Source organism: Cellulomonas sp. B6 (assembly GCF_001462455.1).
Lineage (GTDB): Bacteria > Actinomycetota > Actinomycetes > Actinomycetales > Cellulomonadaceae > Cellulomonas.
Genome location: NZ_LNTD01000153.1, coordinates 1 through 41,471, shown reverse-complemented (window position 1 = coordinate 41,471; position 41,471 = coordinate 1). Strand labels below are relative to the sequence as shown.

Annotated in this window: 48 protein-coding genes; 24 read left to right on the top strand and 24 right to left on the bottom strand. The window is 75.7% G+C overall.

Going from position 1 to position 41,471, the window contains the following annotated elements; translation table 11 throughout:
- From ATM99_RS13920 to ATM99_RS19875, 5 genes are all read right to left on the bottom strand, one after another.
- A partial coding sequence (locus ATM99_RS13920) for a PHB depolymerase family esterase (protein WP_062103478.1) occupies positions 1 to 928 on the bottom strand: 928 nt, incomplete at its 3' end.
- A gap of 166 nt (positions 929 to 1,094) precedes the next feature.
- Positions 1,095 to 2,027, bottom strand: a complete 933-nt coding sequence (locus ATM99_RS13915) for a PHB depolymerase family esterase (RefSeq protein WP_062103468.1) — start codon at positions 2,025 to 2,027, stop codon at positions 1,095 to 1,097.
- A gap of 64 nt (positions 2,028 to 2,091) precedes the next feature.
- Positions 2,092 to 2,892, bottom strand: a complete 801-nt coding sequence (locus tag ATM99_RS13910; protein WP_062103467.1) for a bifunctional 2-polyprenyl-6-hydroxyphenol methylase/3-demethylubiquinol 3-O-methyltransferase UbiG — start codon at positions 2,890 to 2,892, stop codon at positions 2,092 to 2,094.
- Positions 2,893 to 2,939: 47 nt separating this feature from the next.
- Entirely contained in the window at positions 2,940 to 3,590 is a 651-nt protein-coding gene (locus ATM99_RS13905) for an FMN-binding negative transcriptional regulator (RefSeq protein ID WP_062103466.1), read from the bottom strand.
- A gap of 313 nt (positions 3,591 to 3,903) precedes the next feature.
- A complete protein-coding gene (locus ATM99_RS19875; protein ID WP_304438280.1) occupies positions 3,904 to 4,881 on the bottom strand; it encodes a glycoside hydrolase family 11 protein in 978 nt (325 codons plus the stop codon).
- A gap of 373 nt (positions 4,882 to 5,254) precedes the next feature.
- On the opposite strand from ATM99_RS19875, the gene ATM99_RS13895 reads away from it, so the two are divergent.
- Positions 5,255 to 5,542 (top strand): sulfurtransferase tusA, encoded by a 288-nt coding sequence (locus ATM99_RS13895; RefSeq protein WP_062103477.1) that lies wholly within the window; start codon positions 5,255 to 5,257, stop codon positions 5,540 to 5,542.
- Positions 5,543 to 5,563: 21 nt separating this feature from the next.
- On the opposite strand, the gene ATM99_RS13890 is transcribed toward ATM99_RS13895, so the two are convergent.
- Together ATM99_RS13890 and ATM99_RS13885 are read right to left on the bottom strand one after the other, a co-directional pair.
- Complete coding sequence (locus tag ATM99_RS13890) at positions 5,564 to 5,932, bottom strand: DoxX family protein (RefSeq protein ID WP_062103464.1); 369 nt, start codon at positions 5,930 to 5,932, stop codon at positions 5,564 to 5,566.
- Positions 5,929 to 6,399: a VOC family protein gene (locus tag ATM99_RS13885; protein ID WP_062103463.1), complete on the bottom strand. Its 471-nt coding sequence runs from the start codon at positions 6,397 to 6,399 to the stop codon at positions 5,929 to 5,931. The genes ATM99_RS13890 and ATM99_RS13885 overlap by 4 nt, the downstream gene beginning before the upstream one ends.
- Positions 6,400 to 6,548: 149 nt before the next feature.
- On the opposite strand from ATM99_RS13885, the gene ATM99_RS13880 reads away from it, so the two are divergent.
- The 4 genes from ATM99_RS13880 (at position 6,549) to ATM99_RS13865 (ending at position 9,706) form a co-directional block, all read left to right on the top strand.
- Entirely contained in the window at positions 6,549 to 7,400 is an 852-nt protein-coding gene (locus tag ATM99_RS13880; RefSeq protein ID WP_062103476.1) for an ion transporter, read from the top strand.
- 172 nt (positions 7,401 to 7,572) lie between these two features.
- The gene (locus tag ATM99_RS13875) at positions 7,573 to 8,043 is read left to right on the top strand and encodes a lipopolysaccharide assembly LapA domain-containing protein (protein WP_062103462.1); all 471 of its coding nucleotides are present in this window, start codon (positions 7,573 to 7,575) and stop codon (positions 8,041 to 8,043) included.
- Between the two features lie 61 nt (positions 8,044 to 8,104).
- Positions 8,105 to 8,599 (top strand): hypothetical protein, encoded by a 495-nt coding sequence (locus ATM99_RS19405; protein WP_062103461.1) that lies wholly within the window; start codon positions 8,105 to 8,107, stop codon positions 8,597 to 8,599.
- A 9-nt stretch (positions 8,600 to 8,608) separates the two neighbouring features.
- A complete protein-coding gene (locus ATM99_RS13865; RefSeq protein WP_223305095.1) occupies positions 8,609 to 9,706 on the top strand; it encodes an acyl-CoA desaturase in 1,098 nt (365 codons plus the stop codon).
- A 51-nt stretch (positions 9,707 to 9,757) separates the two neighbouring features.
- On the opposite strand, the gene ATM99_RS13860 is transcribed toward ATM99_RS13865, so the two are convergent.
- Entirely contained in the window at positions 9,758 to 10,609 is an 852-nt protein-coding gene (locus ATM99_RS13860) for an SDR family oxidoreductase (RefSeq protein WP_062103460.1), read from the bottom strand.
- A gap of 191 nt (positions 10,610 to 10,800) precedes the next feature.
- On the opposite strand from ATM99_RS13860, the gene ATM99_RS13855 reads away from it, so the two are divergent.
- Positions 10,801 to 11,466 (top strand): hypothetical protein, encoded by a 666-nt coding sequence (locus ATM99_RS13855; RefSeq protein WP_062103459.1) that lies wholly within the window; start codon positions 10,801 to 10,803, stop codon positions 11,464 to 11,466.
- Between the two features lie 57 nt (positions 11,467 to 11,523).
- Here ATM99_RS13855 and ATM99_RS13850 read toward each other — a convergent pair whose 3' ends face one another.
- Positions 11,524 to 11,928, bottom strand: coding sequence for a GNAT family N-acetyltransferase (locus ATM99_RS13850; protein WP_223305093.1), 405 nt, complete (start codon positions 11,926 to 11,928; stop codon positions 11,524 to 11,526).
- 80 nt (positions 11,929 to 12,008) lie between these two features.
- Positions 12,009 to 13,253 carry an MFS transporter gene (locus tag ATM99_RS13845; protein WP_062103458.1) on the bottom strand — a complete coding sequence of 415 codons (1,245 nt, stop codon included), beginning with the start codon at positions 13,251 to 13,253 and terminating at the stop codon, positions 12,009 to 12,011.
- A 102-nt stretch (positions 13,254 to 13,355) separates the two neighbouring features.
- Here ATM99_RS13845 and ATM99_RS13840 point away from each other — a divergent pair, with 102 nt between their 5' ends.
- Positions 13,356 to 13,946: a sugar O-acetyltransferase gene (locus ATM99_RS13840; RefSeq protein ID WP_062103457.1), complete on the top strand. Its 591-nt coding sequence runs from the start codon at positions 13,356 to 13,358 to the stop codon at positions 13,944 to 13,946.
- 7 nt (positions 13,947 to 13,953) lie between these two features.
- Entirely contained in the window at positions 13,954 to 14,526 is a 573-nt protein-coding gene (locus ATM99_RS13835) for a TetR/AcrR family transcriptional regulator (RefSeq protein WP_062103456.1), read from the top strand.
- Positions 14,527 to 14,548: 22 nt separating this feature from the next.
- Here the strand turns inward: ATM99_RS13835 and ATM99_RS13830 are convergent, their stop codons facing one another.
- Positions 14,549 to 15,715 (bottom strand): MFS transporter, encoded by a 1,167-nt coding sequence (locus ATM99_RS13830; protein WP_062103455.1) that lies wholly within the window; start codon positions 15,713 to 15,715, stop codon positions 14,549 to 14,551.
- A 116-nt stretch (positions 15,716 to 15,831) separates the two neighbouring features.
- Here ATM99_RS13830 and ATM99_RS19035 point away from each other — a divergent pair, with 116 nt between their 5' ends.
- Entirely contained in the window at positions 15,832 to 16,830 is a 999-nt protein-coding gene (locus tag ATM99_RS19035; RefSeq protein ID WP_190278840.1) for a GNAT family N-acetyltransferase, read from the top strand.
- Positions 16,831 to 17,053: 223 nt separating this feature from the next.
- The gene (locus ATM99_RS13820; protein WP_150118298.1) at positions 17,054 to 17,542 is read left to right on the top strand and encodes a hypothetical protein; all 489 of its coding nucleotides are present in this window, start codon (positions 17,054 to 17,056) and stop codon (positions 17,540 to 17,542) included.
- A gap of 118 nt (positions 17,543 to 17,660) precedes the next feature.
- On the opposite strand, the gene ATM99_RS13815 is transcribed toward ATM99_RS13820, so the two are convergent.
- Positions 17,661 to 18,155 (bottom strand): DUF4274 domain-containing protein, encoded by a 495-nt coding sequence (locus ATM99_RS13815; protein ID WP_062103453.1) that lies wholly within the window; start codon positions 18,153 to 18,155, stop codon positions 17,661 to 17,663.
- Positions 18,156 to 18,249: 94 nt separating this feature from the next.
- Entirely contained in the window at positions 18,250 to 19,857 is a 1,608-nt protein-coding gene (locus ATM99_RS13810; protein ID WP_223305091.1) for an SDR family NAD(P)-dependent oxidoreductase, read from the bottom strand.
- A 264-nt stretch (positions 19,858 to 20,121) separates the two neighbouring features.
- On the opposite strand from ATM99_RS13810, the gene ATM99_RS13805 reads away from it, so the two are divergent.
- A complete protein-coding gene (locus ATM99_RS13805) occupies positions 20,122 to 20,616 on the top strand; it encodes a DinB family protein (RefSeq protein ID WP_223305089.1) in 495 nt (164 codons plus the stop codon).
- A gap of 25 nt (positions 20,617 to 20,641) precedes the next feature.
- On the opposite strand, the gene ATM99_RS13800 is transcribed toward ATM99_RS13805, so the two are convergent.
- A complete protein-coding gene (locus ATM99_RS13800) occupies positions 20,642 to 21,463 on the bottom strand; it encodes a tryptophan-rich sensory protein (protein ID WP_062103451.1) in 822 nt (273 codons plus the stop codon).
- 78 nt (positions 21,464 to 21,541) lie between these two features.
- Here ATM99_RS13800 and ATM99_RS13795 point away from each other — a divergent pair, with 78 nt between their 5' ends.
- Positions 21,542 to 22,345, top strand: a complete 804-nt coding sequence (locus ATM99_RS13795; RefSeq protein ID WP_062103450.1) for an alpha/beta fold hydrolase — start codon at positions 21,542 to 21,544, stop codon at positions 22,343 to 22,345.
- Between the two features lie 56 nt (positions 22,346 to 22,401).
- On the opposite strand, the gene ATM99_RS13790 is transcribed toward ATM99_RS13795, so the two are convergent.
- On the bottom strand, positions 22,402 to 23,415 hold the full coding sequence (locus ATM99_RS13790) for a glycosyltransferase family 4 protein (protein ID WP_062103449.1): 1,014 nt from the start codon (positions 23,413 to 23,415) through the stop codon (positions 22,402 to 22,404).
- Between the two features lie 198 nt (positions 23,416 to 23,613).
- On the opposite strand from ATM99_RS13790, the gene ATM99_RS13785 reads away from it, so the two are divergent.
- Genes ATM99_RS13785 through ATM99_RS13775 form a run of 3 tightly spaced genes read left to right on the top strand, consistent with a single transcriptional unit; the run spans position 23,614 to position 27,289 of the window.
- Positions 23,614 to 24,747: a glycosyltransferase gene (locus ATM99_RS13785; RefSeq protein ID WP_062103448.1), complete on the top strand. Its 1,134-nt coding sequence runs from the start codon at positions 23,614 to 23,616 to the stop codon at positions 24,745 to 24,747.
- Positions 24,748 to 24,773: 26 nt separating this feature from the next.
- Entirely contained in the window at positions 24,774 to 25,793 is a 1,020-nt protein-coding gene (locus ATM99_RS13780) for a glycosyltransferase (protein WP_223305087.1), read from the top strand.
- The gene (locus tag ATM99_RS13775) at positions 25,790 to 27,289 is read left to right on the top strand and encodes a glycoside hydrolase family 130 protein (RefSeq protein WP_223305086.1); all 1,500 of its coding nucleotides are present in this window, start codon (positions 25,790 to 25,792) and stop codon (positions 27,287 to 27,289) included. The genes ATM99_RS13780 and ATM99_RS13775 overlap by 4 nt, the downstream gene beginning before the upstream one ends.
- A 105-nt stretch (positions 27,290 to 27,394) precedes the next feature.
- On the opposite strand, the gene ATM99_RS19930 is transcribed toward ATM99_RS13775, so the two are convergent.
- The 4 genes from ATM99_RS19930 to ATM99_RS13755 all read right to left on the bottom strand — a co-directional run bounded on the left by ATM99_RS19930 (position 27,395) and on the right by ATM99_RS13755 (position 29,727).
- Complete coding sequence (locus ATM99_RS19930; protein WP_369798087.1) at positions 27,395 to 27,754, bottom strand: DUF1905 domain-containing protein; 360 nt, start codon at positions 27,752 to 27,754, stop codon at positions 27,395 to 27,397.
- 163 nt (positions 27,755 to 27,917) lie between these two features.
- On the bottom strand, positions 27,918 to 28,640 hold the full coding sequence (locus ATM99_RS13765; RefSeq protein WP_062103470.1) for a cation transporter: 723 nt from the start codon (positions 28,638 to 28,640) through the stop codon (positions 27,918 to 27,920).
- Positions 28,637 to 28,966, bottom strand: coding sequence for a helix-turn-helix transcriptional regulator (locus tag ATM99_RS13760; RefSeq protein WP_062103446.1), 330 nt, complete (start codon positions 28,964 to 28,966; stop codon positions 28,637 to 28,639). The genes ATM99_RS13765 and ATM99_RS13760 overlap by 4 nt, the downstream gene beginning before the upstream one ends.
- A 161-nt stretch (positions 28,967 to 29,127) precedes the next feature.
- Entirely contained in the window at positions 29,128 to 29,727 is a 600-nt protein-coding gene (locus ATM99_RS13755; protein WP_062103445.1) for a dihydrofolate reductase family protein, read from the bottom strand.
- A 231-nt stretch (positions 29,728 to 29,958) separates the two neighbouring features.
- Here ATM99_RS13755 and ATM99_RS13750 point away from each other — a divergent pair, with 231 nt between their 5' ends.
- Positions 29,959 to 30,990: a nucleoside hydrolase gene (locus tag ATM99_RS13750; protein ID WP_062103444.1), complete on the top strand. Its 1,032-nt coding sequence runs from the start codon at positions 29,959 to 29,961 to the stop codon at positions 30,988 to 30,990.
- Between the two features lie 16 nt (positions 30,991 to 31,006).
- Here the strand turns inward: ATM99_RS13750 and ATM99_RS13745 are convergent, their stop codons facing one another.
- Entirely contained in the window at positions 31,007 to 31,798 is a 792-nt protein-coding gene (locus ATM99_RS13745) for a MerR family transcriptional regulator (protein ID WP_062103443.1), read from the bottom strand.
- A 78-nt stretch (positions 31,799 to 31,876) separates the two neighbouring features.
- Here ATM99_RS13745 and ATM99_RS13740 point away from each other — a divergent pair, with 78 nt between their 5' ends.
- A complete protein-coding gene (locus ATM99_RS13740) occupies positions 31,877 to 32,230 on the top strand; it encodes a nuclear transport factor 2 family protein (protein ID WP_062103442.1) in 354 nt (117 codons plus the stop codon).
- Positions 32,231 to 32,257: 27 nt separating this feature from the next.
- On the opposite strand, the gene ATM99_RS13735 is transcribed toward ATM99_RS13740, so the two are convergent.
- Positions 32,258 to 33,163: a VanZ family protein gene (locus tag ATM99_RS13735; protein ID WP_062103441.1), complete on the bottom strand. Its 906-nt coding sequence runs from the start codon at positions 33,161 to 33,163 to the stop codon at positions 32,258 to 32,260.
- A 112-nt stretch (positions 33,164 to 33,275) separates the two neighbouring features.
- Positions 33,276 to 33,944, bottom strand: a complete 669-nt coding sequence (locus ATM99_RS13730) for a GntR family transcriptional regulator (RefSeq protein ID WP_062103440.1) — start codon at positions 33,942 to 33,944, stop codon at positions 33,276 to 33,278.
- A gap of 156 nt (positions 33,945 to 34,100) precedes the next feature.
- Here ATM99_RS13730 and ATM99_RS13725 point away from each other — a divergent pair, with 156 nt between their 5' ends.
- The 3 genes from ATM99_RS13725 to ATM99_RS13715 all read left to right on the top strand — a co-directional run bounded on the left by ATM99_RS13725 (position 34,101) and on the right by ATM99_RS13715 (position 36,387).
- Entirely contained in the window at positions 34,101 to 34,844 is a 744-nt protein-coding gene (locus ATM99_RS13725; protein ID WP_062103439.1) for an alpha/beta fold hydrolase, read from the top strand.
- Positions 34,845 to 34,949: 105 nt separating this feature from the next.
- Positions 34,950 to 35,525, top strand: coding sequence for a dihydrofolate reductase family protein (locus ATM99_RS13720; protein ID WP_062103438.1), 576 nt, complete (start codon positions 34,950 to 34,952; stop codon positions 35,523 to 35,525).
- 91 nt (positions 35,526 to 35,616) lie between these two features.
- Positions 35,617 to 36,387: a hypothetical protein gene (locus ATM99_RS13715; protein WP_150118296.1), complete on the top strand. Its 771-nt coding sequence runs from the start codon at positions 35,617 to 35,619 to the stop codon at positions 36,385 to 36,387.
- Positions 36,388 to 36,436: 49 nt separating this feature from the next.
- On the opposite strand, the gene ATM99_RS13710 is transcribed toward ATM99_RS13715, so the two are convergent.
- A complete protein-coding gene (locus tag ATM99_RS13710; protein WP_062103436.1) occupies positions 36,437 to 37,237 on the bottom strand; it encodes a Nif3-like dinuclear metal center hexameric protein in 801 nt (266 codons plus the stop codon).
- Positions 37,238 to 37,371: 134 nt separating this feature from the next.
- Between ATM99_RS13710 and ATM99_RS13705 the strand changes: the two genes are divergently transcribed.
- From ATM99_RS13705 to ATM99_RS13690, 4 genes are all read left to right on the top strand, one after another.
- Positions 37,372 to 38,442 (top strand): lytic polysaccharide monooxygenase, encoded by a 1,071-nt coding sequence (locus ATM99_RS13705; protein WP_062103469.1) that lies wholly within the window; start codon positions 37,372 to 37,374, stop codon positions 38,440 to 38,442.
- A gap of 80 nt (positions 38,443 to 38,522) precedes the next feature.
- Positions 38,523 to 39,539, top strand: coding sequence for a hypothetical protein (locus tag ATM99_RS13700; RefSeq protein ID WP_062103435.1), 1,017 nt, complete (start codon positions 38,523 to 38,525; stop codon positions 39,537 to 39,539).
- 353 nt (positions 39,540 to 39,892) lie between these two features.
- Positions 39,893 to 40,684 (top strand): hypothetical protein, encoded by a 792-nt coding sequence (locus tag ATM99_RS19400; protein ID WP_062103434.1) that lies wholly within the window; start codon positions 39,893 to 39,895, stop codon positions 40,682 to 40,684.
- A 39-nt stretch (positions 40,685 to 40,723) separates the two neighbouring features.
- Positions 40,724 to 41,026: a hypothetical protein gene (locus tag ATM99_RS13690; RefSeq protein WP_150118295.1), complete on the top strand. Its 303-nt coding sequence runs from the start codon at positions 40,724 to 40,726 to the stop codon at positions 41,024 to 41,026.
- 9 nt (positions 41,027 to 41,035) lie between these two features.
- Here the strand turns inward: ATM99_RS13690 and ATM99_RS13685 are convergent, their stop codons facing one another.
- Positions 41,036 to 41,320, bottom strand: a complete 285-nt coding sequence (locus ATM99_RS13685) for a metal-sensitive transcriptional regulator (RefSeq protein WP_062103432.1) — start codon at positions 41,318 to 41,320, stop codon at positions 41,036 to 41,038.
- Between the last annotated feature and the right edge of the window lie 151 nt (positions 41,321 to 41,471).

Here is a 41,471-nt window from a genome sequence, read left to right as displayed (position 1 = left end):
GGGTGGGCGTCGGCGTGGGAGTGGGGGTCGGCGTCGTGGTCGTCGACCTCAGCGCCGAGAAGAACTGCCAGATCTCGCCGGGCACGTGCGACTGCTGCTGACCCCGGTCACGCGCGTCCCACTGGTGGTCGCTGTCGTTGGCGATCCACACCACGGGGTACCCGTCGCGGCACGTGTACGTCGTCTTGGTGTGCCGGCCGCTGCCCGCCGCGGGCTCGGGCGCGTTCTGCGCCTGGCAGCCGTTGTTGCGCAGCGCGCGGTCCCGCAGCGCGCGGCCCTGCGAGATGTTGAGGACGCTGTCGGCCACGCCGTGCGAGCCGAGGTACGCGATGGGCTGCGTCCCGCCCGCGCAGCCCGACAGCTGCGCGCCGTTGAGGACCGCGACGGCTCGGAACACGTCGGCGCGCGTGCAGGCCAGCGCGTTGCTCATGCCGCCGCCGTAGCTGAACCCGGTCGCGAACCGCTGCGTGGTGTCGACGCACAGCGCGGCCTCGACCGTGCGCAGCACGGCGTCGATGAACGCGACGTCGTTGCCGTTGGTGTTGGGCCACGCGTTGTCGATGCCCTGCGGCGCGACGAAGATCGTGCTGTTGTTCGCGAGCGGCTTGAGGCCGTAGAAGTTCTGGTTGACGACGTCCTGCGACGTGCCGTGCCACCAGTGCAGCCCGACGACGAGGCGGTAGGGCTTGCTCGGGTCGTAGCCCGCGGGGACGTCGAGGCGGAAGCTGCGCTGCTGGCCGCCGCTGCTGAGGGTGTGGTTGCCGGTGGACAGCGCGGCGGGCTTGCCGCAGCCGCCGGTCGTGGCGGCCGCGACGGGGCCGCCGGGCAGCGCGGTCGCGGGCGCCGCGGCGGCGGTCAGCCCGCCGACGGCGAGCGCGACGGCTGCCACGAGGGCGCCGAGGCGGCGGCGGGTAGGGGGTCGGTGCACGGTGGCTCCTCCGGTCGGCGCGCCGGCGTCCGTGCCGGCGCGGGGTGCGGTGCGGCCGTCGGGCAGTGCTCCGCCCCGGCGCACGTTCGTCCGGGTGACGCTAGTGACGGGCCCTGTCGGAGCACATCGTGCGTAATCCTTTAACCACCTGACCGGGGACGACGCGTCAGGACGTCGCCGCGGGGACCGGCGCCGGCGGGACGGACGTGAAGAAGTCCCACACCGTCCCCGGCACGAACGTGGGTTCCCGGCTCGTGCCCCGGGCGTCCCACTCGTGGCCGCTGTCGGACGCGATCCACACCACCGGGTACCCCTCGGCGCACGTGTACCTCGTGACCGTGTGCTCACCGCTGCCCGGTGCCGGCTCGGGCGCCTCCTGCGGCTCGCACCGGTTGGTGCGCAGCGCGCGGTCCCGCAGCGCACGGCCCCGCTCGATCGGCAGCACGTCGTCGACCACGCCGTGCGACCCCAGGTAAGCGATCGGCTCCGTGCCGCCCTCGCAGCCCGAGATCTCGGCGCCGTTGAGGACCGCGACCGCCCGGAACACGTCGGCGCGTGCGCACGCGAGCGCGTGGCTCATGCTCCCGCCGTAGCTGAACCCGACCGCGAACCGCTGCGTCGGGTCGACGCACAGCGCGGCCTCGACCTCACGCAGCACGTCGTCGACGAACGTCACGTCGCTCCCGTCGGCGTCGGCCCACGCGTCGTCGACGCCCTGCGGCGCGACGAACACCGTGGAGCCGTCCGCGAGCGGCTGCAGACCGTAGAACAGCCGGTCGACGACGTCCTGCGACGTCCCGGTCCACCAGTGGAACGCGAGCACCAGACGGTGCGGCTCGTCGGGGTCGTAGCCCGCCGGGACGTCGAGGCGGTACGTGCGCTCGACCCCGCCGCTGACCAGGGCGTGCTCCCCGGTCGTCAGACCCGCGGGGGTCCCGCAGCCCGCGCTGGCGTCGTCGACCCGGGCGTCGACGCCCGGCACGGTCTCCGCGTCGGGGTCGCCGCGCAGGGCGCCGGCCACGCCCGCGGCGACCAGGCCGAGGACGACCAGCACGACGACGGCCACCAGCGTGCGTCGGCGGACGACGGCTCGGTCCACGGCTGCTCCTCGCGCTCGGGTGCCCGGTCCCTCACCTCACCACACGGCGGAGGCGTGCCGTGCCTCAGCGGGTCGCGACGCCCAGCAGGTGCCCCGACAGGTCCACCGCCTCGCTGTCGCCGTCGGTCGCGCGGGCCAGCACGAGGGCGGCCGCGACCACGTCGTCGTCCGGGCGGGCGAACTCCAGCGCGAGGCTGCCGGGGCCCTCGACGCCCCAGACGCGTGCCTCGTGGAAGCCCGCGCTCGTCAGCTCGTCGGTCAGCTCGGCCGCGGTGTGGAAGTGCGCACCCGGGAACCCGCCCTCGTCGCGGGCCAGCGCCTCCGCCGGCTCGCCCGTCTCGAGCAGCCTCGTCAGCTCCGGGCCCGGGAGGTCGGTGAACCGGCGGCTCAGCACGACGTCCATCGTCGCGATGGAGCGTGTGATCCCGGCCGCGAGGACGACACCGCCCGGGCGCAGCACCCGCCGGGCCTCGCGCAGCGCCCGCAGCCGGTCGTCGCGCGCCGCCAGGTGGTACAGCGGGCCTGCCAGCAGCACCGCGTCGACCGTCGCGTCGGCGGCCCCCAGCGCGCGGGCGTCGCCGACCTCGGCCGCGAACGTGCCGACCGCGCGCGCCGTCTCGACCTGCGACGCGACCGGGTCGACGAGCGTGACGTCGTGCCCCTGCGCCGCGAGCCACGTCGCGTGCACGCCCGTGCCGCCGCCGACGTCGAGCACGCGTGACCCCGGTGCCAGGTGCGCGCCGACGATCTCGCGCGTGCGGACCAGCTCGACCGCGCCGGCCGCGGTGCGCCCGAGCCGCGCGCCCTCGTCGACGTGCGTGCCGTAGTAGCGCTGCAGACGGGCGTCGAACGTGGCCTGGTCCATGGCGGGACGCTAGCGGCGACGGCTGCGCCGGTGCGCGGGGATTGTGCTCAGCGCGTCGGCGACGGCCCCCGCTGCCGGACACCCGTGCGGCGCATCGCGTCGGCCACGGCGGGCGCGTCGGCGTGCCGCTCGTCGGCCAGGCCCGCGACGACCCCCGCGTGGTCCTGCGACGACCGGTTCTGGCTCAGCTTGGCCTTGGCCTCGACGCGCTCGACCCGCAGCTCGACGCCCACGACGGCGCGGAGCTGACGTCGCACGAAGTCCGCGGGCGCGTCGGTGACGGCCCACGGCTGCGCGCGGCCGTGCTCGTGCTGCTCGGTCAGCGCCGTCACGAGCCGGTGCAGCTCCTCGACGTCGTGGTGTACGCGCAGCCGGCCCGTCAGGTGCACGGCCGAGTAGTTCCACGTCGGCACGACCCGCCCGTGCTCGGCCTTGCTCGCGTACCAGGACGGCGACACGTACGCCTGCGGTCCGCTGACGACCGCGAGCGCGGGCGCGTCGTCGGGCAGGTCGCGCCACTGGGGATTGGCGCGCGCCATGTGCCCCAGCAGCACGTCGCCGTCCCACACCACGGGCAGCAGCGTCGCGACGGGGTACCCGTCGGCGCCCACCGTGACGACCTGCGCGGTGCCGACGGCCGCGACCAGTGCGCGGACCTCGTCGGCGTCGTCGAGCGCGTTGAACACCGGCACGTACATGCCGCGACGCTAGCGGCGGCGGGCCCGGCGTCGCGAGACGTGTCTCGGCACGGTGACCCGGGTGCCCGTGCACGACCGACCGGATCGCTCCCTCGCGGACGGTGCCGGATCGACTTGTGGTGGTGAGAGTGCGATCCGGTCGCGTCGCGGACGGTGCTGGATCGCCTTCTCACCGTGAGAGTGCGATCCGGTCGCGTCGCGGGTGGTGCTGGATCGCCTTGTGGTGGTGAGAGTGCGATCCGGTCGCGTCGTGGGTGGTGCTGGATCGCCCTCTCGCGGTGAGGGTGAGGGGGCGATCCAGCACCGGTGGGCGTCAGGAGCAGATGCCCCAGGGGATGTAGCTGATGTTCTGGGAGCCCTTGTAGTAGGTGACGCCGAAGCTGTTGGAGCCGTTCGGCGTGAACGTGTTGCCGCTGCGGTTGGCGCCCCAGGCGCTCTGGATGGACTGGCCGGTGTTCGGGTACACGGTCACCGACCAGTTCGAGCGGCCGGTCACGGTGTAGGTGACGTTGAAGCGGTCGCCCCAGCTCTCGCCGCGGGTCCAGCTGACGGTGCAGCCGTTGTTCGTGTTGCTGCCCGAGTCGCCGCCGCCGGTGTTCCCGCCGCCGTTGTTGCCGCCGCCGTTGTCGCCGCCGCCGTTGTTGCCGCCCGAGGTCGAGCCGACCGTGATGTTCGACGAGCCGGACGACTGGTACCCCTCGGTCGCGAGGATCTGGTAGTTGTGCGTGCCCAGCTGCATGCCCTTGGACGCCCACGCGTTGAAGTGGTTCTGCGCCGTGATGGTGCCGCCCACGCGCTTGGACTGCCGCACCGACCAGAACTGCTTGAACGTCGAGCTGTTGCCCTCGATCGACGGTGCGTTGTACCGCGTCGTCTCGTAGATGTCGTACGTGCCGCCGTCGGACGTGACGGTGCCCTTGAACGTGCCGGTCGGGCGGTACGTGCCCCACGAGTCGACGATGTAGTACTCGACGAGCGGGCCGGTGGTCCAGCCGTACAGCGTGAGGTACGCGTTGCCGGACGGGTTGAACTGGCCCGAGTAGGAGACGGCGCGGCCCGTGCCCTTCTCCCAGCCCTTGCCGATGACGAAGTTGCCCGTGTTGGACCACTGCGTCGTGTAGTTGCCGCCGTCGTTGAGGTTGGCGGACACCGTGCCCGGCGAGTCGGTCCAGAACGAGTACCAGTAGCCGCCCTGGGTGCCCGTCTTGTTGCTGTTGACGTACTCGGCGGCGGCGGGTGTCGCGAGCGCGACGGTGCCGGCCAGGAGCGCCACGGAGGCGACGGCGCTCACCGTGGCGCGGAACGACCGGCGAGGACGGCGGCGGGCTCTGACGAAAGTATCGGACATCTCACGGACTCCTTCGTGCCGGTGCTGCGGTGAGGGACGGGGGCCGAGCGGCCGTGCGGTCGAGGACCGCGTGGCGGCAGCTCTGCCCCGATCGATGCCCGCCGGACCTCGTCGACCGGCGTGGACATCGTTATCGGAGCGAGTCTGCAACGTGGGAGCGCGCCCGCCGGCTCACGTTCGGGCGATGAACCGTTTAACCCGGGAGCGCTTCCCGGGTGCTCGCCGCCCGACCCCGGATCGGGGCCTCGGACGTCCGACGTCCTCGAAAGTTGCGATCGTCGTGGAGGGGCCCACCGGTGGCGACTACCGTCGACCCGTGGAGGACGGGACGGGTGTCGTGACGATCGACGGCGGTGACCTGGGCTGCGCGCGCCTGCTGCTGCTGCTGCGCGACCGCGTCGCGACGCTGCCCGCGGGCGCGGTCGTGCACCTCGTGACGACCGACCCCGTGGCCCCCGTCGACCTGCCGGTGTGGTGCCACATGACCGGGCACGTCTACCGCGGCGTCATCAGCGGCACCGCGCGGCCCACCTACGCGGTCGAGGTCGCCGAGCGCGCCGCGCCCACCGACCCGCACCACCCGTGGCGGCTCGGCCGGGGATGAGCGCGCGCCCCTCGCCGCGCGTCAGCCGAGGACGACGAGGAAGCCCAGCACCGCGCTCGCCGCGCTCACCACCAGCAGCGCCACGGCGGGCGTGACCGGCTCGCGGCGCCGCACGTGCACGACCACCGCGCCGACCATCGTCGCGGCGAGCGCGACCGCGGCCACGGGCGCCAGGACCGGTGCGATCCCGGTCGCCAGGGGGAGGACCAGCCCGAGCGCGCCGAGCAGCTCGGCCAGCCCGATCAGCTTCACCGCGCCGGGCGAGAAGTCCTCGACCCACGCGAGGCCGGACGTGGCCAGCGTCGCCCGCGGCCGCACGAGCTTCATGACCCCCGCCCCCGCGAAGGCGAGCGCGAGCAGAGCGTTGACGATCCAGAGCGCGACGGTCACGGGGTCTCCTCGAGGTCGGTCCGGGTGGCGGGGTCGGTGCCGGGGTCGGTCGCGGAGTCCGCGGCCGGCGGCGCGCTCGCGACGAGCTCGACCTCGAACCCCTGCGCGTCCTCCAGGTAGGCCGCGTAGTGGTCCGGGCCGCCGGCCCACGGGTGCCGGTCGGCGAACATCAGCGACCAGCCGTGCGTGAGCGCCTGCGAGGTCAGCGCGTCGACGTCGGCCGGTGCGCCGGCGTGGAACGCGAGGTGGTTGAGCCCGGCGCGGCGCCGCTCGTGACCGCCCGCGACGACGTCAGGCCCGGACTCCAGCACGACGTACGTGCCGCCGCGCCGCCACGTGCCGCCCGTCGGCCACGCGCCGTCGCGCACGTACCCGAGGCGCTCCAGGAGCCAGCCGAGCGAGGCGGCGGACGCCTCGAGGTCGGCCACCCACAGCTCGACGTGGTGCAGGTCCCCGGTCTCGGTCACGGGGTCAGTGTGCCGCGCCGGGCGGCGTGCCCGCGGTCGCCGTCCGGCACGGTCCGTGCCGGCGGGGTGCCGGACGGCGGCCGGGTGGCGCGGGCGCGGGCGCGGGCGCGTCGCGGGGCGGCACCGCCGGGTCGTTACCCTCGGTGGCCATGCCGACCGATCCCCGCGCCCGCGTGCGCCGCCTCGTCGAGGCCCGGGCGTTCCAGCGCGTCATCATCGGCCTGATCGTCCTCAACGCGATCGTGCTCGGGCTCGAGACGTTCCCGCGCGTCATGGCCACGGCCGGCCCTGTGCTCGAGACCGTCAACCACGTCGTCGTCGGCGTGTTCGTGGTCGAGGTGGTGCTGCGGGTCTACGCGGACGGGCGGGCGTTCTTCCGCGACCCGTGGAGCCTGTTCGACCTGTTCGTGGTCGTCGTCGCGCTGATCCCCGCGAGCTCGGGGTCCGAGGTGCTGCGCGTGCTGCGGCTGCTGCGCGTGCTGCGCCTGCTGTCGACCGTGCGCTCGATGCGCATGGTCATCTCGGCGCTCGCGACCGCGGTGCCCGGCATCGCCGCGATCGGCGGGCTGCTGGTGATGGTCGTCTACGTGTTCGCGGTGAGCGCGTCGACGCTGTTCGCCGCCGAGGCGCCCGAGGCCTTCGGCGACCTGTCCCGGTCGGTGACGTCGCTGTTCCGCATCATGGTCGCCGATGGCTGGGCCGACATCGCGGTGCCGATCGCCGAGCGGCAGGCGTGGGCGTGGGCGTACTTCATCGGGTTCACGGTCGTGTCGACGTTCGTCGTCCTCAACCTGTTCGTCGCCGTCACGGTCGAGGCGATGAACCGCCGGCACGACGAAGAGCGTGCCCCCGCCGCGCCCGCCCCCGAGGCCGACACGCGCGTGCTCGCCGAGGTGGTCGCGCTGCGCGCGCAGCTCGCGCGGCTCGAGGAGCAGCTGGTCGTCGCGGCCGGCGTGGCGCCCGGCCCACGCAGCGACGACGCGGACGCGCGCCGAGCGTGACGTCCGGCGCCGCAGCACCGGACGTCCCGGTGCGCCGCCCGCTGGCTCGCGTCGCGCTGATCTGCGCCCCCACCGCGCGGGTCACCCGATCGGGCGTACTCTCGAGGTAGTCCCAGGACGACGAGCACCTCGGTCGAGGAGCGCGACCCCTGGCACGTCGAAGGAGGGCGTCATGCCCGTCCGCCGCAGCTTCCCCGCACGTCCCACCGCCGCGGGTCGTCCCGACCCCCAGGCCTCGCCCGCGGGCCGCGAGCCGTCCACCCCGGAGCCGTCTGCGCCGGAACCGAGCGCCCCTCAGCCCGCGCCGACCCCCGGCCCGGCCGATCCCGAGCCCATCGTCCCCGAGCCGCACGCGCCCCCGCTGACGCACCCGGCGACGGCCGTCCGGTCACGCACCGGCGCGGCCTGGGTCGGCATCTGCGTCGGCGCGCTCGTCCTCGTCGCGCTCGTCGTCTTCATGATGCAGAACACCGCCCCGGTCGAGGTCGCGTTCCTGGGCATGAGCGGCTCGGCGCCGCTCGCGCTCGTGCTGCTCATCGCCGGCCTCGGCGTCGGTGTCGTGGCCCTGGTCCTCGGCAGCACACGCATCGCGCAGCTCCGCCGGCTGATCCGCACGGACCGTCGCCGCGCCGACGTGCGCTGACCGACGCGTCACCGGGCGGCGCGTCCGCGCCCCCGCCTCCGTCCCGACAGGGGAAGCCACCATGTCCACGTCCACCGCACCCACCACCGCGACCCCGGACCCGTCCACGTCCGACGGGTCGCCCGACCCCACCTCCGGCGACCTCCACCTGCTGCGCATCCTGGAGACCGGGATCGCCGCCGAGGTCGGCACACCCGCCGAGCCGCCTCGTTACACCGTGCCGGTCGTGTTCTCCCGGCAGGTCACGCCCGTCGAGCGCGCGCGGATCGAGGACCCGGCGACCGCGCGCCGGCTCAGCGGCGCCGTCGGGCCCGGCCGCGTCGGTCCGGAGCTGCGGCTCGTCGTGTCCGACCGTCGCCTGCTCGTGGAGAACACGACGCTCGCGGAGCTGCGCGACGGCCTCGCGGCCGAGCTCGCGGCCTTCCTGCGCGAGCTGGGCGAGGACGTGCGCGCGGCGAGCGCCGAACGCGTCAGCGCCGCCGCCCGGCGCGCCGGTGACGTCGAACGACGCGACGCGACGGTCCACGCGGCCGTCGAGCAGATCCGGTTCGTGTAGGTGGCCGACGTGCCCGCGCACCTGGTGCCTCCCGCCGACCCTCGGCGCGGGGTGTCGCCGCGCGAGCGGCAGGTCAGCGACTTCACGGCCCTGTCGAGGGTCGTGCAGGCGTCGGGCCTGCTGCGCCGGCGGCACGCCTACTACTGGTCGTGGTTCGTCGGCCTCACCGCGGCGCTCGCCGGCACGGGCGTCGTCTTCGTCGTGCTCGGGAGCTCGTGGTGGCAGCTCGTCACGGCGGCCGTCCTGGCCGTCCTGCTCGGGCAGGTCATGTTCCTGGGGCACGACGCGGCCCACCGGCAGATCTTCGCGTCCGGGCGCTGGAACGACTGGTCCAGCCTGGTCATCGCGAACCTCTACGCGGGCATGAGCTACGGCTGGTGGCAGCACAAGCACTCGCGGCACCACGCGAAGCCCAACCAGGTCGGCGCCGACCCGGACATCGCGACCGACGTCGTGCTGTTCCACACCGAGGATCTGACCGCACCGCGCACCGGCCTGACCGGGTGGCTCACGCAGCGTCAGGGGTGGCTGTTCTTCCCGCTCCTGCTGCTCGAGGGGCTCAACCTGCACGTGTCGGGCATCAAGACGCTGCTCGGGCGCGGCCCGGTGCGGCGCCGGCCCGTCGAGATCGCCTTCGTGACCCTGCGGCTCGGCGGGTACCTCGCGGTCGTCTTCTGGCTGCTGCCCTTCGGCATGGCGCTCGCGTTCCTCGGCGTGCAGCTCGGACTGTTCGGGCTCTACATGGGGGCGGTGTTCGCGCCCAACCACAAGGGCATGCCGCTGGTGCCGCGCGACGCGCGCCTCGACTTCGTGCGGCGGCAGGTGCTGATGAGCCGCAACGTCCGTGGTGGACGCGCCACCGACGTGCTGATGGGCGGGCTGAACTACCAGATCGAGCACCACCTGTTCCCGAGCATGCCGCGACCGCACCTGCGCCGCCTGCAGCCGGTCGTCCGGGAGTTCTGCGCCGAGCGCGGCATCCGCTACACCGAGGTGAGCCTGCTGCGGTCGTACGCGATCGTCGTGCGGCACCTCAACGCCGTGGGCCTGGCCGCCCGCGACCCGTTCCGGTGCCCGCTCGCCGAGCAGCTGCGCCCGGTCGGCTGACCGCGGCGAGCCGCGGGCAGGTCGACGTCGCGCGTCGGCCGGTGGTGCGGCTCAGCGCTCGCGCAGCACGTCGGCGAGCGTGATCGGCGGCGCGCCCGTGACGTCCTCGACGTCGTGCGTGACCTGCGCCATGACGTCGCTCGCGATCGCCGTGTAGGTCGACACCCACGCGTCGACCTGCCAGTCGGGTGCGCCGTACGGCGCGCGGGACGCGTACGCCTCGTCGAGGGTCTCGTCGACGAACCGCACGGGGCGCCCGCGCACGTCGGAGATGACGCGCGCGACGTCGGCCATCGTGAGCGCCTCGGGGCCCGTGAGGTCGTAGGTGCGGCCCGCGTGCGGCGCCGGGTCGCGGAGCACCGTCGCGGCCACGCGTGCGACGTCGGCGCGCGCGACGAACGCGCACCTCCCGTCGCCGGCCGGGCCGCGCAGCGCACCGTCGGCGCCGACGAAGTCCGCAAGGACGTCGAGGTAGAACGTGTCCCGCAGGAACGTCCACGCCATCCCGGACGCGCGCAGGTGCTGCTCGGTCGTGAAGTGGTCGCGCGCCAGCGTGAACGTCGCGTCCGGCGCGGCCGCCGCGAACGACGTGTAGACCACGTGCCGCACACCCGCCGTCGCGGCCGCGTCGACGAACGCGGCGTGCTCGGCCACGCGCGCCGCGCTCTCGGACGCCGAGACCATGAGCAGCACGTCGACGCCCCGCAGCGCGTCGGTGCACAGCGCCCGGTCGGCGTAGTCGACCCGGGCGACCTCGGCGGGCCGGCTCAGGCGGGGGACGCGGGGCCCGGCAGGGTCGCGGACCAGCAGCCGCTGCGTGAGACCCGCGTCGTCCAGCAGGCGGGCGACGCGTCCGCCGACCTGGCCGGTCGCGCCCGTGACGCCGATCGTGACGGTGCTCATGGTGCCTCCTGACGTCGCTGGTCCTCCGGTCCATCGTGACGCCGCACCCGGCGGCGGGCCACCCGCACGGGGCCGTGCGGTCGTGGTCCCGCGCGGCGGCGGTGGGCGGGTTGCCGGTAACGTCACGGTCCGCCGGCGTGCCCGCACCGTCCTCGTCGGTCCCGCACCGCCCGCCCCCGAGGAGCTCGTCCATGAGGATCGTCCGCACCGGCGCCACGCTGGCCCTGCTCGGTGCGCTGGGGCTGACCGCGTGCTCGTCGGGCGCCGTGGGGCCGGTGCCCCCCGGTGGTGCCGCGACGTCGGCGGGTGGTGCCGCGGGTGCGTCCACGACCGGCGCCCCGACGGCGACCCGCACCGACGGCGACGGCGCGCTCGTCCCGGACGCGGACGTGCCCGAGACGTGGGTGCCGCTGGAGCTCGGGCCGGTCGTGCTGGACGCGCCGGGCGGGTTCGCCGTGGTGCAGGAGCCGGAGGACGAGGACGCGCGCACCGGGTCCTGGGTGGTGCGACGCGGCGACCAGGAGGGCGCCCGGGCAGCGATCTCGGTCGCGCGGGACACCGACCCGACGCGCACCCCGGAGCAGAGCGCCGAGGCCGCGCTGCGGTCCGAGGAGTCGCAGCGCGGCGCGCACGACGGCGAGCTCACGGCACTGACCTGGCCCGGTGCGCGGGAGGCCGAGCACCTGACGTACGTGCAGGACGTCCTGATCGGCAGCCGGACGGTCGAGCACCGCGCCGAGTGGGTCTACGCGGACCTGCCGGACGGGTCGCAGGTCGCCGTGGGCGTCGTCGCCCCCGTCGACGTGTTCGACGAGCTCGCGCTGCACGAGGTGCTGGCGAGCTGGCGCCCGGCGTGAGCGCGCGGGCGTGACGCCGGGCGGACGCCCGACGGTCGCGGCGCCCGGTCGGGCGTGTCAGGTCAGCCGGACCAGGCCCGCGGCGGTCGGTCGCAGCCCGCACGCGTCCTCGTAGAACGCGACGAGGTGCGGCTCGTAGTCGGCGTGCACCCAGTGGCACCCGGCGGCGCGCGCCTGCTCGACCGCGGCGGCGACGAGTGCCCGGCCGACGCCCCGCCCCTGCACGTCCGGTGCGACGCACGTGTCGAGGAGGATCGCGTGCACGCCGCCGTCGCCCACGACGTTGACGAACCCGACGAGCCGACCGTCGTGCCGCGCGGTGACCCACGTGAGGCTGTGGTCCGTGAGCCGCCGTCCCCACGGCGTCGTGCCGGGCTCGTGGTCGAACGCGGCCGCGTGCAGTCCCTCGAGCTCGGCGTCGGTCAGGGCGCCACGGGCGTGCAGGGCGATCGCGGGGTCCACGCCGTCGATCCTGGCAGCCGTGTCACGCGCATTCCCGCCTCGCGTCGCCCCGCACCGGGCTCGACCCTGCTCGACCCCGCTCACGGTGCGGCGGCCGGGCCCGCGGGGGCGACCGGCGCCGCGTCGTCGTCGCGCGGCGGCCCCGCGACCAGCAGGCGTCCGGCCACCACGACGACGACCCCCGCCCCGACGACGGCCAGCAGCGCGACGCGCAGGCTCGTGGCGTCCGCGACGACGCCGACGAGGGTCGGGGACACGAGGAACCCGACGCGCAGCAGCCAGCTGACCACGGTGAGCCCGACGCCCGCGGGCAGCCCGGGCAGCTCGTCGGCGGTGTGCATGACGGCCGGGACGAGCGTCGCGACGCCGAGCCCGGCGAGCGCGAACCCGACGAGCGTGGTCGTGAGCGACGGGAGCGCGAGCGCGAGGCCCATGCCGCCGGCGATGAGCACGCCACCGACCCGGGCGACGCGTCGCTGGCCGAACCGGTCGACGACGCGGTCGCCCGTGAGGCGTCCGACCGTCATGGCGACCTGCAGCGCGACGAACGCGAGGCCCGCGGCGGCGGCACCGGTGCCGACCTCGCCGCGCAGGTACAGCGCACCCCACGACGAGCCGGCGTCCTCGACGAACGCGGCGGCGGCCGCGAGCACGCCGAGTGCCGCGAGCAGCGCGACGGTGCGTCCGGCGACGTGCCGCAGCGAGCGCGCGCCGGGGTGCTCGTCGGCCGGGGCGGTGCCGCGCTCGGCGTCCTCGGGGCCGCGGAGCAGGAACCGGTGGGCGACGACGGCGACGACGCTGAACACGACGGACGTGACGGCGACGTGCAGCGGCAGCGGGACGTCGAGGCCCGCGGCGGCCGAGCCGAGCAGGCCGCCGAGCACGGCGCCGACGCTCCACAGCCCGTGGAACGCGTTGACGATGGAGCGCCCGTAGAGGCGCTGGACGCGGAACCCGTGGGCGTTCTGCGCGACGTCGACGACCGAGTCGAGCGCGCCGGCGAGCAGGAACAGCCCGGCGAGGGCGAACCAGCTGCCGGACAGCGGGATGACGGCGACGGCGGCGGCGAGCGCGACGAGCCCGAACGACGCGACGGCGGCGGACCCGAGCAGGCGGATGAGCAGCGGTGCGAGCAGCCCGGCGAGCAGCGCGCCGAGCGGCATCGCGGCGATGGCGGTGCCGAGCGCGGCGTTGCTGAGCCCGAGGCCGTCCTTGACCTCGGGCAGGCGGGGCACGAGGTTGGCGTAGAGCACGGCGTTGACGAGGAAGACGGCCGAGACGGCGACGCGCGCGCGGCGGGCGGTGCGCGTGACGGGGGCGGGCATGGGGCTCCGGGTGGTCGTCGACGGGGTGGTCGGTGCGGTGGCGCGCGCGGTGCTCGACGCCGATGTGGTCGAGCGTACGCATCGATGTGTACGATCGTCCACATGACGACGCGCGACCACTTCGCCGACGACCCGCGCACGAACCGCGAGCGCATGCTCGCCGGCGACCTGTACATCGCCGACGACCCCGAGAACGAGCGCCTCGCGCGCCGCGCGTTCGCGCTCGCCGACGCCTGCTACCGCGCGACCGTCGCCGGCGACGACGAGGCCGCCCGGCAGGCGCTCACCGACCTGCTCGGCTCGCTCGGCGAGGGCGCCTACGTCAAGCCGCCGCTCGCCGTGGACTACGGCGAGAACGTCCACATCGGCGCGCGCACCTTCGTCAACTCGAACCTCACGGCGCTCGACGTCGCGCGCATCACGATCGGCGAGGACTGCCAGATCGGCCCGAACGTCCAGCTGCTCACGCCGACGCACCCCGTCGACCCGGAGCCCCGCCGCGACAAGCTCGAGGCCGCGCTGCCCATCGTGCTCGGCGACAACGTGTGGCTCGGCGGCGGCGTGATCGTCTGCCCGGGCGTCACCATCGGCGACAACACGGTCGTCGGTGCCGGGTCCGTGGTCGTGCGCGACCTGCCCGCGAACGTCGTCGCCGTGGGCAACCCCGCGCGCGTCGTCCGCGAGATCGCCTAGGCCCCGCGTGGCCGAGCGGCGTGCCCGGCGGCACGACCCCCAGCGGCGCGACCGCATCGTCGAGGCGTGCCTGCGGGTGATCGGCGAGGTCGGCGTGGCCGGCGCCTCGACGCGCCGCATCGCCGCGGTCGCCGACGTCCCCCTCGGGTCGATCAGCTACCACTTCGACGACGTCGACGCGCTGCTGCGCGAGGCGTTCGAGCGCTTCGCCCGGCGCGTCAGCGACCGGTTCGAGCACGCGATGGCCGCCGCGCCGGACCGCGCCGCGGCCCGCGACGCCGTCGTCGCGCTCATCAGCGTCGACGTGCTCACCGACCCGCACGAGCTCGTGCTCACCCACGAGCTCTACACGCTCGCCGCGCGCGACCCCGGCTTCCGACGGCTCACGCACGACTGGATGTCACGCAGCCGCCGCGCGCTCGAGCGGCACGTGGACCCGCAGACCGCGCGCCTGCTCGACGCGCTCATCGAGGGCATGACGATCCACCGCGCGCTCGACACCGAGCCGCCCGACCCCACCGACGTCGCCGAGGCCGTCGACCGCGTGCTCGCCGCCGCAGGGCCCGGTCGGGGCGCGTAGGCGACCCGACTGCGGGAGGCGCTCAGGCCCGCCCGACCCGCCATGCGACGCCGACCTGCACGGCCGCCAGCGCGGTGAGCACCAGGAGCGCGGGGCGCCACGTCCCGGTGGCCTCGGTGAGCACGCCCGCCGCGACGGGCCCGGCGGCCGCGAGCAGGTACCCGAGCGACTGCGCCATGCCGGACAGCCGTGCCGTCTCGCGCTGGTCCCGCCCGCGCAGCGCGACGAGCGACAGCGCGACGACGAGCGCGGCGCCCTGCCCGAGCCCCGCGACGACGACCCACAGCACCACGAGGTCCGGCGCGAGCAGCAGCCCGAGCAGCGCGACGAGCGCCGGCGCGCTCGCGGCGACCGCGCCGAGGCGCTCGTCGGGCCCGCGGTGCAGCAGCGCGGGGACCACGAGCCCCCCGACGATCCCGAGGCCCTGGTAGACGAACAGGTGCACGCCCGCGGTCGTCTCCGTGACGCCCTGCGTGACCTCCACGGTCGGCAGCCACGTGACCAGCACGTAGAACACCGTGGACTGCAGGCCCATGAACGCCGTGAGCCACCACGCGGTGCCCTGCCGCCACACGCTCGTCACCGGGGCCGCGTCCGGCGCGGCGACGTGCGGCGCGGGGGGCCGGGCCCGCCACGCGCGCGGCGCCCACACGGCGGCCACGAGCACCACGAGCCCCGCGGACGACGCGAGCGCGACCCGCCAGCTCGTCGCGTCCGCGAGCGGCACCGCGAGCGCCGACGCGGTGGCCGCGGCTCCCACGATGCACGCGGTGTACACGCCCGTGGCGAGCGAGACGCGCCGGGCGAAGTCCCGCTTGACCAGGGCGGGCACCAGCACGTTGCCGACCGCGATCGCCACGCCGATCACCGCGGTCGCGAGCCACAGCCCGGCCGTGCCGGTGAAGGGGCGCGCGAGCGTCGCGACGCCCAGCGCGAGCAGCGCGACGAGGATCGCGCGCTCGGGGCCCGTGCGCTCCGACAGCCGGTGCACGAGCGGCGACGCGGCCGCGAACGCCAGCAGGGGCAGCGTGCCGAGCAGACCCTGCGCGCCCTCGCCCAGCCCGAGGTCGGGGCCGATCTGCGGCAGCAGCGGGCCCACGGCCGTCAGCGCGGGGCGCAGGCACAGCGCGACGAGGAAGACGGTCGCGGGTGCGAGGGTGCGGACGAGCGTGCGCTCGGTGGTGCTCATGCGGGGCGGCTCGTTCCGGTGTGCGCGACGGGGTGCCGCACCTTCCTACACCCGCCCCGGCGCGGCGCCTGCCCCCTCGGCGCGGGACGGTGTGTGGCACGCGTCATGATGGGCCGGTGGACGGCTCGACGCTCATCGAGGACCCGCCCGTGCTGACGGACGGCGTCGTGACGCTGCGCTGCCTCACGGCCGACGACGTCGACGCGCTGCTCGCGGGCGAGGACGACGACCAGGTCCGCTGGCTGAACGAGGGCCACCGCTCCGAGCGCCCGCGCACCACCGCGTGGGTCGCGCAGAACCGCGCGCAGTGGCGCGACGGCGGGCCGCGGCGGCACCTCGGCGTGCTCGACGCCGCGACCGGCGAGCTCGCGGGCACCGTCGAGGCCCACCTCGCGCTGCCCGACCTGCCGCGCGGCACGGCGAACGTGTCCTACGCGGTCCTGCCCGCGTGGCGCGGGCGCGGCTACGCGGTGCGCGCCGTGCGCCTGCTGCGCCGCTGGCTCGCCGAGCGCACCGACGCCACGGACGCCGTGCTGCGCGTCGACGCCGCGAACGTCCCGTCGCTGCGGGTCGCGCGCGACGCCGGGTGCCTGCCGCCCGAGCCCGGGCCCGACGGGCTGCTGCACCACGCGCTCCCGCTGCGCGAGCCCGCGCGGGTCGTGCTGGTGTGCGGGCCCGCGGGCTCCGGCAAGTCGACCCACGCGGCGCGGCTCGCGCGCGCGGGCTGGGCGCACCTCGCGTTCGACGCCGCCGCGTGGGCCGCCGGTCACCGCGAGCACCCGCTCCCGCCCGACGTCGCGGCACGCGTCCACGACGACCTGCGGACCCGGCTCGTGGGCCTCGTGCGCGACGGCGTGGACGTCGTCGTCGACACGTCGTTCTGGTCGCGCGCGTCCCGCGCGTCGTACCGCGCGCTGCTCGCACCGCTCGGGGTCGTGCCCGTCACGCACCACCTCGTGACGCCCCGCGCCGAGGTGCTGCGCCGGCTCGCCGCGCGCACGGGCACGGGCCCCGACGACGTCGTCGTGCCGCCGGACCGCGCGGAGGCGTACCTCGACGGCTTCGAGGACCCGACGCCCGACGAGGGCCCGCTGGTCCGCGTCCCGCCCGCCTGACCCATCTCGCCCGACCCGCGCCCGTCGCGACGGCCCGCCCCCGTCGCGACGGACAGCGGTACGGCCCGACGGACACGGGCGCACGGCTGTCCGTCGTGCCGTGAGCCTGTCCGTCGGGGTGGTGGTGGGACGGCGCCCTCCGGGCCGCGGCGGGGTGCGGACCAGGGGCGGTACCGTGGCGCGCGCCGAACCGACGGAGACGCGCGCCGAACCGGAGAGACCCGTGACCGAGCCGACACCGACGGACCTACCCGCCTACGGGAGCCCGTCGACCGCCGACGCGACCCGTGCCGCCGACGCGCCTCGTCCGGCCGGCGCCCCGGCGCGCACCGGCACCGCGTGCCTCGAGATCCACGTGCTGCCGTGGAAGCGACGCACGCGGATGGTCGACTTCGGGCCCATCGGCGGCATCCCGTCGGTCGACGACGACGTCCTCGGCCCCGTCGTCGCGACGCTGTTCACGGTGCTGGGGATCCTGTTCACCGTCGTCGTGGTCGGGTCGGTCGTCCTCGTGCTGCTCGAGCTGTGGGTGCTGCTCGCGCTCGCGGTCCTGCTGCTGCTCGCGCGGTTCGTCGGGCTGCTGCCGTGGGTCGTCGACCCCGCGACCGGTGGGCCGCGCGAGCGCTACCGCTGGCTGCCGAACGCCGTGGGCCGCGTGCGCGCGCTCAACGGCGGCGGCCGGGTCCGCGTCCGCTGGTCCTGGGTCGGCTGACGACGACGCCCGGGCGGCCGCGCGGTCGGTGAGGCGGTCCGCCGCCCGCCGACGCGTCGGACCGCCACCCCGGCGGTGCGACGGCACGGCACGTCGCCGTGCGGTGCGGGGCGTGCCGTCAGGCGTCGCGCAGGGCCGTCCAGCGCAGGTGCACGTCGAGCGGCAGGCCGTCCTCGGTGCCCGCGTCGTCGACGAGCTCGCCGGGCACCGCGCGGCGCATGACGTCGGGCACGGGCCGTGACACGGGCGCGCCGTAGTCGTCGGTCCAGTCGATCTCGTCGTCGTCGGTCGGGTCGAACGCGATGCCGTGGTCCGCCCAGAAGGCGGCGGCGTAGCGGTCCTCGATCGAGCGCAGCAGCGCGTACGTGCCCTGCTCGTCCTCGGGCACGTCCTCGATGCGGGCGTAGCGCGCGTAGTAGCTGGCGCCGAGGATCCAGTACGCGCTCAGCGCGGTCGCCCGGTCCGTCGTCGGGTCGTCGAGCACGGTGCGCACCAGGTGCTCGCCGCGGTCGTAGTCCGCACGGCGCACGAACGTGTGGCGCTGCTGCGGGGTCGCCGCGGCGAGGAACTCGCGCAGGAACTGGTCCGGGTCGTCGGTCGCGGGGGAGCTCACCCGGCGATGCTAGACGCCCGTCCGGGGCCGTGCCCGTGGCCGGCCGCAGACCGTGCCAGCCGCCGCGCCGCCCGCCCGCGCGACGAGCCACGGCTCACCAGGCGGCGCGCACGTAGTCCTTGAGGAAGCACCCGTACAGGTCCTCGCCGGCCTCGCCGCGCACGATCGGGTCGTAGACGCGCGCGGCGCCGTCCACCAGGTCGAGCGGGGCGTGGAACCCCTCCTCGGCCAGGCGCACCTTGGTGAAGTGCGGGCGCTCGTCGGTGATCCAGCCCGTGTCGACGGCGGTCATGAGGATGCCGTCCTGCTCGAGCATCTGCGCGGCGCTCGTGCGGGTCAGCATGTTGAGCGCGGCCTTGCTCATGTTGGTGTGCGGGTGGCCGGGCCCCTTGTACCCGCGCGAGAACACGCCTTCCATGGCCGACACGTTGACGACGTACGTGCGGCGCGCCGGCGACGCGGCCATCGCGGGCCGCAGCCGGCTGATGAGGATGAACGGCGCCGTCTGGTTGCACAGCTGCACCTCGAGCAGCTCCATGGGGTCGACCTGCTCGACGGTCGCGACCCACGAGTTGCTCTCGGCGACGTCGGGGATCAGCCCGCCCGCGTCGATCGACGTGCCCGCGACGAGCCGTTCGAGGCTCGCGGCCTGCGCCGTGAGCGACTGCTCGGCGAGCTCCTGCGCGTCGCGCGTCGCCCGCTCGATCGCGAGCGCGGGGCTCGTCAGGTCGCTCACCGACCCGGCGAGCGCGCGCGGGTGGGCGTCGCTCGTGTGCCCGAACGCGGTGATCATGCGGTCCCCGTCGTCCGGCAGCGGGGACAGCTCGGCGTCGACGAGCCGCGAGTACGCGCCCGGCGAGCGGCGCACGGTCTGCGCGGCGTTGTTGATGAGCACGTCGAGCGGACCCTGCGCGGCGACGTGGTCGGCGAGCTGCACCACCTGCGCGGGGTCGCGCAGGTCGATCCCGACGACGTGCAGCCGGTCCATCCAGTCCGCGGAGTCCTCCATCGCACCGAACCGGCGCACCGCGTCCCGCGGGAAGCGCGTCGTGATGGTGAGGTCGGCGCCGTCGCGCAGCAGCCGCAGCGCGATGTACATGCCGATCTTGGCGCGCCCGCCCGTGAGCAGCGCCCGGCGGCCGGTGAGGTCGGTGCGCGCGTCGCGCTTGGCGTGGTGCAGCGCCGCGCAGTCGGGGCACAGCTGGTGGTAGAACGCGTCGACCACCGTGTAGGCCTGCTTGCAGACGTAGCAGGGGCGCGCGCGCAGCAGCGTCCCCGCCGTCGCCCCCGTGGTGCTCGAGGTCAGCGCGATGCCCCGCGTCTCGTCGTCGATGCGGCCCGGGCTTCCGGTCGCGGTCGCGGCCACCACGGCGGCGTCGGCCTCGGCGATCCCGCGGCGCCGCTCGAGCCGGCGGTGCTTCTTCGCGGCCTTGAACAGCGCCGAGGCGGCGCGGCGGGCGACCGCGTGCTGCGGGTGGTCCTGCGGCAGCGCCGCGACCTGGTCCGCGACCCGCAGGAACGTCGCGAGGTCGGCGGGGTCGACGCCGGGGAGCGTGCCGTCGGGTGCCGTGCCGTCGGGTGCCGTGCCGTCGGGTGCCGTGCCGTCGGGCGGGGTGGCGTCGTGCACGCTGCCGTCGGCGGTCGCGTCGTCGTCGGTCGTCGCGGCGGGGTGCTCCGCGGGGGCCGTGGTGTCCGCGCTCATGCGCCGTCCGTCCTGCGTGGGGAAGGGCCCGTCCGGTCACCGGGGCCCGGAAGATCGTACGCGCTGCCCCCGCGTCGCCCCCGGCACGAGCGCCCGTCCTCGCACCGCTCGCGCGCGCCTGCGTGCTCCAGTCGTCGACGGACAGCCCGACGGCTCCACGGACACGGGCGCGCGCGTGTCCGTGGGACCGGGGCGCTGTCCGTCGGTGGACGGGGTGGGGCATGGCTACGGTGGTTCGTCGCGTCCGACCGAAGGAGGCCCTCCTTGCCCACCTCGCCCGTGTCGTCGGCGTCGTCGCCTGCGTCGTCGTCCGAGCGGACGCTGCTCGAGACCTTCCTCGACGGCTGCCGGACCGCGCTCCCGGCCACGCTCGACGGCCTCGACGAGGAGCAGGTCCGGCGCCGGCTGGTGTCGTCGCGGACCACGCTGCTGGGGCTGCTCAAGCACCTGACCTACGTCGAGGCGTTCTGGTTCCAGCACGCCGTCACCGGGGCGTCGCTGCGCGACCTGGGTGTGGCCTCGACGCCCGACCGCTCGTTCGTGCTGCGGAAGGACGACTCGGCGGCGTCGCTGCGCGCCGCGCACGCGGCGGTGGTCGAGGCGTCCCGCGCGGCCGTGGCGGGGCGTCCGCTCGACGAGGTCGTCACCGGGCGTGGGCGGCCCGTCAGCGTCCGGTTCGTGCACCTGCAGGTGCTCAAGGAGTACGCGCAGCACACCGGCCACGCCGACATCCTGCGCGAGCAGCTGCTCGCGGGCTGACGGGCGCCGGCCGGGGCCGGACCCCTCAGCGGCGGCGCGCGACGAGCGTCGTGACGACGGGGGCGAGCAGCGCGACGGCCGACGCGACGAACGCGGCGTTCGCGACCGTCGCGTCGACGAGCGGGCCGTTGGTGCGGCCGAGGCCGATCCACGCCAGGCCCCACGCCATCGCCAGGCCGATCGGCAGCGCGACCGCGGGCCGCACCCGCGCGAAGACGGCGTACGCGACCGCGAGCGCGGCGCCCGCACCGACCACGACGACGGCCCACCCGGTCGCGCCGAGCCCGAGCTCGCCGACCTCGGCGACCGTGAGGAACGCCGCCACGTTCGCGAGCGTCGCGACGCTCACCCAGCCGAGGTACAGGCCGGTCGTCACGTCCGTCACCGCCGACGGCAGCGCCGCGGTGTGCGGCGTCCGCACGAGCCGCACCAGCACGACGGACAGCACGACGACCAGCGCGACGATGACGAGCACGCTGCCGCCCACCGACCCGGCCTGCACCACGCCGATCCACAGCGCGTTGAGCAGCATCGACGCGAGCAGCCACCACGACACGGCCCGCAGCCGCGCGTCGGACGCGTACCGCGGCAGCGCCTGCACGACCGCGAACACCAGGAGCGCGGTGTAGATGACCGACCAGATCGAGAACGCGGGGGTGTCCGGCGCGAGCGGGGTCGCGCTCGCGGAGAGCGCGCCGCCCGCGGCGTCGGCGGTCGACTGCCCGCCGAACGCGCCCGACCCGTACGCCGCACCGAGCGCGGCGACGAGCGACCCGACGAGGACGACGGCCTGCCGGACCCGGTCGCGGGTCGTGGCGGTCCCGGTGGTGGCGGTGAGGGAGGTCATGCCCCCAGCGTGCACTTGCTCAGCGTGCTGAGCATCTTGAACGCCCGCCCGGCTCCGCGGCCTGCCTAGGCTCGTGCCGTGACCACCCCCGTGCCCGTCCCCCTGGCCTCGACCGTCGTCGGTGACGCCGGTGCCCCGGTCGTCTTCCTGCACGGCCTGTTCGGGCAGGGGCGCAACTTCACGCAGATCGCCAAGGCCCTCGCGCCGGACGCGCGGTCGCTGCTGGTCGACCTCCCGAACCACGGGCGCTCGGCGTGGACGGAGCGGTTCGACTACCTCGAGGTCGCCGACGCGGTCGCGGCGCACCTGCGCGACGGGTTCGCGGCCGACGGCCCCGTGCACGTCGTGGGGCACTCGATGGGCGGCAAGGTCGCGATGGTCCTGGCGCTGCGCCACCCCGACGTCGTCGATCGGCTGGTCGTCGCGGACATCGCCCCGACCGCGCGTGGCTCGCTCGGGGAGTTCGAGCACCTGCTGGACAGCCTCGCGGCGCTCGACCTGCCGTCGCTGGCGCGCCGCTCCGACGCCGACGAGGCGCTCGCGCAGCGCGTCGACGACCCGCGCGTGCGGGGGTTCCTGCTGCAGAACCTGCGCACCGACGGCGACACGTTCCGGTGGCAGGCGAACCTCGCGCTGCTGCGCCGCGACCTGCGCACGATCGGCGGGTTCCCCGACCTGGGCGACGCGGTCGACGACGGACCCGTGCTGTGGGTGGCCGGCGAGCGCTCCGACTACGTGCGCCCGGAGGACGGCCCGACGATGCGCCGGTACTTCCCGCGCACGACGCTCGTGACGATCAAGAGCGCCGGGCACTGGGTGCACTCCGAGCAGCCCGCGGCGTTCGTGTCGGTGCTGCGCGCGTTCCTCGAGCTCGGGGCCTGACCGGAGCCGGGTGGCCGCACCTCGCCGACGATCTCGGCGACGCACCCGGGAGGCGCTCAGAGGCCGCGGCGCCGGTCGTCGACCACGCGGGCGAAGAGGCGCTCGTACTCGTCGACCATGCGGTCGGACGAGAACCGCGCGACGGCGTGGGCGCGGCACCCCGCCCGGTCGATCGTCCCGACACGCCCCACGGCGTCCACCGCGTCGGGCACGTCCCGGGCCAGGAAGCCCGACACCCCCGGTAGCACGAGCTCGGGCATGGACCCGCGCGGGTACGCGACCACCGGTGTGCCGGTCATCATCGACTCCACCACCGAGAGCCCGAACGGCTCCTCGAAGTCGATCAGGTGCAGCAGGGCGGTGGCCCCGCCCAGCAGGTCGTCGCGCTCGCGCGGCCCGACGGGCCCGACGTACCTCACGAGGTCGCCGTCGACATGAGGCAGCACCTCCCTGCGGTGGTACCCGGCGTCGTGCACGACGCCCGCGATCACCAGCGGGACGCCCGCACGACGCGCGACCTCGATCGCGGTGGCGGTGCCCTTGTCGGGGTGGATCCGGCCGAGGAACAGCAGGTAGCCCCCGTCGCCGGCACCCAGCGCGAAGGCGCCGGCGTCGATGCCGTGGTGGATCGTCGCGGCGTACGTGAGGTCCGGCCGCCGGTGCGCGTCGCTGATCGCCACGTAGTGCGCGACGTCGTCGTACGCGCGGTAGACCGGCACGATGCGCTCGGACGAGAAGCCGTGGATCGTCGTCACGACCGGCGTCGGGGTGAGCCTGCTGAAGGCCAGCGGGAGGAAGTCGAACTGGTTGCTGATGACGTCGAACTGCCCGGCACGCTCGAAGACGGCGGCGATGTGCAGGGCCTCGGCCACCTTCGCGTCGACCGAGGTGTCTTCCTCGTAGCCCGCCGGGGTGACCGCGTGCAGGCGGCCGGAGGTCGTGGAGTCGGCGGACGCGAAGAGCGTCACGTCGTGCCCTCGCGCCACGAGGCCCTCGGCGAGGGTGGAGGCGACCTGCTCCCACGGCCCGTAGCCACGCGGCGGGACGGAGTGGGCGATCGAGGCGAGCACGGCGACGCGGACGGTGGCCTCCCGGGGACGGTGCCAGGGTACGCCGCGGCCCGCGCTGCTACGCTCGAGGGACTTCGCCGCGGCTCGTGCGCGGCGCCCGGCGCCCGTCAGCGGCGCCCTCGGGGACGCGGCCTTCTCTCCTCCCACCGTGGACGGCAGCACTCTCGCTGCGTGAGCGCACCAGGGAAGAAGCCCAGGATGAGCACCCGTCTCGCAGTCGTGTCGACCTACCCGTCCACCCCGTGCGGCATCGCGACCTTCAGCGCCGCGCTGGTGACCCACCTGGCCGCCGCGGGCGCGGACGTGGGGGTCGTGCGGCTGGTCGACGCGCCCGAGGACGGCGCGCCCCCGGTGGTGCACCAGTGGGTCGCCGGCGACCCGTCGGGTGCGAGGTCCGCCGCAGCCGTGCTCGACGGCTACGACGTCGTCGTGCTCCAGCACGAGTACGGGATCTACCCGGGACCGGACGGGCAGGACGTCCTGGACCTGATGGCCCGGGTGCGGGTCCCCGTCGTGACGGTGCTGCACACCGTGCTGACCCGGCCCTCGGCGAACCAGCACCGGGTGCTCGCGGGGCTGGTCGCCCGGTCCGCGGCGCTGGTCACGATGACGTCGACCGCGCGCGACCGGCTCGTCGAGGGCTGGGGGGTGGACCCGGCGCGCGTGGTGGTCGTGCCGCACGGCGCGGAGGACAACCGGGCCCCCGGCGGCGGGGTGCAGCGGCTGCCCGAGCGGCCGGCCACGGTCCTGACCTGGGGCCTGCTGTCGGAGGGCAAGGGGATCGAGTGGGCGCTGCTGGGGCTCGCGGAGCTCCGCCGACGCACACCGCTGCCGACCTACCTCGTGGTGGGCCAGACCCACCCTCGCGTCCTGGAACGTGACGGCGAGGCGTACCGCGACCGGTTGGTCGCCCTCACGCGCGACCTCGACCTGACGGAGTCGGTGCGCTTCGACGGCCGGTACCTGTCCGGCACCGAGCTGCGCGCGGTGGTCCGCAGCGCCGACGTCGTCCTGCTGCCGTACGACTCCAGCGAGCAGGTCACCTCGGGCGTGCTCACCGAGGCCGTCGCCGCGGGGCGTCCCGTCGTGTCGACACGGTTCCCGCACGCCGTCGAGCTGCTGTCGGGCGGTGCCGGGCTGCTCGTGCCCCGGCGCGACCCCGCGGCCATCGCCGACGCCCTCGAGCGCGTGCTCACGGTCGACGGCGTCGCCGGCGAGATGGCCGCGACGGCGCAGCGCCTGGCCGACGCGATGCTGTGGCCCGCCGTGGCCCGGCAGTACCTGGGCCTCGCGGACGGCGTCCGGCACCCGGCGCTCCCGGCAGCGGTCTGATGTCGGTCGCCGTCGCCCGAGCGGCCGTGCCCGACCGCAGCGTGCGGCTCGACCACCTGCGGCGTCTGACGACCGCGACGGGGCTGTACGAGCACGCGCTGGGCACCGCGCCCCGCGTCGAGCACGGGATGTGCGTCGACGACGTCGCGCGCGCGCTCGTCGTCGTGACGCGCGTGCCCTGGCCGGACGCGGGCGTCATGACCCTCATCCGCACCTACCTGCGCTTCGTGCGGACGGCGCAACGACGCCACGGGGCGTTGCACAACCGCCGCGACGCGGCGGGCGCCTGGCTCGACACGCCGACCACCGACGACCACTGGGGGCGTGCGGTCTGGGCGTTGGGCACCGCTGCGGCCCGCCTGCCCGCGGGCCCGCTCGCGTCGGACGCGCACCGCGGCGTGTCCGAGGCGATGGCCGGCCGCTCGCCGCACCTGAGGGCCACCGCGTACGCCGCGCTCGGAGCCGTCGAGCTGCTGCGTGCCGACCCGGGCCACGCCGGGGCGTCGAGTCTCGTGCGCGACGCGCGCGACGTCCTGCCCCGAACCGGGGACGACGCGCTCTGGCCGTGGCCCGAGCCGCGCCTCACCTACGCCAACGCCGTCGTCCCCGAGGCGATGGTCGCCGTGGGCGCCGTCCTCGCGGACGAGGGACTGCTGGCCGCCGGGCTCCGCCTGCTGGGCTGGCTCGTGGCCGAGCAGACGGTCGACGGCCGGCTGTCGGTCGTGCCGGCGGGCGGCCTCGGCCCGGGTGACGCCCGGCCGGGGTTCGACCAGCAGCCGATCGAGGTCGCGGCCATCGCCGAGGGCGCCGCGACGGCCCTGAGGTTCACCGGCGAGCGGCGCTGGGCGGCGGTGCTCGAACGGTGCGCCGCCTGGTTCGAGGGCGAGAACGACACCGGTGCGCCGGTGCGGGACGTCGCCACGGGCGGTGGCTTCGACGGGCTGGAGCGTGAGGGCGTCAACCAGAACCAGGGCGCCGAGTCCACGCTCGCGTGGCTCGCCTGCGCCCAGCTGGTCGGGGCGCACCGCGCAGCGACGCCGTCGTGAGCGCCGCGCGGGACGCCCGGCGCGACCCGCCGTGGGTGCGCCGCACCGCGCACGTGCTGCGCCCCGACCCGGACCGCGTGCTGGCGCGGCTCTTCCTGCCGGGGCAGGAGATGGCGACCTCGGGGCGGTCGCGGTCCGAGGAGGTCCTGGCACGGGTGCTCGCGCTGGACGACGTCGAGGTCGACCGCGCGCTCCGCGCCCTCACGGCGGCGCACGGCCTCCGGCACCACGACCTCGTGGCGACCTGGGACGCGCACTTCGCGCTCGTGCGGCACCGGCTGCCCGGCGCGGGCGACGTGCCCGCCCACCGGCGCCGGCTCGCCGGCGCGTACTTCACGCAGGAGTACGCCCTCGAGGCGGTCGCGCTGTTCAACCCGTCGATGGTCCCGCACCCCGACCAGACCGGCCTCCCGGAGGGGACGACCCGCTTCGTCATGACCGTGCGCGCGACCGGCGAGGGGCACCTGTCGAGCCTCGGGCTGCGCACCGGGACGGTCGACGCGGCGGGCGCGGTCGCCGTCGACCCCGCACCGCAGCACGCCAGGCCACCGGTGGCCGTCGCCGCCCGGTACCGGCGCACGGCCTTCGAGCACCTGCTCGCCGACGTCGACGTGGACCAGGAGGAGGCGCGGTTCGTGCTCGACTCGCTCGGTGCGGCGTTCGACCGGGCCGACCTCGACCGGGCGCTCGGCGCCCTGCGGGAGCAGCGGCTCACCCGCGGGTCGGCGGCCCGCACCGTCGAGCAGTTCGAGCAGGTCGCGCGGCGCTGCTACGACGTCGTGTTCCCCGCGGCCTCGCACGTGAGCGAGCGGGTGCTGATGCCGCAGACGCCCGCCGAGAGCCACGGCGTCGAGGACGTGCGGATGGTGCGCTTCCAGCACCCGGACGGCGCCACCACCTACCTGGGCACCTACACGGCGTTCGACGGGCGGGACATCGCCGTCCAGCTGCTCCGGACGCGCGACTTCGTGCACTTCTCCGGTGAGCCGCTCAGCGGACCGGGCGCGGGCAACAAGGGCCTGGCCCTGTTCCCGCGGCAGGTCGCGGGCCGCTACGTCGCCCTGTCCCGCGCCGATCGCGAGAGCAACGCCGTCACGACGTCGGACGACCTGCTCCGGTGGGCCGACCCGGTGGTCGTGCAGCACCCGGAGCACCCGTGGGAGCTCGTCCAGCTCGGCAACTGCGGCTCGCCGGTCGAGACCGAACGGGGGTGGCTCGTGCTGACGCACGGCGTCGGACCGATGCGCACCTACGGGATCGGCGCGCTGCTCCTCGACCTCGACGACCCGACGCGCGTGGTCGGGCGGCTGGCGGGCCCGCTGCTGACGGCGCACGGTGCGGAGCGCTCCGGCTACGTGCCCAACGTCGTGTACTCGTGCGGGGCCATGCGGCACGGGCGCACGCTGGTGCTGCCGTACGGCAGCAGCGACAGCGTGACCCGGATCGCGCTGGTCGACCTGGACGCGCTGCTCGAGGAGATGCGTCCGACGACGTGACGGGCTCGTCCGCCGGCGGCTCTGGCGGGGGGCGCCCGATCGTGGCGCGGTCGGCGCAGCGCGCGGGCCGTCCGCGGCGGACGGACGTGCCAGGGCGGCGCCGGGTCAGCGCGGGGCTGGCCGTGTGCCCGCGGCGGGGTCGAAGTAGTCGTCGTCCTCCGCCGGGTCGTGGTGCGGCGCGGCCGGTCGCGGTGCGGCAGCCCGTGGCGTGGCGGCAGCCCCGTCGCTCGCGTCGTCGTCGGGGACGTCCGGGTCCTCGACCACGACGACGAGCGTCACGTCGTCGCCCAGCTCGACGCCCTCGGCGCGGCGGGCCGCGACCTTGAGCGGCACGAGGAACCCGCCGTCCTTCGGGAAGATCGACGTCGTGAACGTCGTCGCGCCCAGGGTGACCGTCGCGGGGACGCAGCCCCACCCGTAGGTGATGCGCGACGCGACCGCGCGCAGCCGCCGGGCCCGCGCCACCACACGACCTCACCCGAGAACCGCAGCTCCACGGCACCGAGCATGGCAGCGGACCCGTCGGGACGCAGGGCGGTACGCGTGCTCTCGACGCGCGGCGAACGCGTCCCGCGTGGGTCGCCGCGGGGGCTCGCCCCGCGGGCGACAGCCGGTCGTCGCGGTGCGCTCAGGTGCCGCAGCAGCCGTCGTCGCGGCAACCGTCGTCGCAGTGGTCGGCGGTGGGGTGCGCGGCGTCCCCTCGGGTCGGTCGGTGGCCCGGTGCGCAGCACGCGTCGCCCCGCCACGCGTCGACCCCCTCCCGGACGGCGAACGCGGCGATCACGACGGCTGCGACGGGGTCGGCCCACCACCAGCCCAGCGCGCTGTTCAGCACGAGCCCGGTGAGCAGCACCGCCGAGAGGTAGGTGCAGATCAGGGTCTGGCGGGAGTCGGCGACGGCGGAGGCCGACCCGAGCTCACGTCCGGTGCGTCGCTCGAACCAGGACAGGAACGGCATGACCGCGAGGCTGACCGCAGCCAGCACGACGCCCGTGGTGGAGTGGTCCGGCTCGGTGGCGTGCAGCAGGGTGCGGGTGGCGTCGACGGTGACGAACGCGGCCAGGCCGAAGAAGGACAGCGCGATGGTCCGCATCGCGGCGCGCTCCCGGGTGCGCGGGTCCGGGGCGGAGAACTGCCACGCGACCGCAGCCGCGGAGAGCACCTCCACGACCGAGTCCAGGCCGAAGCCGACCAGCGCCGACGAGGACGCGAGCCGCCCGGCCACCAGGGCGACCACGGCCTCGACGACGTTGTAGGCGATGGTGGTCGCCACGACCCACCGGACCCGGCGCTCGAGCAGGGCGCGGCGGACCGGGGTCAGGGGGTGCGGTGCGGTCGAGGTGCTGCTCATGCGCAGGTGCAGTCCGGGCCGCAGCACGTCGGGTCGACCGCGAGCACCAGCTGGAGCAGGTCGCCGAGCGCGTCCGGCAGGTGCGGGTCCGCCAGCCGGTACCAGACGCGACGTCCGTCCGGGATCGACTCGACCAGTCCGCAGCCCCGCAGGCAGGCGAGCTGGTTCGACATCACCTGCCGGGACACGCCCAGCGCGTCCGCCAGGTCGGACGGGTACGCGGGCGCCTCGCGCAGGGCCAGCAGGATCCGCGTGCGGGTCTCGTCGGACAGGGCGTGACCCAGGCGGGCGAGAGCAGCGGTGTGCGCCAGCGTGACCGTCTCCACGCGTCGAGAGTACACGCGATGCTGTATTCAGAGGATCGTGAACCGTGACGGTGCCTGACGGCGCCCGCCCGGTCCGTCCGCCTGAGCGCTGCGCTCGGAGCGCCGAGGCGCGACGATCGAGCGGCCCCGCGTCTCGACAGACGGCCGGCCCGCACGGCCCGTCAGCCCGCGGTGGCCCTGCGCCGCACGTGCGGGCGGTACGTGAGCTCGAGCGTGCGGCCGTCGAGCACGCGCGAGTCGAGCAGGTCGAGGTCGAGGTCGGGCGCGCCGGCGAGCACCGGGTCGGTGCCGGTCACTCCCGTGACCACGGGGAACACGGTGACCTGCACGCGGTCGACCAGCCCGGCGGCGAGCAGCGCGCGGTTGAGCGACAGGCTGCCGTGCGAGCGCAGCGGCACGTCCGACTCCTCCTTGAGGCGTGCGACCACGTCCGCCGCGGCGCCCGTCGCGACCGTCGCGTCGGGCCAGTCCAGCGGGCCCGTGAGCGACGACGACACGACCGTCGCGGGCTGCGCGCGCATGAGCCCCACCCACGCGTCGAGCGCCTCCGACGGCACGGTCGCGGCCCCGAGCATCGCGACGAACTCGCGGAACGTCGTCGCCCCGAACACCATGCGCGCGGGCGCGGCGTACAGCGCGCGGCGCCGCTCCAGCAGCTCGGGCCCCTGCTTGCCCCAGTAGCCGCCCCAGTCGCCCGGTGCGCGGAACGAGCCGAACCCGTCGAGGCTCGTGAAGACGTCGTAGGTGTAGGTCGCGGTCACGGGGCGGCTCCTCGTCGCGGTGGGCGGTGGTGTCGTGGTGGGCGAGGGTGTCGTGGTGGGCGACGGTGCAGACCGGGCCCGGGCGCGGGACTCGTCGGGAGGGAGGCGCGCGGATCGCACGCGGTGCGTCCGGCACGACGCCGCGCGCCCGTGCGCGGCCGGCCGCGGTGGCGCGGGTAGCGTCGCCGGGGTCGACGCGACGTCGCGTCGACGGGCACGGAGGGTGGCGACGTGGCACGAGTCCCGACCGAGCGGTTCGACGCGCGCGGCCTGCCGCGCTGGCGGCCCGGCGAGCACCCGTGGCTGGCCGACGCGCCGCCCGTGCCGCCGCGGGCGCGCGTGATCGTCGACAACGACTTCGCGGGCGACCCCGACGACCTGTTCCAGCTCGTGCACCACGTGCTGTCGCCCGCGGTCGAGATCCCGCTGGTCGTGTCGTCGCACCTGCGGCGTGACGCGCCGGGCCCCGCGACGACGGCGGCCGACGGGCTGCGCGTGCTCGCGGACCTGTGCGCGCGCCTGGGCCTCGACGCGGCCGACCGCCTGGTGGCCGGCGCCGAGGAGCCGCTCGTGGACGTGCGCACGCCGCGCACGTCGGCGGCGGTCGACGCGATCGTCGCCGAGGCGCTGCGCGACGACCCGCGGCCGCTGTTCTACGCCGCGGGCGGCGGGCTGACGGACCTCGCGTCGGCGTACCTGCGGCACCCCGAGATCGCGCGTCGGCTCGTGGTCGTGTGGATCGGCGGGTTCGAGCACGAGCCGCTGTCGTGGCTCGACGCGTCGGCACCCGTGACGGCCGAGTACAACCTGTCGATCGACGTGGCCGCCGCGCAGGTCGTGTTCGACGCGCCCGACCTCGAGGTGTGGCAGGTGCCGCGCAGCACGTACCGCACGTGCGTCATGTCGGACGCCGAGATGCGGGTGCGCGTGCGGGGCGCCGGGGCGCTCGGGCGGCACCTGTACGACGAGGTGCGCGCCGAGATGGTCAAGCACGAGCACCTGCGGCCGCAGGCCGAGGCGTACGTGCTCGGTGACTCGCCGCTCGTGCTGCTCACGGCGCTCGCGGACTTCTGGGAGGCGGGCCCGTCGTCGTGCGAGCACGTCGTGGTGCCCAAGCCCGCGCTCCGTGACGACGGCCGGTACGCGCCGCGCCCGGACGCGCCGCCGATGCGCGTCTACGGGCGCGTCGACGTGCGCCTCATGCACGAGGACCTGCACGCCAAGCTCGCGCTGTTCGAGCGGTGGCGTGCCGGCGCCGAGTGACGCGGGGCCCCGTGCGTCACTCCGCGACGCGGAACACGGGCCACCCGACCTCGGTGCGCCACGCGGCCGGGTCGGGCGTGTCCCGCGGCCCGACGACGTACGTCTCGCGGACCGGCCCGGCGACGGCGAGCGCGCTCTCGACGACCCACGCGCCGAGCGCGCCGTACGTGACGTCGACGTCGTCGTGCGGGCCGGCGTGCGTGGTGACCGCGAGCTCGACGGCCGGGAGCGTCGTGGCGTGCACGCGCCCCACGGGCGCTGCGAGGTCGACGGGCCGGTAGACGAGCGCGTGCCCGCGGCCGTCCTCGAACAGCGCGTTGTCGTAGAGGCCGCCGGGGGTCCCGGCGGTGCCGACGACCGCGTCGAGCTCGGCCATCGCGCCCGCGTACCAGGCGGTGACGGCGTCGTGCGTGACGTGCCCGCCCACCGCCGCGACGGGTGTCGCGGGGACGGCGCGCAGCTCGACCGCGAGCGGTGCGGGCGTGGGCGCCAGCAGCCGGCGCAGCGACGCGACGGCCGTGCGCGTGCGGTCCAGCTCGTCCTCGAGGCGGGCCAGGTGCTCGGCGACGAGCGCCGCGCGGTCCGCCGGGTCGGCCGCGTCGAGGATCCGCCGGACGTCGGCGAGCGGCACGTCGAGCTCGCGCAGCCGGTGCACGACCTGCGCGGTCGGGATCTGCTCGGGCCCGTAGGACCGGTAGCCGGTGAGGTCGTCGACCGCCGCCGGCTCGAGGATCCCCGCCTCGTGGTAGCGCCGCAGCGTGCGCACGCTCAGGTGGGTCAGCCGGGAGAACTCGCCGATGGTCAGCACGGCACCATCGTCCCCCTTCCTGCCGGGGGAGACCCGCACGCTTGACCCTCCCGCGGCGCGACGCCGCAGCCTCGGGGCATGACGACACCGACCAGCATCGCGACCACCGACCTGCCCGCGACCGTGCGGGACTACCTCGCCGCCCACACGGCGCGCGACACCGACGCCGCCCTCGCGGCGTTCACCGCGACGGCCGTGGTCGTCGACGACGGGCACACCTACCGCGGCACCGACGAGGTCCGCGGGTTCCTCGCCGACGCGGGCGGCGAGTTCACGTACACGACCGACCTGGTCGCGGCGCAGCGCGTCGACGCGGACCGCTGGACCGCGACGCTGCACCTGGAGGGCGACTTCCCCGGAGGTGTCGTCGACCTCGTGTACCGGTTCGTGCTGGCGGGCGACCGGATCGCGGAGCTGGTCATCGCCCCCTGACGGCGACCACGCACCGGGGAGCGTCGGCTACCGCTGGGCCGCCCAGACCAGCACGTGCGTGCCGTCCACGGCGTGCAGCTCGACCCCGGTCTCCAGGCCCCGCTCGACGTCGTGGGGCTGGGCCGCGCCGATCTCCCACGTGCCGTCCGGCTGCTCGGAGGTCAGCGCGGGCCCGGTAGAGACGTCGGGCGGCAGGGCCGTCGCGGCGTCGCCGGCCAGCACGCAGACCGACCCGTCGGTGCCCGCGTACGCGCTCGCGCCGCCCGGCAGCGTGGTCACGGCGCCGACCGGCGCCTCGTCGCACGCGTAGGCGGGCGTGGGCAGCGGCGGCTCGCCCAGCGGTAGCGTCGCGACGACGGCCCACGCGACGAGCGCCGCCGCGCCCGCCGCGGGCAGCAGGCGTCGCGGCGACGGCAGCGACGCGCGCCGGGCGACCAGCAGCGCGAGCCCGGTGGCGGTCAGGCCCAGCACGCCGCCGATCGTGTTGAGCAGGATGTCGTTGACGTCGAACGCGCGCCACGCCCAGCCGACCGACGCGGACACGGCCAGCTGGACGGTCTCGATCGTGACCGTCACTGCGACGCACGTCAGCACGAGCGCCTCGTACCGCCACCGCACGACGAGCGGCAGGAGCACGCCGAGCGGCAGCGTCATGAGGACGTTGCGCTGCACCTCCCAGCTGCCCAGGAGGTCCGGGTCGCGCAGCGTGAGCTCCCAGCGGGGGCCGTCGCCGCGCGGGGTCTGCTCGAACGGCAGCGGCAGGAACGCCGCGGCGGCCAGGATCACGAGGTACACCGCGAACAGCACGGTGGCGACGAGCCGCAGGCGCGGCGTGCGGTACGGGCGGCGGTCGGTGCCGTCCTGCCCGGTGCGTCGGTCGGCGTGCCGCTCCGCCTGCTGGTCGGGACGCTCGTCGAGGTGCTGCTGGGTCACGGCACCAGCCTCGCCGTGCGGCGCGCCGTGCGCGTCCCCCGTCAGCCGGATCCTGGGGTCAGACCTTGGGAGGAGGGGCCGGTCGCAGGCGACGGACGTGTCGGGGTGCGGGTCAGGCCTCGTCGCCGGGCGGGACGGTCCCGCTGGGCAGGCTGTGCCACGTGTCGTAGGCGATCGCGGCGACCGCCTCGGCGTCGCCGGCGGCGCAGAGCCGGATGAGCTCGTCGTGCTGGCTCACGGACGCGCGCCCGTCGATCGAGCCGAAGCGCAGCATCTCGGCGCGGCGGATCACGGGCGTGAACTGCTCGAGCACGGTCTCCAGCGCGTGGTTGCCCGCGAGCCGCACGAGCACGCCGTGCAGCTCGTCGTCGGCGGCGAGCGCGGCCTCGACGTCGCCCGCCTCGACGGCCGTGGCGAACCGCGTGTTGGCGGCGCGCATCTGCTCGAGGTGCGCGGGGGTGAGCGCGGCGACGGACTCGCGCGCCGCGACCTCGTGCATCGCGGCGACGACGTCGCGGGCGTCGCGGACGTCGCGGCTGTCGAGCGGGCTGACGATCGTCGAGCGGCCCGGGTGGGCGAGCACGAGCCCGCCCTGGGCCAGCCGCAGCAGCGCCTCACGGACGGGGGTGCGGCTGACGCCGAGCCAGGCGGCGAGGTCGAGGTCCCGCAGCTGCTCGCCGGGGGCGAGGGTGCCGTCGACGATCGCGTCGCGCAGGCGTCGGTAGACGTCGTCGCGCAGCAGGCTGCGTCCGACGCTCGCGTCGGTGGCCGGGATCGGCACGGGGACCTCCAGGGACGGAACCGGATCTCGCGGACAGTCTTGCCCATCGCCATTCAGTATGTAATATATCGGATACCGCCAGCCGCTCCTGCGGCCGGCCCGCACCACGCAACCCCGGTCGGCACCGCGCCGCCCGCGAGCAGAGGGGACGATCCGATGAGCACGAGCACCTCCCAGCACGGCCCGCAGACCACCCCGACCGTCGTGCTGGTGCACGGCGCGTTCGCCGACTCCTCCAGCTGGAACGACGTCGTCGCCCGCCTCCACGCCCACGGCTACCCGGTGGTCGCGGTCGCCAACCCGCTGCGCAGCCTGCAGGGCGACGCCGCCTACGTCCGCGACGTCCTCGACTCGATCGACGGGCCGATCGTCCTCGCGGGCCACTCCTACGGCGGCAGCGTCCTGTCCGAGGCCGCCGTCGGGCACGCCGGCGTGAAGGCCCTCGTGTTCGTCGCGAGCTTCCTGCTCGACGAGGGCGAGAGCACCGGCGACCTCGCCGGCAAGTTCCCCGGCAACGAGCTCGGCACCGCGCTGCGGCCCGTCCCCGTGCGCACGCCCGACGGCGGCACCGCCGACGACCTGTACATCGAGCAGGACAAGTTCCAGCCGATCTTCGCCGCCGACGTCCCCGCCGACGTCGCCGCCCTCATGGCCGCCACGCAGCGGCCCATCCTCGCCGGTGCGCTCGCCGACGCCGCGACCCGTGCCGCGTGGAAGGACGTCCCCTCGTGGACGCTCGTCACCCGGCAGGACCTCGCGGTGCCCGCCGAGGCGCAGCGGTACATGGCCGAGCGCGCGTCGTCGCACGTCGTCGAGGTCGACGCGTCGCACGCCGTGACCGTCTCGCGGCCCGACGTCGTCGCCGACCTTGTCCACGAGGCCGCGCGGGCCACGGCCTGACCCGGCACGGCCCTGACCGGCCCTGACCGGCCTCGACCGGCCCCGACGAGTTCCGCCGTCGGGGCCGGTCGACACCCGGGAGACCCCGAGCACGGAGGACCCGCGATGCCCGACGTCGTCTACTCCCTCACCGCCTCGCTCGACGGCTACGTCGTCGGCCCCGACGGCCGCTTCGACTGGGCCGCGCCACCGCCCGACGTGTTCGCGCTGGCGACCGACGAGGTCCGTGGCCTCGGCGTGCACCTGCTGGGGCGGCGCCTCTACGAGACGATGGAGTACTGGCGCGACGTCGACCCGGCGTCGCTCGACGACGCCGAGCGCGAGTTCGCCGCGCTGTGGAACGCGCTGCCGAAGGTCGTCTTCTCCCGCACCCTGACCGACGTGCGCGGCCCCGCGCGCCTCGCGACCGACGACCTGGCCACCGAGGTCGCGCGGCTGCGTGACGAGGTCGACGGCGACATCGCGATCGGTGGCGCCGACCTCGCGCACCAGGCCGCCGGGCTCGGCCTGATCGACGAGTACCGCGTGCGCGTCCTGCCCGTGCTGGTGGGCGGCGGCACGCCGTACTTCGCGCACGACGCGCGGCAGGTGCCGCTGCGGACCGTCGAGTGCCGCCCGTACGGCGGGGGCGTGGTGTACCTGCGGCACCGCGTGGTCCGCGCGGCCGACGACGACGCCTGACCGCACGCTGCGCACCCCGCGGCCCCCCGGCGCGGGCCGCCCGACGTGGTCGCTCGTCGCGCGGATCGCCGCAGGTCAGGGACCATGGAGCATGGCTCCCGCGCTCTTGGCCCTCTCGCCCCTCCGCCGCACCCCGGGCACCCGCTCCCGGCGGTCGCTCGTCCGCGGGCCGGTGGCCGCGCTGCTGCTCGTGGTCCCGCTCGCGGCCTGCGGCGGCGGTGACGACGGCGCCGCGCCGGCGGCGTCGGGCACGTCGTCCGCGTCCCCGAGCGCCACGCCGACGCCGACGCCCACCCCCGAGCCGACACCCACCGGGCCCGTCGAGATCGGCGCGCGCCTGGACATCACGGCGCCCGGTGCCGTGCTCGGCGCGGGCGACGCGGCCGTGATCGAGATGCACAACGGGTTCGACCCCGCGGGGCCGGCGTACTCGGAGGCGCAGGTCACGTCCCGGTTCGTGGGCGTCACCGTCGCCGACCCCGCGGACCTCGCCGGCGTCGACCTGGACACGCCGATCGACCCGGCCGCCGAGACGGTCTACTACGTCCGCACGCAGCACACCCTGGAGTGGGCGCGCGGCCTGAGCCTCACGACGGTGTCACCGCCGCACGTGCGCGCGTGGGACGTCGACGGCGCCGGGGCGCCGGACCTGCTGGTGTTCGGGACGTTCCCGGCCTGCGAGGGCGGACGGTTCACCGACAGGACGCCCGGCGAGACGGTGGAGTCGTGCGACATCGTCGTGCTGCCGAGCGCGCAGACCCTCGGGTACGTCGGCGTGCCGGAGAACCCGCAGCTCACGCGCGACGCGCACGAGGAGTTCGAGGTGCAGCCCGTGCTGTGGCAGGTGCCGGCCGCGGGCTGAGGTCGGCACGGCACCGCGCGGCGGAGCCGGAGGTCGGGGCGCGCCGAGGTCAGAGCGTCCGGTAGTGGTCGACCGCGGGGAGCAGCTCGACCGGCACCTCCGGCAGCAGGTCGGTGAGCCAGCGCGCCATCTCCGCCATGCCCTGCTCCTCCGACGGCGTGTGCCCCACGACCACGAGCCCCGCACTCACGCCCGCCGCGACCGCGTCGGCCGCGTACTCGCCGGTCTCCCACTCGTGGCCCTCGCCGATCACGACCACGTCGACGTCGGGGCGGGCGAGCAGGGCCCGGTTCTTGGCGAAGCCGAGGAAGCCGGGCTGCAGCGCCACGCTCGACACGCGGCTCGTCGGGTCGCCGACGTACCGCAGCGCGCGCGCCCCCAGCCGGTCGGCGACGTGCGCGGCGAGCTCGCCGAGCGTCGTCGGCGGCAGGTCGTAGACCCCCGGGTCGTCCGGGCGCTCGGCGTCGAGCCAGCCCAGCGCGCGCGCCTGGCCGGTGAGGACGCCGTCGGGTCGACGGTCGTGCCACTGGTCGTGCTGGCGCAGCACGCGCAGCCCGTGCTCGGCGACGAACGCCGCCTTGGCGCGGTGCACCGGGTCGTCCTCGGCGACGAGCGTCGGCTCGGACGTGCCCGCGTGGTCGAAGTACAGCGGCTCGTGCGTGAGCACCAGGTCCAGGCCGCGGTCGACGGCCGCGCGCAGCACGTCGAACGTCGCCATCACGGTCACGGCCACGCCCCGCACGGGCGCGTCGGCGTCGCCCGCGAGGAACCCGTCCACCGTCGTCGTCCGCAGCGGCACGCCCACGTGCTCGACGATCCGCTCCGCCACCTGCCGCGCCGTCACAGCCATCGGGCCACCCTAGCGACGCGGCGCCGTCGGGGGAGCGGGGTCCGGGGAACGCGACGAAGCGTTTCGACGCCTGGTGCGGAGCACCGCGGCGACGAAGGGTGCACGGACCACCCGTCGTCACCGAGGAGCACCCCATGACCCGCACCCCGCCCCTGCGCCGCGTCGTCGCGGTGCTCGGCGCCCTCGCGCTCGGAGCCGGCATGGCCGTCGGCTCGGTCGCGCTGGCCGCGCCCGCCGCCGCGCACGGCGCCGTGTCCGACCCGCCCGCGCGCGTCTACGGCTGCTGGGAGCGGTGGGCGAGCAACCACACGAACCCCGCGATGCAGACGCAGGACCCGCAGTGCTGGGACGCGTGGCAGGCGAACCCGCAGGCCATGTGGAACTGGAACGGGATCTTCAAGGAGGGTGCGAACGGGAACCACGAGCAGTCGGTGCCCGACGGACGCCTGTGCTCGGCGGACAACGACCTGTACGCCGCGGCCGACGACCCGGGCCCGTGGCGCACGACGCCCGAGCCGTACGACTTCCGGCTCACGCTCCACGACCCGTCGAACCACGGTGCGGACTACCTGAAGGTCTACGTGACCAAGCAGGGGTACGACGCGCTCACCGAGCCGCTGACGTGGGCGGACCTCGAGCTCGTGAAGACCACCGGCCGGTACGCGCCGTCCAGCCCGTACGTCACCGACGTGAGCATCCCGCGCGACCGCACGGGCCACCACGTCGTCTTCACGATCTGGCAGGCCAGCCACCTCGACCAGCCGTACTACCAGTGCAGCGACGTGACGTTCGGCGGCACGACGACCCCGACGCCGACCCCGACACCCACCCCGACGGCGACGCCCACGCCGACCCCGACGCCGACCGTGACGCCCACGCCGACGCCGACCGTGACCCCCACGCCCACCCCGACGCCCACGCAGCAGCCCGTCGGCGGCTGCACCGCGACGGTCGCGGTCGTCAGCGCGTGGACCGGCGGGTACCAGGCGACCGTGACGGTGACGGCCGGGTCGTCCGCGATCGGCGGCTGGAAGGCCACCGTGTCCGGCGCGACCATCACGCAGGCGTGGAACGGCACGGCGTCCGGCAGCACGATCAGCTCGGCGTCGTGGAACGGGGCGCTCGCACCCGGGGGCACCGCGTCCGCCGGGTTCCTGGGCAGCGGCAGCCCCAGCGGGCTGACCGCGACCTGCAGCGCGACCTGACCGGTCCGCACCGACCGGCCGACGACGGGGCCGCACGTCCGACGGGACGTGCGGCCCCGTCCGCCTGCCATGATCGGGCGGTGCTCGCCGACCGCCGTGCCCGCCACGACCGGGTCGCGGCCGCCCTCGCGGGTCTCGACGACGACGCGCTGGGCGCGCTGCTGGCCGACGGCACCGACGGCTCGGTGGGCGTCGGCGGCGGCACGTCGGTGGTCGACGTCGACGGGGTCGCGGTCTTCGCCAAGCGGGTGCCCGTCACGGCGCGCGAGCTCGCGCACCCGGGCAGCACCGCCGACCTGCACGGTCTGCCGATGGCCTGCCGGTACGGCATGTTCCCGCTGGCCGGGCCGGGCGTCGGCGCGTGGCGCGAGCTGGCCGCGAACCGGGTCGTCACCGCGGGCGTGCTGGCGGGGGAGACGGAGTCGTTCGCGCTGCTGCACCACTGGCGCGTGCTGCCGGGCCGGCCGCCCGTCGCCGACGAGCAGCGCGACGTCGACACGGTGGTCGCGCAGTTCGGCGGGTCGCCGGCCGTGCGCGAGCGGCTCGAGGAGCTCGCGGCCGCGACGTCGAGCCTCGTGCTGCTCTCCGAGCACGTGCCGTCGCCCTTGCTCGACACGGTGCCGGACCCCGTGGCCGCGGCGGAGCGCGTCGAGCGGCAGCTCGGCGACGTCGTCGCGTTCCTCCGTCGCCACGCGCTGCTGCACCTCGACGCGCACCTGGGCAACCTGCGCGCCGACGGCGACCGGCTCGCCCTGGTCGACTTCGGCCTCGCGACGTCGGCCCGGTTCGAGCTGACGGACGACGAGCGCGCGTTCGTCGCCGCGAACGTCGACCACGACGCCGACTACGTCGCCATGCGCCTGGTGAACTGGCTGGTCACGACCGTGTGCGGGGTGCCGGGTCCGACGGCCGGGCCGCCGGTCGAGCGCAACGCGTACGTGCGGCGGTGCGCGACGCGCGGCGTACCGGGCGACGTCCCGGCGCCCGTGGCGGGCGTCCTCGCGCGGCACGCGGCCGCGGCGGCCCGCATGAACGCGTTCGTCGCGCGGCTGCACGACGGCGACCTCGACGCCCGGTACGCCCCGACGCGCGGCTGACCGGCAGCCCACCGGACGTCGTCCAGCACCTGGGACGTCCCCCGCGCGACACCGGGCTCAGTGCCGTTCTGCGCGCTGTGAGCACCGCCAGCCCGGTCTCGACGAGCGCGCCGTCCACGAGGTGGGCGGCAAGCTCCGCCCGGTGCGGTCTGCGCACCGCGCGCGACCGGTCACGCCTCCCCGGTTGCGGGACCGCCCGACCCCGTGCAGGTTGGCGACCGTCCGGACGGCGCGCACGCGGTGTCGTCCGACGGACCGACCGGGTGCGCGTCGCGCGGCGCCCGGCCCACCAGCGACGACGCCTCCCGGGCACCCGCGTGCCCGGCGACGGTGCCGTCCGAGCAAGGAGACCCATGCGCAGCCGTCCGTCGTCCGCCCTCGTCGTCCCGCTCCTCGCCCTGACCGGCGGCCCGCGCGCCGCGGCCCGCGGCGGCCGCGCGCTGGCGGTGGGCGTGGTCGTGACCGCGCTCGCGCTGACCGGCTGCTCGTCCGACGACGCGCCCGACGACGCCCCCGAGGCGACCACGACCACGACGGCCGCCACCACGACGCCGGACCCCACGCCGACGCCGTCCGCCACGGAGCCCGCCGCACCGGCGGTCGACGCGCTCTCGGACGAGGACCTGACGGCGCTGTTCACGCGGATCCAGTTCCCGCCCGGGCGGTACGCCGGCACCACCGAGATGGTGCAGTCGGTCTACCCGGGCCTCACGGTCTCGGACCCGGCGTGCCTCGCGCCGTTCGGCCTGGGCTGGGAGACGCAGGCCGGGGACGCGGCCGTCGTGTACGGCACGAGCAACGACCGGTCGATGACGGCCGTCGTCGTGAGCGCCGCCGACCCGCAGGTCGCGCAGGGCCTGCTGACGGGCGCCGACGACGCGCTCGGGACGTGCGCGGACACCGCGTCGATCGCGATGGGCGGCACACCCGTGCAGGTGCGCCTCGAGCGCACCGAGCCCGAGCTCACCGGCACCGACGAGACGCTGGGCTGGACAGCGACCGGGGACCTGGGCGGCGCGCCGTTCACGCTCGTCGGCATCACCGCGCGCGTCGGCGGCAGCGTCGTCGCGCTCGTCGGCTGGGACCCCGCGACGAGCGCCGACTACGTGCCGCAGGCGACGCAGATGTTCGTCGACGGGCTCTGACGGGTGCGCGCGGGTGCGGGGACGGACACGGGTGCGGGCGTGACGGTCGTCGTCACGGGCCACTGGCTCTCCGCGTGGTTCCTGCGCCTGCTCGCGCGGCCGTGGGTGGTCGTCGACGGCGAGGAGCGGCGCGTGCGCTGGGGCGAGCCGACGCCGGTCGCGCTGCCCGAGCAGCCCGTGCTGGTCGGTGCGGGCGTGCGGTACCTGGGCCGTGGGCCGCTGCTCGGGTGCGAGCAGGAGCCGTACGGCGGGCACCTCGGTGCGCGCAGCGGTGCGCCGCGGCTCACGCTGCGCAACGGCTTCTGGAACCACACGCCGTTCCGCCTGGTGCGCGACGCCTGACGCGGGTTCCTACGCGAGCGACAGGAACAGCTTCTCGAGCTTCGCGACGTCGAGCGTCGGGTCCTCGTCGGCGCCGTCCTGCGTGCCCTGCGGCGGCGTGAGGCACTGCTTCATGCCCGTCGCGATGATCGCGAACCCGGCCCGGTCGAGCGCGCGGGACACGGCCGACAGCTGCATGACGACGTCCTCGCAGTCGGCGCCCTCGTCGATCATGCGGATCACGGCGGTCAGCTGCCCCTGGGCGCGCTTGAGCCGGTTGCCGACCTTCGTCATCTCCGCGGGGTCGAGCTCCATGAGGTCCTCCTGTCGTCGGTGGCGGGCCGCGTCAGCGGCAGGTGCACTGCTGGTCGCGGGGCACGTCGGCCATGACGGCGTCGGCGTGCTGGCCGCAGCCGGTCCAGGTGGTCTTGCCGCAGGTCTGGCACGTGGCGGGGCTGCACATGGT

Bases quoted from the DNA above. Each gene is read 5' to 3' on its own strand.
- ATM99_RS13910 (WP_062103467.1), bottom strand. From the start codon at position 2,892: ATGGACCAGGCCACGTTCGACGCCCGTCTGCAGCGCTACTACGGCACG.
- ATM99_RS13905 (WP_062103466.1), bottom strand. From the start codon at position 3,590: ATGTACGTGCCGGTGTTCAACGCGCTCGACGACGCCGACGAGGTCCGC.
- ATM99_RS13880 (WP_062103476.1), top strand. From the start codon at position 6,549: ATGCCGACCGATCCCCGCGCCCGCGTGCGCCGCCTCGTCGAGGCCCGG.
- ATM99_RS13875 (WP_062103462.1), top strand. From the start codon at position 7,573: ATGCCCGTCCGCCGCAGCTTCCCCGCACGTCCCACCGCCGCGGGTCGT.
- ATM99_RS19405 (WP_062103461.1), top strand. From the start codon at position 8,105: ATGTCCACGTCCACCGCACCCACCACCGCGACCCCGGACCCGTCCACG.
- ATM99_RS13860 (WP_062103460.1), bottom strand. From the start codon at position 10,609: ATGAGCACCGTCACGATCGGCGTCACGGGCGCGACCGGCCAGGTCGGC.
- ATM99_RS13855 (WP_062103459.1), top strand. From the start codon at position 10,801: ATGAGGATCGTCCGCACCGGCGCCACGCTGGCCCTGCTCGGTGCGCTG.
- ATM99_RS13845 (WP_062103458.1), bottom strand. From the start codon at position 13,253: ATGCCCGCCCCCGTCACGCGCACCGCCCGCCGCGCGCGCGTCGCCGTC.
- ATM99_RS13840 (WP_062103457.1), top strand. From the start codon at position 13,356: ATGACGACGCGCGACCACTTCGCCGACGACCCGCGCACGAACCGCGAG.
- ATM99_RS13830 (WP_062103455.1), bottom strand. From the start codon at position 15,715: ATGAGCACCACCGAGCGCACGCTCGTCCGCACCCTCGCACCCGCGACC.
- ATM99_RS13810 (WP_223305091.1), bottom strand. From the start codon at position 19,857: ATGAGCGCGGACACCACGGCCCCCGCGGAGCACCCCGCCGCGACGACC.
- ATM99_RS13800 (WP_062103451.1), bottom strand. From the start codon at position 21,463: ATGACCTCCCTCACCGCCACCACCGGGACCGCCACGACCCGCGACCGG.
- ATM99_RS13785 (WP_062103448.1), top strand. From the start codon at position 23,614: ATGAGCACCCGTCTCGCAGTCGTGTCGACCTACCCGTCCACCCCGTGC.
- ATM99_RS13765 (WP_062103470.1), bottom strand. From the start codon at position 28,640: ATGAGCAGCACCTCGACCGCACCGCACCCCCTGACCCCGGTCCGCCGC.
- ATM99_RS13740 (WP_062103442.1), top strand. From the start codon at position 31,877: ATGACGACACCGACCAGCATCGCGACCACCGACCTGCCCGCGACCGTG.
- ATM99_RS13725 (WP_062103439.1), top strand. From the start codon at position 34,101: ATGAGCACGAGCACCTCCCAGCACGGCCCGCAGACCACCCCGACCGTC.
- ATM99_RS13720 (WP_062103438.1), top strand. From the start codon at position 34,950: ATGCCCGACGTCGTCTACTCCCTCACCGCCTCGCTCGACGGCTACGTC.
- ATM99_RS13715 (WP_150118296.1), top strand. From the start codon at position 35,617: ATGGCTCCCGCGCTCTTGGCCCTCTCGCCCCTCCGCCGCACCCCGGGC.
- ATM99_RS13710 (WP_062103436.1), bottom strand. From the start codon at position 37,237: ATGGCTGTGACGGCGCGGCAGGTGGCGGAGCGGATCGTCGAGCACGTG.
- ATM99_RS13705 (WP_062103469.1), top strand. From the start codon at position 37,372: ATGACCCGCACCCCGCCCCTGCGCCGCGTCGTCGCGGTGCTCGGCGCC.
- ATM99_RS19400 (WP_062103434.1), top strand. From the start codon at position 39,893: ATGCGCAGCCGTCCGTCGTCCGCCCTCGTCGTCCCGCTCCTCGCCCTG.
- ATM99_RS13685 (WP_062103432.1), bottom strand. From the start codon at position 41,320: ATGGAGCTCGACCCCGCGGAGATGACGAAGGTCGGCAACCGGCTCAAG.